This is a genomic window from Glycomyces algeriensis, from assembly GCF_027622855.1.
Taxonomy (GTDB): Bacteria; Actinomycetota; Actinomycetes; order Mycobacteriales; family Micromonosporaceae; genus Glycomyces; species Glycomyces algeriensis.
This window is the reverse complement of record NZ_JAPZVR010000011.1, coordinates 24881-81890: the sequence shown is the minus strand read 5'-3', so window position 1 is coordinate 81890 and position 57010 is coordinate 24881. Positions and strand designations below refer to the sequence as shown.

The following is a 57010-nucleotide window of genomic DNA, read 5'->3' as shown; positions in this document are numbered from 1 at the left end:
CGAGGGCCTGGAGCGTTCCAAGTCGTTCGAGGACGGCAAGAAGGAGGACGCGAAGGACTTCCTCACCGATGTCCAGAAGGACCTGAAAGCCGGGACCTTCATCGACCCGGACGCCGGCAAGACCGACACGGGCGCCTTCACGAAGGAATGGCTCAAGGGCCTCGGCGGTGACTCGGCGACGAAAGAGCAGGTCAACCGGCAACTGGGGAAGCACTTCATTCCCTACTTCACCGGGCGCCCGCTCGAGGCGTGCCTGACCAGCACGATTCGCACCTGGCTCGCTGGGCTGGCGCTCGAGGAATCCACCAAGGCGGTGCTCTTCGTCTACGTCAATTCAATGTTCGACGCGGCGGTCGATGACAAGCTGATCCGCTCGAATCCGTGCCAGGCGAAGAGCCTGAAGAAGCCGCGGGCGGCGAACCGGCTCGTGGTCCCGTGGAACCGGGCGCAGCTGGATTCGGTGCAGTCGAAGCTCGCCCCGCGCTATCAGGCCATGGTGCCGGTCGGCGCGGGCTGCGGCTTCCGCATCGGCGAGATCTTCGGCCTCGACGTTGACGACATCGACTTCGGCGCGGAGGAGATCCACCTCCGGCGCCAGGTGAAGCTGCTCAGCTCGAAGCGGCTCTTTGCCCCGCCGAAGCGGGATTCGACGCGGGTCGTGCCGCTGCCGCGGTTCGTTGCTGAAGCACTCCGGGCGCACATGGAGCGGTTCCCGCCGCAGCCGGTGACGCTTCCCTGGGGAGAGCTCGACGGGGAGGAGGTGACGTTCAACCTCGTCTTTACGAATGTCCGGAAGGCTGCCATTCACCGCAGCTCGTTCATGTACGAGCCGGGCGCTTGGCGCAAGGGGATCGGGACGACGGCGTTCGGGCCTGAGCAGAACACCGGGACGCACGCGCTTCGGCACTACTACGCGAGCACGATCCTGGAAAACGGCGGCAATATCCGGGCCCTCGCGGAATTCCTCGGTCACAAAGATCCCGGCTTCACGCTCCGCGTGTACGGGCATCTGATGCCGAACAGTCGGGGCCGGGCCCGTCAGATCCTCGATGACGCTTGGGGCGGCTGACGGCCCCGCCACGGCCCAGAGGGCAAGCTCTGATCTAAAAGGGAGGGTGTTCACCTGTGTATCCGCAGGTGAACACCCTTCTTGCTTTCGATGCTGGGGAACGAGCCGACCGATACGCCGGGTTCTGTCGTTGAGCGGTCATCCATCTAGGCGCGCCGTTGCCGGCGTGCTCGAGCGGTCTACCCGTGAAGGCGCCCTTGCGGGCTCGGGCGGGCCGCCCTCGGGCCTTCACGCAGAGCCTCGCGGCTCCTTTTGACCTTGCTCCGGGTGGGGTTTACCGAGCCGCCGCCGTCACCGGCGGCGCTGGTGGTCTCTTACACCACCGTTTCACCCTTACCGGCCGAAGCCGGCGGTCTCTTTTCTGTGGCACTGTCCCGCGGGTCGCCCCGGGTTGCCGTTAGCAACCACCCTGCCCTGAGGAGCCCGGACGTTCCTCGCCGGATGTGGTCTCCCGCATCCGCCGCGACCGCCTGGCCGACTCGTTCCAGCGGCCAAGCGTACGCTGCCGGAGCCATGAATCTGCTCCAGGTCTCCGCACTGCTGCTCGCCGGCCTCGTCGGCGGCGGCCTCAACGCCGTGGCCGGGGGCGGCTCGCTTATCACGTACCCGACCCTCATGGCCGTGGGGGTACCGCCGCTCCAGGCGAACGCCACCAACGGCATCGCCGTCGCGCCCGCCTACGCGGCCGCCGCATTCGGATCCCGCGAGAACCTCCGCGGCCAGCGGCGCCGGGCCCTGCTGCTCATCCCCACCGCGCTCGCCGCGTCGGTCTGCGGCGCGCTGCTGCTGCTCAACACGCCGCACTCGGTCTTCGAGGCGATCGTGCCGTTCCTGGTCCTGGCGGCGACCGTGCTCATGGCGGTCGGCCCGTGGGTCAACCGGACGGTGACCAAGCTCAACGGCGGCCGCGCCCTCCACCCGGTGGTCCTCCACATCGGCGTGTTCGCGGGCTGCCTCTACGGCTCCTACTTCAACGCCGCGCTGGGGCTGATCCTCATCGCGGTGATCGCGATGAGCGTCTCCGAGAAGCTCGTCCGGGTGGGCGCGCTGAAGAACTTCTGCACGATGCTCGTCGGCGTCGTCACCAGCGTCATGTACGGCGTCTGGGCCGATGTGGCCTGGTGGGCGATCGGCGTGCTCGTGCCCGCCACGTTCATCGGCGGGTACATCGGCGCGCGCGTGTTCCAGAAGATCCCGGAGCGGCCGTTGCGGATCGCGATCGTCGTCTACGGCCTCGTGCTGTCGGCCGTCCTGCTGGTCCGTTCCCTCTGATCCAGACCACTTCCCGGAACTCCCGTGACGGAGGGTGCGCGGGCGCGGAAGAATAGGGCCATGCCGACGCTCCGAATCGCACTCGCCCAGGACAACCCCGTCGTGGGCGACCTCGACCACAACGCCGACCTCATCCGCCGTGCCGCCTCCGCGGCCACGGCCGCCGGGGCGCACCTGCTCGCCACCGGCGAGCAGTCCCTCACCGGCTACCCGGTCGAGGACCTCGCGATGCGCCACTCCTTCGTGGAGGCCAGCCGCGACCGCCTGCTCCGGCTCGCCGAAGAACTCGCCGCGGACGGGAACGGATCGTTGCCCGTCGCCGTCGGATATCTGGACGCGGACGGACCGATCGGTTCCACCACAGGTCACGGCATCCGCAACGCCTTGGCGCTGCTTCAGGACGGCAAGGTCCTGTTCCGCTACTACAAGCACCACCTCCCTAACTACGGGGTCTTCGATGAGGACCGCTGGTTCGTCGCGGGCCACGAACTGCACCTCGCGCGCATCGGCGGGGTGGATGTGGCGTTCACCGTCTGCGAGGACGTGTGGGGCGGCGTGCCCTTCGGCGTCGCCGCGGAAGCCGGGGCGGGCCTCGTCGTCAACATCAACGCTTCGCCGTACGAGCAGGGCAAGCACGAGCGCCGCCTCACGGTCGTCAAGAACCGGGCCGCCGGGCTCGGCGCCCCGATCGCGTACCTCAACACCGTGGGCGGCCAGGACGACCTGGTCTTCGACGGCGGGTCGATGATCGTCGCCGCGGACGGCTCGATCCTCGCCAGCGCCCGCCGCTTCGCGGCCGAACTGCTCGTCACCGACGTCGAGTGCGCCGCCTCGACGGGCCGCGACATCGCGAACCACTCGTCGGCGCTGATGAGCGCGTCGCTGCACGTCCTCTCCGAGGAGCCGGCGACCGTGGAGACGCGCGTCGAGCCGTCGTTCGCGCCCGAGCTGAGCCGCCACGAGGAGGTCTGGGAGGCCCTGCGTCTCGGCCTGCACGACTATGTGGAGAAGAACGGGTTCCCCTCGGTGCTCCTCGGCCTCTCGGGCGGCATCGACTCGGCGGTCACCGCCGTGCTGGCCCGCGACGCGATCGGGGGCGAGCGCGTCTACACCGTCGCCAACCCCAGCCAGTACTCGTCGCAGCACTCGCTCGACGACGCCGCCGACCTGGCCGAGCGCTGCGGCCTCAACCACGTGGTCGAGCCGATCCAGCCGATCGTCGACGCGTACCTCTCCGAGATCGCGGTCTCGGGCCTCGCCTTGGAGAACCTGCAGGCCCGCGTGCGCGGCGTCATCTGGATGTCCCTGTCGAACCAGCACGGGCACCTCGTGCTCGCGGCCGGCAACAAGAGCGAGTACGCGGTGGGCTACTCGACCCTGTACGGCGATTCGTGCGGCGGCTTCGCGCCGATCAAGGACGTGCTCAAGACCCTCGTCTACGAGCTCGCGAACTGGCGGAACGAGAAGGCCCGCAGCCTCGGCGAGACCGAGCCGATCCCGGAGAACATCATCATGAAGCCGCCGAGCGCCGAGCTGCGCCCCGACCAGCTCGACTCCGACTCGCTGCCCGACTACGCGGTCCTCGACGGGATCCTCGTCGGCTACGTCGACGGCGACGCCGGCCGCGAGGACCTCGTCGAGCAGGGCTACCCGGCCGAGGTCGTCGACCGCATCGCCGGGCTCGTGGACCGCGCCGAGTACAAGCGCCGCCAGTCCGCGCCCGGCACGAAGATCACCGTGAAGTCCTTCGGCCGCGACCGCCGCCTGCCGATCACGAACCACTTCAGGGGAAAGCCGAGTTAGTGCGTGAATCACCCGGCCCTCCGGGGCCGGGTGATTTGTCACAGCAAGCGCTTCGCCGGATGACAAGGACATCGATGAGCGTTAGTTTGGATCAGTAATGCCCGGGGACCGGCGCGGCCGGCCACGAGGAGATTCAGGAGCAACGACGATGGCGTCAACATCGAACCCTTCCCCCAGCACCAGCGGCGCTGACGAGATCCCGAGCCTGTACGGGCCGGGCAAGAACGTCAAGCGCGTCCGCACCCGCCACCTCATCGAAGCCAAAGAGCGCGGTGAGAAGTGGGCGATGCTCACCTCCTACGACCAGTACACGGCCGCCCTCTTCGACGAGGCCGGCATCCCGGCGCTGCTCGTCGGCGACTCGGCCGCCAACAACGTCTACGGCTACGAGACCACCCTCCAGGTATCGGTCGAGGAACTCGTACCGCTGGTCGCGGCCGTCGCCCGCTCCACCGAGCGGACCCTCGTCATCGCCGACCTGCCGTTCGGCTCCTACGAGGCCGGGCCGGCCCAGGCCCTCGAGACCGCGGTGCGGTTCATGAAGGCCGGCGCCCACGCCGTCAAGCTCGAAGGCGGCCGCCGCATGGCCGAGCAGATCCGGGCCCTCACCAACGCGGGCATCCCCGTCATGGGCCACATCGGGTTCACCCCGCAGAGCGAGCACGCCGTCGGCGGCTACCGCGTCCAAGGCCGCGACGCCCAGGCCGCGGAGGTCGAGGCCGATGCGCACGCCGTCGCGGAGGCCGGGGCGTTCGCCGTGGTCCTGGAGATGGTCACCGCCGCCGTCGCCGCCGAGATCACCAAGCAGCTGCCCATTCCCACCGTGGGCATCGGCGCCGGGCCCGACACGGACGCGCAGGTCCTCGTCTGGCAGGACATGGCCGGGCTCCGCCGCGGCCGCCCGCAGCGGTTCGTCAAGCGCTACGCGGAGGTCGCCGACGTGCTCCAGAACGCCGCCAAGGCCTTCGCCGACGAGGTGCGCGCGGGCGAGTTCCCCACGAAGGCCCACAGCTTCGAATAAGTCGTGAGTCTGGTCGCCTTGCCCTTTGGGCGGGGCGACCTTTCGCGTAGCGTCTCAGTACGTGAACGACGCCATCCTGCTGTTCGACTACGACGGCACCGTGCGGCTCGGCTCCGAGCACGCGACCCATTACGCCCGTCTCGTGGCAGCCCACCTCGACGCCGCGGACGAGCGCGCCTTCCTGGCCGCGCACGCGGCATTCGTCGCCGGCAAGCCCACGACCGCCTCCACTTTCGACGCCTACGACGCCGACAACGCGGTGCGCCGCCTCGCGGGGGAGTTCGGCGTCGACGACCTGATCCGCGCCGAGGCGTACACCGAGACCCGCAAGCGCATGGCGGCCGGCGAGTTCGACATCTGGGCCCCCAAGGGCTTCCAGGAGTTCATCTGGAGCCTGCCGCGCGGCATCGAAGTGGCGCTCGCGACCAACGCCCCCGCCTCGAGCCTCGAGCCGTCGCTCGAGCGCCTCGGCCTGGACGGCCTGTTCGACCACGTGATCGGGGACGCGGGCAAGCCCGAGAGCATGGACTCGATCATCGACGAGCTGCTCGAGGAGCGCCCGGCCGAAGCGCTGCTGAGCGTCGGCGACATCCCCCGCAACGACCTCGCCCCCGCCGCCGACCGCGGCTGCGCGACCGCGTACATCGACCACTACGGGCGGCCGTGGCCGCGGGCCACGGTCTCCGGTACGTCCCTTGAGGAGCTGTACCCGTTCATCCACCGCTGGGTGACTGAACGCACCGCGTGAACCCAGGTTGTCGCACGCACGCTTTATGCTGGTAGTGCGCCCTGAGCCGACCGATCCCCGGCTCAGGGCGTCCTACCGTCTCCGCTACGCGGCGATCGGATCGCCGACCTTGATCGTCACCGGGTCGCTGATGCGCAGGTAGATCCCGAAGTGGTTGTCGAGCTCGTTGATGATGAACTTGTGCAGCTCCTTGTCGCGCACGTTGGCGCCCTGGGGGTCCCAGCTCGGAAGCACGCACCGCTCGCACGGCTTCTGCAGCGTGAACTCGTGGCCGCCCAAGGTGATCGCCGTACCCGGCTCGATCCCGTACTCGGCGTACGGCTCCAGGTCGGCGTCCACGACCACGTTCGGCCGGAACCGAGAGGCCTCGACCTCGCGGCCCAGCCGCTCGCCCAACCGGCGCACGCTGGACTCGAAGACCACCAGGATGCGCCCGTAGTCGCGCTTGACCTTCCGCAGCTCCACGCCCTTCTCGGCGTCGATCGTCTCGGCCAGCCGCTCCGGGAGCCCCGACTCGTCGCCGCCCCAGGCGGCCCCGCCCGGCTCGTACAGCACCGGCTCGCCCGACACCGCGTCGGCGCAGCCGCACTGCGCCGGCCAAGCGGCCTCCCAGCCCATCATCTTCGGGTGGCTGCCGCCCCACACCGCCTTGTCCGAACCCGGCTCGAACAGGCCGAGCAGGCGGTCGCCCGCCAGCCCGTCGAAGTCGACCACGGTCGACCGGAGCGACTCGCCCCGCAGGCCCTTCACGGGGTAGCGCCACAACTCTTTGATCTCGCCAGCAAACATGCCTGCAAATGTACCTAGGCTCACGTTCCTGCCGCCATCTACCACATTCAGTTCCGGCTCGCAAGCACGCCAAGGCCGGTTAACGTCGATGACATAAACAGGTGAGACAATTGCGGCCCCAGGACCTAGGAGGACACACCATGGAACGCCAGAAGGAGTTCGTGCTTCGCACGCTCGAAGAACGCGACATCCGCTTCGTGCGGCTCTGGTTCACGGACGTCCTCGGCACGCTCAAGTCGGTGAGCGTCGCCCCCGCCGAGCTCGAATCCGCGTTCGACGAGGGCATCGGCTTCGACGGCTCCGCCATCGAGGGCTTCGCCCGCGTCTACGAGTCGGACATGGTCGCCATGCCCGACCCGACCACGTTCCAGGTCTTCCCGTTCGAGGGCCGCGGCATCGGCGAGTCCGCCCGCATGTTCTGCGACATCCTCACCCCCGAAGGCGCACCGTCCTGGGCCGACCCGCGCCACGTGCTGCGCCGCGCGCTCTCCAAGGCCGCCGACCGCGGATTCACGTTCTACGTGCACCCCGAGATCGAGTTCTTCCTGTTCAAGGACATCTTCCCGGAGACCGGCGACAAGCCCGAGCCCGTCGACGACGGCGGCTACTTCGACCACACCACGCACTCCGTGGCCCGCGACTTCCGCCGCCAGGCGATCCTCGCCCTCGAGCGCATCGGCATCTCCGTCGAGTTCTCCCACCACGAGGTCGCCCCCGGCCAGCAGGAGATCGACCTCCGCTACGCGGACGCGCTCACCACCGCCGACAACATCATGACGTTCCGGCACACCATCAAGGAGGTCGCGCTCACCTCCGGCGTCACCGCCTCCTTCATGCCCAAGCCGTACAACACGCAGCCCGGCTCCGGCATGCACTCGCACCTCTCGCTCTTCGAGGGCGAGGACAACGCCTTCCACGACCCGGGCGACGAGCAGCGCCTCTCCAAGACCGCGAAGGCCTTCATCGCCGGGCTCCTGCGCCACGCGCCCGAGTTCACCGCGATCACCAACCAGTGGGTCAACTCCTACAAGCGGCTCTTCACCAGCCCGCAGCCCGGCCAGATCTCCGAGGCGCCCTCGTACGTCTCCTGGGGCAAGGCCAACCGCTCCGCGCTCGTGCGCGTCCCGGCCTACGGCAAGCCGAACTCGGCCCGCGTCGAGATCCGCTCGCTCGACTCCGCGACCAACCCGTACCTCGCCTACGCCGTGCTCCTCGGCGCCGGCCTCAAGGGCATCGAAGAGGGCTACGAGCTGCCCCCGGGCACCGAGGACGACGTCTCCGCGCTCACCAGCGCCGAGCGCATCGCCGCCGGCTACCAGCCGCTCCCGGGCAACCTCTCAGAGGCCCTCGACAAGATGGAGTCCTCCGACCTCGTCGCCGAGGTCCTGGGCGAGCACGTCTTCGACTACTTCCTGAAGAACAAGCGCCAGGAGTGGGAGGACTACCGCACCCAGGTGACGGCGTTCGAACGCAAGCGGTACATCAACCTGTGACCGATTAGCATGGGGGAGTGACCACCGCACTCGGCAGAACTGCTCTCGTGATCGAGAACGACCCCGCGCAAGGCCTCGGACGGGCCGCCGACTGGCTCGCCGAAGCACGTATGGAATTCGACACGGTACGGCCCCACCTCGGTGAGGCCGTACCGAACTCCGCCGGAGGGCACGACGCCCTCATCGCCCTCGGGGGCGGGCGCGGCAAGGACTGGGCCGACGACCTCGCCGGGCTCCTCGAGACCGCCGTCGCCGACACCACGCCCGTGCTCGCGATCTGCTCCTCCGCGCGGATGCTCGCCACCGCCTTCGGCGGCGCGGTCGAGGACCGCGACGAGCCGTTCGGGCCCCGGATGCTCGCCAAGCGCGACGCCGCCGGACGCGACCTCATCTTCGGCCCCGCGCCGATGACCCTCGACGTGATCCGCTGGCGGCGCCAGGAACTCGTCGAACTCCCGCCCGAGGCGACCCTTCTCGCCGCCTCCCCGCAGGGGGCCCTCGAGGTCTTCCGCATCCGTGAGACCGCGTGGGGCGTCCAGTCCCACTTCGAGTTCACGCCCGAGCAGCTCGCCGGGTTCGGGGTCTTCGACGAGCGCGCGCTGGCCAAGGCCGCCGAGGTGGACGAGCACATCGTCGCCACCTGGAAGCCCATCCTCCAGCGGTTCGCGCGCGTCGCCGCGGGCGAGCGGAAGGCGCTGCCGGTCCTCGATGTCTGAGCCGGAGAAGAGCACCGGGGCCGATGCGGCCCGCCTCGCCGTGGTCGAGGCGAGCAACGCGCTGGGCGACTTCATGCGCGCCCACCCCGACCAGGAGTCTGCGCTCACCGAGGACGAGGACACCGGGCTCGCCCGCCTCCGGGACGCGGGCCCGTTCGAGCTGAACGCCGCGTGGAAGGCGAACCTGCTGCGGATCGCCGCGCACGACCTCACCGGCCAGTGGGACCTGCGCGCGACCTCGGCCGCCTTGTCCCGCTTGGCGGACGCGGTCCTGGCCCGGGGCCTGGAGCTCGCCCGCGAGGACATCCCCGGTGAGACCAGGCTCGCGGTCGTCGCGATGGGCAAGACCGGCGCCGAAGAGCTCAACTACGTCTCCGACGTGGACGTCGTGTTCGTCGCCGAAGGCGACCTCGACCTCGCCACCCGCCAGGCCGCCCGCATGATCCAGATCGTCGGACCCGCGACGTGGCCCGTCGACGCCGGGCTGCGGCCCGAGGGGCGCCACGGCGCGCTCGTGCGCTCGGTCGACGCGTACCTCTCGTACCTCAAGGACTGGGCCCGCACCTGGGAGTTCCAGGCGCTCTTGAAGGCCCGGCCCGCCGCGGGGGACCTGCAGCTGGGGCTCGACTGGCTCGCGGCGGTGCAGCCCTTCATCTGGGGCGCGGCCGACCGGCCCGGCGTGGTGGCCGACATCCGCGACATGCGCCGCAAGGTCGCCGAGTCCGTGCCGCGCGCCGAGCGGCGCTACGAGATCAAACTCGGCCCCGGCGGCCTGCGCGACATCGAGTTCGCGGTGCAGCTGCTCCAGCTCGTGCACGGCCGCGGCGACGCGACCCTCCGCGTGCGATCCACATTGGAGGCACTCGACGTCCTCGTCGCCGCGGGCTACCTGGCCCGCCGCGACGGCGACGAGCTCGCCGACACGTACGTCTTCCTGCGCACCGTCGAGCACCGGCTGCAGCTCCAGCGGCTGCTGCGCACCCACCGCGTCCCCGACGGCGGCGAACCGCTCCACCACCTCGCCCGCACCCTCGGCTACAAGACCGACGAGGCCTTCCACACCGCTTGGCGCGCGCACGCGACCACCGCGCGACGCCTCCACGAGAAGCTCCTCTACAAACCGCTGCTCGACGCCGTGACGCGCGTGCCCACGCACGAGCTGCGCATGACCGAGTCCGAGGCCGCCTCGCGACTGGCCGTGCTCGGCTTCAACGACCCCGCGAGCGCGCTCACGCACATCAAGAAGCTCACCGCGGGCGTCTCGCGCACGGCCACAGTGCAGAAGGCCCTCCTGCCGGTGGTGCTGCACGAGCTCGCCGACTCGCCCGAGCCCGACCGCGGGCTCCTCGCGTACCGGCAGGTCTCCGACAAGCTCGGCTCCACCCCTTGGTACCTGCGGCTGCTGCGGGACGGCGGCCCGGCGGCGGTGCGCCTGGCCCGGCTCCTCGGCACCTCGCGCTACTTCACGGGCCTCCTGCTCCATGAGCCGCAGTCGCTGCGGTACCTCTCGGACAACGCCGACCTCACGCCGCGCTCGCGCGCCGAGCTCACGGCGGGCATGAGCCAGGCCGCCGCGCGGCACGCCGAGCCGGCCGCCGCGATCGGCGCGGTGCGCGCGATCCGCCGCCGCGAACTCATCCGCATCGCCGCCGCGGATCTTCTGGGCCTCCTGGACGACCAGGCCGTGGGCCTCGCGCTCTCCGACCTCACCGACGCCGTGCTCGACTCGGCGCTCCACATCGCCTCGCGCGACGTCCCGGACGCGCCGCCGATCGCCGTGATCGGCATGGGCCGCTTGGGAGGACGCGAGACCGGGTTCGGCTCCGACGCGGACGCCGTGTTCGTCCACGCCGGCGACGGCGACCCGGGGCGCAAGGCCTCCACCAAGATCGTCGAAGCGGTGCGCACCCTCCTCGCGGCCCCGACCGCCGACCCGCCGCTGCAGCTGGACCTCGACCTGCGGCCGGAGGGCAAAGGCGGGTCGATCGTGCCGAGTTTCGCCGCGTACCAGCGGTATTACGCCGACCGGGCGCGGCTGTGGGAGCGCCAGGCGCTGCTGCGGGCGCGGCCCGTGGCCGGCGACCCGGCGCTGTGCGAGGCCTGGACCGCGTTCGCCGACGACGTGCGCTACCGGCCCGGCGGGCTCACCGAGGCCGAGCGGATCGAGTTCCGGCGGGTGAAGGCCCGGGTCGACTCCGAGCGGCTGCCGCGGGGCGCGGACCCGAACGGCCACACCAAACTCGGGCGCGGAGGGCTCGTCGACATCGAGTGGACCGCGCAGCTGCTGCAGCTCGAACACGGCGGCGACGCCACGCTCCACACGACCCGCACCGTGCCCGCGCTGGAGGCCGCTGCGGCGGCCGGGTACCTGAGCCGGGACGATCTCGCGGCGCTGCGCGAGGCGTGGGAGTTCGTGTCGCGGGTGCGCAACGACATGACGCTCGCGCGCGGTGTGCCGCGCGACGACCTGCCGCGGTCGGGGCCCGAGCTCGCGGGGCTGGCGCAGACCCTCGGTTTCGGGGAGGACACCGAGCGGTTCCTCAACCACTACCGCAGGGTCACGCGCCTCGCCCACGATGCGGCGCACCGGATCGTCTACGAGAACTGAGCACGCGACGCGGTGGGTTTCGATATGGAGCGCCGGCCTTGTGGCACTGCGGTCCTTCCTGCGGGCCGACCCTATCGGCCGCGTTCGTCGGCAGCCGACCGCGGCGGCCCGCCCCTTCGATCGCAGATCCCGATCGTTCACCCGATCCGGTGAAGAACTGCCGCTAAGGTTCGTTTGGCGGCGGTTCTTGTCGGCCGGGCGCGGGATGATCGCGGCAGTACTTTCCCCTCTAGTGGTGGGTGGGGGCTAGTGGACGGGTAATCGCCGGAAGTCAGAGCCGGGGCCGGGGCCGGGGCCGGGGCCGGGGCCGGGGCCGGGGCGGGGGCTGAGGCCAGGTCCGAAGCCGAGCCGGGGCACGGGCCAAAGCCGAGGCCAGGGCGAGGGCCGGGGTCAAAGCCGAGGCCGGGGTCAAAGCCGAGGCCGGGGCTGAAGCCGGGCGAACGCGGTCGGGCGGACGCGGCCGAGCCGAAGCCATTGCCGAAGACGGAGGTACGGATGATCGACTACACCGTGATCGGTTCCGGCGGGACCGAGGACGGCCGCGGCAGCGGCGACGACCTCCGTGCGGCGGCCGCCGCCGAGGACGCCTTCGTCTGGGTCGAGCTCGACGCGCCCGCCCCCGAACTCCTCGCGACCGCGCTCGACGCCTTCGGCCTCAACCGCTTCAGCATCGACCCCGCGCACACGACCCACCGCCGTCCGAAGGTCGAGACCGTCGACGGCGCCGTGCTCATCCTCGTCAAGACCGTCTGGTACATCGAGGCGACCCGCCAGGTCGAGACCGGTGACCTCGCGTTCTACACCGACGGCCGCTCACTGGTCACCTTGCGCCGCGGGGTCGTCGACCCCGTTCCGGCCATCCGCGAGCGCCTCGCGGCCGAGCCCGACTTCCGGGCCGAGGGCCTCGCCGGCGTCGTCCACGCCCTCTTCGACGCGATCGTCGAGCAGTACGACGGCGCGGTCGAGGACCTCGCCGACGACGTGAGCGACCTCGAGCGCGCGATCTTCTCCGGCGAACGCGTCGATCGCAACCAGGAGATCTACTTCCTCATCCGCGAGACCCTCGAGTTCCAGAACGCGGTGAGCCCGCTCGTGCCGTTCGCCCGCTCGCTCAAGCAGCGGCACGGCAACACGGTGGTGCAGCACCCCGGTTTCGGCGCGGTCGCCGGGCACCTCCTCCGCGTGGACGCGGCGATCGCGACCTGCATGAGCCTGCTGACCACCGTGCTCACCGCCCATCAGGGCCAGATCGGCACCTGGCAGAACGAGGACACGAAGAAGATCTCGGCGTGGGCGGCGATCGCCATCGCGCCCACCATCATCGCGGGGATCTACGGCATGAACTTCGACGACATGCCCGAGCTGCACTGGGCGGTCGGATACCCGTTCGCACTGGTGCTCATGGCCCTGGTCTGCGTGCTGCTGTACCGCGGTTTCCGTCGCAACGGCTGGCTCTGAGACCAAGCGGCCCAACGGTATTCGGGCCAGGTTTCCAATGGGGACGAGTGAGGGGCGGTGCCATCGCGTCCGCTCCCGACTCGCGAGTGCTGACGCGAAGGTGCCGCCCCTCTGGCCCTGCCTGCCTTCGCCGACCACTGTAGCGGGGCCGTGCAACGCGCAAGTGTGGAGGCGATCGTCGCGCTGCGTCGCAATAGAACGCTCCCATTTCAGGGCCTATCGGGCCATTGAAATTTTTCGATGTAAATCCTTGACTTCAATCCGCGTTCCCGTAAAAATAAAGATACCTATCAGTTAAGTCTCTTTACTTTTGGGAGGAACATTGAGGCGACTGAAAACAAGACGGATGATCGCGGCGGTCTTCGCGGCTCTGGCCGTGATGACCACCGGCGCGATCTACATCGTCGCCAACCCCTTCTCGGCTTCGGCCGCGATCGCCTGCTCGCCCGCCTGGTCCTCCTCGAAGGTCTACGTCGGCGGCGACACCGCCAGCCACAACGGCACCGAGTACCGCGCCAAGTGGTGGACCCAGGGCGAGACCCCCGGCACCACCGGCGAATGGGGCGTCTGGGAGTCCAAGGGCGCCTGCGGCGGCGGCACGAACCCCACCCAGTCCCAGACCCCCTCCGGCGAACCCACCGAGACCCCCACCGGCAACCCCGGCGGCGGCGGCAAGATCAACGCGGCCTACTTCACCGAGTGGGGCGTGTACGGACGCAACTACCACGTCAAGAACATCGTCTCCTCCGGCTCGGCCGAGGACCTCACCCACATCGTGTACGCGTTCGGCAACGTCAAGAACGGCCAGTGCACGATGGACGACTCGTACGCGGCGATCGACAAGGCCTACACGGCCGACCAGTCGGTCGACGGGAAGGCCGACACCTGGGACCAGCCGCTGCGCGGCAACTTCAACCAGCTCAAGAAGCTCAAGGCCATGTACCCGGACCTGCAGGTCCTCTGGTCCTTCGGCGGCTGGACCTACTCCGGCGGCTTCGGCCAGGCCGCGCAGAACCCGGCGGCCTTCGCCGAGTCCTGCTACAACCTCCTCCACGACCCGCGTTGGAACGGCGTGTTCGACGGCATCGACATCGACTGGGAGTACCCCAACGCCTGCGGCCTGACCTGCGACACCAGCGGCACGAACGCGTACCCGAACCTCATGGGCGCCTTGCGCTCCAAGTTCGGGAGCGAGCTCGTCACCTCCGCGATCACCGGCGACGGCACCGCGGGCGGCAAGATCGACCTCGGCGGCTACGGCAAGGCCGCGCAGTACGTCGACTTCTACATGGTGATGACCTACGACTACTTCGGCGCCTGGGACAAGGACGGACCGACCGCCCCCCACTCGCCGCTGAACAGCTACAGCGGCCAGCCGATCGCGGGCTTCGACGGCGCCACGGCCATCGCCAAGCTCAAATCGCTCGGCATCCCATCGGAGAAGCTGCTCCTCGGCTTCGGCTACTACGGCAGAGGCTGGACCGGCGTCACGCAGTCGTCGCCGGGAGGGACGGCGACCGGCCCGGCCCCGGGCACGTACGAGGCCGGCATCGAGGACTACAAGGTCCTCGTGAACGAATGCCCCGCAACCGGAACCGTCGGCGGCACCGCCTACGCCTACTGCAACGGCGAATGGTGGAGCTACGACACCCCGGCCACGATCGCGACCAAGACGGCCTGGGCCAACAGCCAGGGCCTCGGCGGCGCCTTCGCCTGGGAGCTCTCCGGCGACACCAGCAACGGCCAGCTCGTCAACGCCATCGCCGCCGGCATCAACTAACTCCATAGGCTGACCCACCAGGTCGGCGGGACCGCGAGGTCCCGCCGACCGCTGCCGTGTCGGGCCGCGATCATCAGCCACAGCACGGCGACGCTGAGCGCCAGGAACACGAGCGGGCCGTAGAAGTTGTGGTAGACCCGGTGTCGAATGTGGAGCCCAGTGGCGAGGACGAAGAACACCACGAGCCCGACCCCGGCGGCGATCCCCAGCGGCCGCCAGAACAGCCCGACCGCCAGCCCGACCGCGGCCGCGCCCTTGACGAGGCCGAGGAGCGGCAGCCACGAGTCCGGCACGTTGACGGCGTGCGAATTGGCCTTGCCCCAGTCGGCCTTCATGAAGTTCGCGACGGATTCGATCGCGTTGAACAGGACGTTGACGAAGGTGACGGCGACGAGCGCGATGACCATGGGACGGCTTTCTCGAGTGGCTACGGTTGACTCCGCAAGTCTCCGAGGCCCCTATGCGTGCTGTCCAATTGTTGAATCGTTAACCTGCGGTTTTGACATCCTCCCCTGCAGGACGCAGGGGATTTCGGCCATTGCTGGCTGTGGTTCACGGACGCTCGCCCGAGGATTCGGGGTCGCCCCTCCGGCATGTCCTGCCGAGATGTTGATGCTGGCGTTGGTGTCGGCGTTGCAGGTGAACCCGCAGGTAACACAGGAGAACTCGGCTTGGCTCTTGCGCGAGTGCTTCTCAATCCATCCGCAGGCGGAGCAACGGAGACTGGTGTACGGAGCGGGGACGTCTTCGACGCGGCCGGGGGCCTTCTGCTCGGTGCGCGACCGGAGCTGGCCCCAGCCCTGGGCGAGGATCGCCCGGTTGAGCCCGGCCTTGCCCGCGACATTCCGGCCCGGTTCATCCGCCGTGCCTTTGGCAGAGGCGGTCATGTTCCTGATGTTGAGCTTCTCGAACCGGATCACATCGAACCCGGTCGCGAGCATCGTCGAGGTTTTCTCGACCCAGTCCTTGCGCCGAGCCGCTTCCTTGGCTTTGATCTTCGCGGCCTTGGCGTACTCGGCGGCGCGTCGGTCCGAGCCTTTAGGTGCGCGGGCGGCCCGGCGCTGGTGCTTGCGGTGCCGGGCGTGCTCGGCCGCGGTGAGCTGCGGGCAGTTGAGGATGCGGCCGTCTGAGAGCGCGGCCGTGATCACCACGCCCCGATCGACACCGACGACCGCGCCATTGCCGGGCGTGGGTTTCGGGTCCGGCACGATCGCGAACGCCGCATGCCACTGGCCATTGCGGAAGGTGACGCGGAAGGTCTTCGCCTCCGGAAGGCCCCGGCCCTTGGTGAGGCGGAACCGGACCTGTCCGCACCCGGGCACGTTCACCTGCGCCCAACGGCGGTTCAGTCGCTCGACCCGAACCGATCGCGACATCACCTGTTGGCCTTTGGTGTTCAGCTTCGGGGAACCGTCCGCCGCGAAGGCGGGGAGGCGGTCGGTGCCGATCACCCTGAAGCCCTCGTGTTGGTGGCGCTTGCGCCATGTCGGTTCGCCACGGCCCGAGACAAAGCGCTGGCTGACTGCTTGGTCGAAGTCACGCAGCGCCTGTTGCTGCACCTCCGCGTTACCCTCACGCAGCCACTTGCTCGCCGCTCGGGCCTCGGTCAACTGCCGAGCCAGCTCCACATACCGGGGGGTTGCGCCCTTGTGCCTGGCCCAGTAGGAGCGCTGTTCGACGGCGAGATTCCACACGTACCGAGCCTGCGCACAATGCAGCAACATCTGCTGTTCCTGTACCGGAGTCGGGTACATCCGAAAACGAGCCATTTCTACATTATAATCCGAATCTTTCTCAATTGCTAACTGTGTTCGAAGACTCACCACTGCAATTTGACGTGGTGCAGGAGGCCGTTCATCGGAGTGTTCACGGCCGCAACGCTATCGCGTCGCAGGGGGCGGTTCGGGGGAACCGCGGACCGGCCCTGGCCCCCCGGTCGGGCCGGTCCGCGGCTCCCGGTTCGGGGCGCGATTTGAGGAGCTTCGCGGGCAGGGTCGCCCAGTACATCGGGTACTCGAGCGGGCCTCGCTTGCAGAACCGCCTCCAGATCGGGGCGAAGACCAGCATGGCGACGACGAAGACCGCCCACATGCGCCAGCCGGTCGCGTAGCCGACCCCGTCGGCGGGGTGGTCGACGAGGTACCAGACGGCCGCGATGTGCGCGACGTACGCCGTCAGCGACATCGAGCCGACCGCGATCAGGGGCGCGAGCCAGAACCGGAGCCGGCCGAAGCGGCCCAGCAGGAGCACGAGCCCGGCGATCACGGTGAGCGCGACGCCGATGTTCCCGGCAAGTTCGAGCGGCATGTTGGAGTGCGGGCTCGCCGATGCCAGGCCCGTCCAGTCGAAGCCGCCGCTCACGGCCTTCTCGTCGGGCGCCAGCTCCCAGATCGAGGCGTGCTCGGCGTCGAACGCCTTCCACTCCTCCTCGTCCCAGTTCGCTGAGTCCGTGCCCTCCAACGCCTTCGACATGGCCTGGTCGAAGGAGTTCCAGCTCGCGTCCGCGACCGAGGAACCCGCGGTCCCGGCCGTTTGCAGGAGCTTGCCGAGGAGCCACGCGCCGCCGTAGCCGAGGAGGGCCAGCGCCGGGCCGACGATCAGCAGCCGCACCTGGATCGCGCGCCCGGTGAGGTCGAGCTTGCCGACCGCCATGCCCGCGAACACGTACGCCATCCACGCCAGCCCCGGGTACGTCCCGTTGAACAGCAGCGCGGCCAGCCCTTCGCCGCTCCACATCGCGAGCGGGTCCTTCGCGGTGAACGCGTCCAGCCATGAGGTGTCGGTGCTCCACAGCCACTGGATGAGGAGCGGTCCGCCGATGCCGACGCCGACCGCGATGATCGCGAGCGTCCGCGCCCGCAGTTTGATGAACGGCAGCGCGAGCAGGAAGAACAGGCCGTAGTACGCCAGGATCACCACGATCGAGGTGCCCAATGCGACCAGCCAGGAGCCGAGGGCCAGCAGCAGGAGCGAGCGGATCACGATGCGCACCACGGTCTGGCGCATCGGGCGGCCGGTCTTGGGGCGGCTGCCGCCCGCAAGGAGGACGAGCGAGAGCCCGGCGAGGGTCGCGAACAGCGCCGACGAGCGGCCGTGGGGGATCTCCATGAGGAAGCTCTTCCACGTCCCCGTCTCTTCAGGGAACGGCCCGACGTGCGCGTAGTACATGCCGAACACGGCCAGGGCGCGGGCGGCGTCGATGCCGAGGAGGCGGCCCAGGGACGCCGCCCGGGCGGGCGGGCCCTCTGTCGGCGCGGGCGCGGTCTCGCGCGGCTTGCAGTCGATGACATTGCTCATGACGCCAGCGTGCGGCGGCGCGGGGACCCTTCCCATCCGGCGATGCGCGGAGGTCGACCCGCCGCCGGGCGGCGTCCGATCCGCCGCCCGGCCGGAACGCACCCGCCGATCGGCGGGTTTGCCCACAGGCCCCGCTCCGGGGGCGGCGGGAGGTGGCGCGGGCGTGCTACCAATCGTCGGAGACACCGTCACGAGGAGGCCGCACGCATGATCCGGGTACTGGTGGTCGACGACGAGGCGCTCATCCGCACCGGCTTCCGGCACATCCTCAACGCCGCCGGCCACATCGAGGTGGTCGCCGCGGTCTCGGGCCGCGAGGCGCTCGCCGAGGTCGGGCGGCTGCACCCGGACATCGTGCTGCTCGACATCCGCATGCCCGACGTGGACGGCCTCACGGTGCTCGAGCGGCTCCGCGCGCTGCCGAGGCCGCCGGTCGTCGCGATGCTCACGACCTTCGACACGGACGAGTACGTGGCCGCCGCGCTGCGCATGGGCGCGGCCGGGTTCCTCCTCAAGGACACCGACCCCGAGCACCTCGCCCTGCAGGTGCGCACGCTCGCGGCGGACGGCGTGGTCCTCTCCCCGAAGGTCACCTCCGCGGTGGTCGACGGGTACCTCGCCGGGCGTGCCCCCGCAGGCGGCCCCGTGGAGCGCCTGAGCGCCCGCGAGCGGGAGATCCTGGTCCTGCTCGCCGACGGCCTCTCCAATGCCGAGATCGCCTCCAGGCTGTACCTCGGCGTGGGCACCGTGAAGGACCACGTGAGCGCGATCCTCACCAAGCTCGAGGTCTCCGGCCGGGTCCAGGCCGCGCTCGCCGCCGAGCGCGCCGGGCTCCTGCGGGAGCGCCGGTGAACCGGCTGCGGCGCTGGTGGCGCCCGTGGATGACCGACATGGCGCTCGTCGTGGTGAGCGCCCTCGACGTGTGGGTCGTGTTCTGGTGGGGCGAGCCGACCTGGGACATGTGGCTCATCGGCGCGGGCGTCCTCGCGCTGCTGCTGCGCCGCCGCCGGCCCATGGCGGTCTTCCTCGTGACGCTGCCGACCGCCCTGTTCATGGGGCAGGCCGCGGCCCCGCTCATCGCCCTGTTCACGCTCGCGAGCCGCACCCACCGCCGCCGGCTCCTCGCCGTGGCGACCTTGGTCCTGGCGACCTGCATGGTCTGGCCGGTCGGCGTTCAGCTCTCGGAGTACCCGCTCGACTCGTGGATCCTCGCCGACGCGGCGTACGCGCTGGCCCCGGCCGCGGCGGCGGCGTTCCTCGGCCAGCTCGTGCAGGTCCGCCGGGAGCTCTCGGCGCGGCTGGTGGAGATCACCGAGGCGCGCGAGCACGAGCAGCTGATGGCGACGCAGAAGGTCCTCTCCGAGGAGCGCGCGCAGCTCGCCCGCGAAATGCACGATGTGGTGTCGCACCAGGTCAGCCTGATCGCGGTCCGGGCCGGAGCGCTGCAGGTGAGCACCGCGGACGCGGAGGCGAAGGAGGCGGCCGGGACGATCCGCACGCTGAGCGTGCGGACCCTGGACGAGTTGCGGCACATGGTGAACGTGCTGCGCGCGGGCGGTTCGGGCCCCACGGACCTCGCCCCGCAGCCGACGCTGGCGCAGCTGGCGGACCTCGTGGCCGGCAGCGGCATCGAGGCGACGCTGCGCATCGGCCCGCACCCGGAGCTCGGCCCGCCCGCCGAGCGCGCGATCTACCGCACGGTGCAGGAGTCGCTGACGAACGTCCGCAAGCACGCCCCGGGCGCGAGCGCGAAGGTCGTGCTCGCCCACGAGGGCGGCGGCGTCACGGTCACCGTGCACAGCACGGCGCCCACCCGGCCCGCGGTGCCGCTGCCGAGCTCCCGGCACGGCCTCCTCGGCCTCCATCAGCGCGCCGCGCTCCTCGGCGGCACGCTGACCTGGGCCGCGACCCCTGACGGCGGCTGGCGCAACACGCTCACGCTCCCCGTCTGACAGTTTCCGCGCGTCCCGCCGCGGGTACCTCCCGCGCATGTCGACGCAGACGATCCAGATCAACGGCCACGATCTCAAGCTCTCGAAGGTCGAGAAGGAGCTGTTCCCTGAGGACCATGTGAGCAAGGGCGACATGGTCGGGCACTACCGTGCGGTCGCGGCGGCGATGCTCCCGCACCTGGCCTCGCGGCCATTGACGCTGCGCCGCTTCCCCGACGGCATCGGCGGGTCAGGGTTCTTTCAGAAGCACGCCGCCGACTACTTCCCCGACTGGCTCCGGACCGAGACGATGGACGCGGAGGAGGGCACGGTCGACTACGTCGTGTGCGAGGACGAGGCGAGCCTGGTCTACCTCGCGAACCAGGCCGCCGTCGAGTTCCACGTCTGGCTCTCCACAGTAGACAAACCGGACCATCCGGACCGGCTCGTCATCGACCTCGACCCGCCCGACGGCACCCCGGTCGCCGCCCTGCGCGAGACCGCCCGCCGGGCCCGCGACCTCTACGCCGAGGTCGGCTTGACGCCGTTCGTGCAGGCCACCGGCGGCCGCGGCTTCCACGTGGCCGCCCCGCTCGACCGCTCCACCGACTTCGACACCGTGCGCGAATTCGCCACCGAGCTCGCCGACCGCCTCGCGGCCGCCGACCCCGACCGCCTCACCACCGCCCAGCGCAAGGCGCAGCGCGGCGACCGGATCTTCCTGGACTGCAACCGGAACGCCTACGGCCAGACGTTCGTCTGCCCGTACTCGCTCCGCGCCCGCCCCGGCGCGCCCGTCGCCACGCCCCTCGACTGGAACGAGCTCGGCCGCGCCACCCCGAACGGCCAGGACCCCGCGTCCATGCGCCGGCGCCTCGCCCGCAAGGCCGACCCGTGGGCCGACATGGACGCCCACGCCGCCTCCGCTGCCGAAGCCCGCAAGCGCCTCCTCGCCCTGGGCGGGTAGCACCCGCGTGCGAGGCGACCCGAGCGGCATCGCACTAGGATCGAGCGGTCACCCTCCCGCTTGACCTCCGAGGACGCCACGTGAAGACCACCCTGGAAACCGACGCCCCGGCCCGCAGGCGACGCTGGCTGCGCCCGGTCGCCGTCACCCTCGCCGTGCTGCTCGTGCTCGCCCTCGGCGGCCTCGGCGCGGCCGGCTGGTACTTCTCCGGCGAGGTCATCGACGTCACGCACGGGGAGGACCCGTACGGGCTCGAGGTCGTCGCCGCCGACGGCGCCACGGTGACCCTCCCGCTCACCGAGGCCTCCGCGCAGCCCGGCACCTGGGGACTCCAGTGGGAGGACGGCCAGGCCGTCCTCGGCGAGGTCTTCACCAGCGACGACGAGACCGTGACCCGCGCGGTCGACGCGGTCCTCTTCGGCGACCTCGCCGCGGGCACCAAGGCCCGCATCGACAAGTGGACCTTCCGCGACGACCCCGCCACGGGGCTCGGCCTCGAGTTCGAGGACGTGGCGGTCCCCGCCGACCTGGGCGACTTCCCCGCCTGGAAGATCCCGGGCGACCCCGCCTCGCCCAACTCGGGCACCTGGGTCGTCACCGTCCACGGCCGCAACGCCGCCCCCGCCGAGACCCTGCGCGGCGTCGGCCTCTACGCCGGCCTCGGCTACTCCGTCCTCGCCGTCACCTACCGCAACGACGAAGGCGCCCCCAAGGCCCCCAACGGGATGCACGCCCTCGGCGCGCACGAGAACGAGGACGTGACCGCCGCCGTCGACTACGCGCTCGCGAACGGCGCGGAATCCGTGATCCTCCACGGCTGGTCCATGGGCGGCGCGGTCATCGCCACCGCCTACCGCGGCCTCGACGACCCGTCCGCCGTCAAGGGCCTCGTCTTCGACTCGCCCGTCATGGACTGGAACTCGACCCTCGACATGCAGGCCGCCGACCGCGACGTCATCGCCCCGATCACCTGGGCCGCCAAGCGCATCGTCGAGTTCCGCGCCGACATCGACTTCGACGACCTCGACCAGCGCAACTTCGCGGACGAGTTCGACCTGCCGATCCTGCTCTACGTGGACACCGCCGACGAGACCGTGGACCACACCGCGACCCTCGACTTCGCCGAGATGCTCGACCCCGCGCAGACCACCGTCATGGAGACCGCCTCGGGCCACACCGCGTCCTGGAACGAGGACCCGGCCGCCTACGCCGCGACCCTCGAGTCCTATCTGGCGGGTCTCTGAACGACCTGAAACGCCGCCGTTGACCAGTGCATCCGCGAGTTCGCGCGCGGCAGGGAATGTCGTACCCCCCGCATAGAATCGGGGGAGAGCACGACGAACGGAGTGGATGCATGCACATCACCCCAAGCCCGCGCACTGCGCACAGCGACCCCCGCGGTCTCACCAACCGCGACCTCGCCCTGATGGTGCTGGAGGAGGCCGACCGCGCCGACACCGCCGAATCCCACCTCGAGGCCCTCGCGCCCGCCGCCGAGTCCTGGCACCGCCTCGCCTCGGCGCGCGGCACGTTCTCCGCCGCCGACGCGGCGAAGATCCTCTCCCGCGACCCGGCCATCGACCTCGGCCAGAACCGTCTGTTCAGGACGCTGGGCGATCTCCGCTGGGCCTACCGCCAACGGCGCGACCACGCCTGGCGCGCCCGCCAGTCCGCCGTCGACGCTGGCTGGCTCACCGAGATCCCCCAGTCCCACCACCACCCGCGCACCGGCGAGCTCCTCTTGGACGCACCGCAGCTGCGCATCACCCTGAAGGGTCTCTCCGAGCTGCGGCAGCGCCTCGGCACGTCGGCGGCCCTCTCGCTCAAACGCGAGAACGACCGGGCCCGCCCGGACGACAACCGCCCGTAGCGGCAAGCGGCCCGATCGCCCCGCCGAGGCGATCGGGCCGTCGCCGTTTCGGATGATCGGGACGTTCGCCACCGCCCGGCCATGGCGCCGCCGATTCGGGTGCTGCGCCCCGGAGGTCATGACCTTCGGCACCAATCTGCCCAAAAACCCGGGACATTCAGGGGCAAACAGTTGAATGCGAGAAGAATTTCCGCGCTGGCCCGGTGCAATCCGGCGGGAGTGCTGTAGTGTCCAGGGGTCACCTCGATTCACAGCAATGCGAATCGGAGTGGTGAAGCGCCAGCAATGGCGGCAATATCAGACCGCATGGCGGATGCGCACCACGGGCGTCAAAAACCCGGGCTGCAAACCGTCGGTCTGAGCATCAACACCAAGGATATTTTAGTATGGCGCAAGGCACCGTTAAGTGGTTCAACTCGGAGAAGGGCTTCGGCTTCATCGCTCCGGAGGGCGACGGCCCCGACATCTTCGTTCACTTCTCCGCGATCACCGGCAACGGCTACAAGTCGCTCGAAGAGAACCAGCGCGTCGAGTTCGACATCGAGCAGGGCAACAAGGGTCCGCAGGCCGCTAACCTGCGCGCGCTCTAAGCCCCCACAGCTCTTAAACACGAAGCCGCTGCCCTTCATTGAAGGACAGCGGCTTTCATGGTGTCCGGGGTCCTTTCGCCACGCTGATGACGATGTTGCCGCGGGCGTGGTGGCCGAGCATGTGGGCCACGGCCTGCGCCGTCTCCTGCAGCGGGTACACGCGGTCGATCACCGCTTTGATCACCCCTGAGGCCAGCAGTTCGCTTACGGCCGTGAGGTTCTCGCGGTTCGCCTCCGAAGGGGAGAACCGCACGTCGGCCCGGCCCAGCGATCCCAGCATTCTGGCGCTCGCCATGCGCCCGAGCCCGGCGAGCAGGCCGCCGCTGTTCCCGACGCTGTTGGGGATGAGGACCCCGCCGGGGGCCAGTACGCGGGCCGTGCGGCGCGGCGGGTGGTTCAGGACGTTGTCGAGGACGACGTCGTAGCGTTCGCTCCCCTTCGTGAAGTCCGTGCGGGTGTAGTCGATGACATGGTGCGCACCGAGATCGCGCACCATCGCGGCGTTCGCGGTCCCGCAGACGCCGGTGACCTCCGCGCCGAAGTGCGCGGCGAGCTGGACCGCGAAGGTCCCGACGCCGCCGGAGGCGCCGTTCACGAGCACCTTCATGCCTTCATGGACCTGGACGGTGTCGCGCATGGCGCACAGCGCGGTCACTCCCGACATGACCGAGGCCGCCGCCTCCTCGAACCCCACCCCGGCCGGGATCGGCGCGAGCCGCTCGGCGGGCACGACGGCGAATTCGGCGAAGGCCCCGGCCGTCACGAACGTGCTCGTCCACAGCGATCCGAACACGCGATCGCCGATACCGCGGTCCGCGCCCTCCGGGCCGAGCTCCTCCACGACGCCCGCGACATCGGTGCCGCGCACGACGTTCGACCCTGAGCGGACGCGGCCCTGGAACCGCAGCACGTACGGCACGCCGGTGATCGCGATCCAGTCCGGGGTGTTGACGCTGCTGGCCCGCACGCGGACGAGCACTTCGCCCGGGCCGGGCGCCGGCCGGTCGATCTCCTTGAGCGCGAGCACTTCCCCTGGCGGTCCGTAGCGGTCCTGAACGATGGCCCTCATGGCGACTCCTTCGCAGTCTTACGTTGTAAGTCACGATAGACTTACATTGTAAGTCTGTCAAGTGCAGCGCGGTGCCCACCTGCGCAAACAGGGGCAAAATCGGTGTTAAGGCTTGGTGCGCAACCGCTCCAGGCCGTCCAGGATCAAGTCCAGCCCGAACTCGAACTCGGCCTGGTAGTCGCACCAGCCGAGCACCGCGCCGCCGTGCGTCGCGTCCCTGATCATCGCCACCAGGTGCGGCACCTGCTCGGCCATCGCCGCCAGCGCCTCCTCAGGGGCCTCGATCCCGTCGGGCTCGAACAGCTCCTGCGAGAACCCCAGCGCCCGGCTCCCCAAGGCGTGCAGGGCGCGATGGCCCAATTCGTAACTGAACCCGCCGCGCCGCATCAGGCCGAGCACCCCGTCGAAGTACCGCGCCACCGCCAGGCTCGTGCCGGTCCGCGTCTCGAACACCCGCGGCGCCCACGGATGGCGCACCAGCACCTCGCGGGCCGCGAGCACCCGCATCCGCATCGCCGTCCGCCAGTCGTCCTCGGGCTCAGGCGCATCGAGGTCGGCCACGGCCGCCTCGATCTCGGCCATGACGACCTCGACCAGCCCGTCGAGGACCGCCTCCTTGTTGGCCACATGGTGGTACAGCGACATCGCCTCGACCCCGAGGGCCTCGGCCAGGCTCCGCATCGTCAGCGCCGCCAGGCCGCGCTCGTCGGCGATCGCCGCCGCGCCCCGCAGCACCCGTTCCCGGCTCAACCCGACCTGCGGTCCCGCCGCGCGCTTGCCAGCCATCGTCCACCCCTTCCCGGCGAACGTACCGTACAACGTAAGTCCCCGATGCGGCCAGCGACCGCCGCAGCGGCACACCGGCACGGTGCGAAGGCGCCCGCTCAGCTCGTCGTCTGGACGCCGGTGAGGCGGGCGAGGAGCTCTGAGGCCGCCACAGGGTCGATCGCGCGGCCGGGGAGCGGGCGGGCGTGTTCGGGCCGGCGGTTGCGGTTGGCTTGGAGGCGGAGGGCGGTCACGGTGTGGACGCCGTCGGGGTCGGGGTTGTGGCGGTCGGGCTCGGGGTCGGCGTCGGCGAGCAGCCAGCCGCCGGGGAGCCGCTGCTGGAGCCGCCAGACCCAGGAGAGGTCGGGCCCGGGGGCGAGGAAGGTCTGGGTCCAGCCGATGCGCGCGCCGAGGTCGGCGTAGCCGCATCGGAGGCCGTCGAAGCGGGGGAGGCGACCGGTCTCGAGCTCCTCCTCGGTGAAGTGGAGCCGCGGGCGCGCGAGCTGGTCGAACGGCTGGAGGAGCTCGTAGTCGGCGAACAGGGCGGTCCAGGCGGGGGTCTCGTCGCGCAGGAGCGCGGGGTGGGCGAGGCGGATCGCGTCCGGGTCGGGCCGGAACTCGCGGTCGTCGACGTCGGCGAAACCGCCGTCCTCGGCGATGCGGAATCCGGCGCCGCGGCTGAACCAGGCGAGGCGCCGGGTGAAGACGCCGCTGATGGGGTGGGCGTCGAGGACGCGGAGGTCGTCGAGGGTGAAGACGCGGCCGTCCAGCATCGCGGCGCAGAGGAGTTCGACCTGCGTTTCGGCGGTGTCGCCGACGCTCTTGACGAGGGCCTTGTAGCGGGCGACGGCGGCCTTGGCGCTGGCCGCGTCGTCGCGGACGCCGGGTTTGGGGAGGGCTTTGCGGGGCTTGCCGGCGTCGTCGGTGAGGTGCGGGGTGAGGAGCCGGTCGAAGGTGAGGTGGAAGCGCCTGGGGCCGTAGTCGAACGAGACGGTCTCGGCCGCCCCGTGGTCGGGGGTGAGGCGGTCGGCGAGCCCTTCGAACGTGAGACCGCGGGCGGCGGCGAGGCGGTCCGCGAGTCCGCGGGCACGTTCGGTGGTCGAGTTGGGGAACTTGAAGGCCCGGGAGATGTCGCGCAGCGCCGTGAACGCGGCATCGGTGCCGATGTGGGCGAGCACTTCGAGGCCGGTGTGGGCGCGTTCGTTCTGGCTGCGGCCGGGCCATTGGGCGACGAGGGGGCCGAGGACGGCGACGGTGTCGTCGTTCCCGAACGCGCCGAGCTGGTCGACGGCCCAGGAGTCCTTGCTGGGGGCCTCGGAGCGCAGCCACAGGTCGAACAGGGCGAGCGAGAACCGTTGGAGTGAAACGGGGTCGCAGTGGGCGGCGAAGTCGTCCACGCCGGGGAATTGCAGGCGCGGCGACCAGAGCGCGAGTGCGCCGATGAGGTGCCGCACCGAGACCGCGGGCAGGGCGGTCTCTTTGCCGCGCAACATGACCGGAGGAAGCATGTCAGGGTCGGCCCAGTCGCCGGGGTTCACGGTCCCGGCGAGGGGAACGCGCGGGTCGGTGGCGAGGAGGCCGGTGATGCGGGCGAGGGCGTCAGGGCCGAAGGACGCGGCGGCGTCGAGGACGGGCTGGTCGCCGAGGCGGCGGGCGAGATACCGGAGGGCGGCTTCGCCGCCGTCGCGCAGGCGCTTGTCGGCGCCGAGGGCGCAGGGGACGAGGTGCGGCACGGCGTGCTCGCCGTGGCGGTCGAGCCAGTCGGCGGCGTGGACGCGCGCGGACTTGAGACGCGCGAACCAGTCCGCGGCGAGTGCGGCGGCCTCAGCACTGCGAATGGGGACGAGGGCGCTCCCGTGTTTGGGCGAATCGCGCAGTTTCTCGATGACGGCGCCGGGGTCGCCGCCGCGGGCGAGGCGGCCGAGGAGCCGTTCGGCGAGGCCGAGGCCGGTCACGCTGTCGGAGACCCAGAACTCGGCTTCGTCCCACTCGGCGAAGGCCGGTTCGAGGGCCAGGGCCGCGTCGAGTTCGCCTGGGCCCCAGCGGAGCTCGACACCGGCGGGAGCGGTGAGGCCCGGGACCGGCTCGGGGGCGCGACGGCGCCGGCGTTCGGCCCACGACGGCGTGAGGAGGACCGCGGGAAGCCGGTCGGACGCCGCGACCAACGGGGCAGTCTCGGCGAGGAGCGCTTCGACTGCGGCCCTAGCAGTGTCATTGAGTCCCTTCAGGACGGACTCGAGCGGGACGCCTTCCTGGCGGAGCGCCCCGGCGAGGCGGACCCGGTCGGCCGGAGCGGTGTCGGCGGCGCGGGCGGCGACGGCGCGCGCGAAGCGGTGCGGGAACCGGGCGGCGGCGGGTTTGACGGCGGCGAGCGCGCCGGGCTCGGCGGCGCGTTCGACGAGGAGGTCCGCGGCGGCGTCGTCGGGCAGGAGCGCGATCGCCTGGAACAGCAGGGTGCGCTGGGCGAGGTCGAGGCTCTTCTGGTCGAGGGTCTTGGCGAGGACCGGGAGCGCGGCGACGCCGAGGTTGCGCACGAGTTCGGGGACGAGGCGGTGCCGGACCATGTCGGCGGCGAGCCGGGGGACTCCGAGGAGCCGCAGATGGTCCTCATCGGACACGATCGCCCAGACGAGCTCCTCGACCGCGGGGTCCCCGCGGTAGGCGTCGCGCGCTTCGCATGCGGCCGCGACCCACTCGCGCTCGCCGGGCAGCAGGAGCGCTGCGGCGACGCGCTTGAGCGGGGTGGCGCGGTACTGGGCGGCGAGGTCGACGATGCGCCGGTACTCGGCGTCGTCCGCGGCGGCGATCAGCGCGCGGACGAAGGGCAGCACGCCTTCGCGGTCCGCCCAGACCCTCCACTTCAGGTTCGACGCGTCGTCGACCACCACGGCGGGCACGTCGGCCGGGCCCGCGCTTCCCGTTGCGGCCCAGCGGAACCCGATAACGAGGTCCTCGATGCCGGTGCTCACGGCGAACGGCAGGCCGAAGTCGGCGACCACCGCGGCGAACAGCTCGCGGTTCGCGAGGGCGCGCTCCCCGCCCGGCTGGAACAGCGAAGCCCGGTAGGGCTCGATGAACCGGAGCATCGTGAGCACGGCTGCGGCACCGGTCGGGTTCGGCGCACCGCCGAGGTGGGCGAGGCCGGCCCGGGACAGGTCCGGGTCGCATTCGGGCCGCTCAAGGGAGGCGATGAGGTCGTCGCGCCTCGCGTCGACCGCCGCGGCCACCTTCCGGGACGCCGCGGCGTCCGGTTCGACCGGAATGCCCGCTCCGCTGCCGCGCCGCGGCAGGAGCCACTCCGCCCAATCGACAGGAAGACGCAGTTGCTCTTCTTGCATGGCAACGGGTTCGGTCATCTCGGTCCTTCGCGGGGCGTGCGGTTCCCTCAAGATCCTAGAGGCAGGGTGCGACGCGCCGCCGGACTCGTCGGCGCCTTGCTGCAAGAACCCGGTGGTGTCGCGCTTCCGACAGCGGCTCGCGCCCGCCGCATATCCTCGACGCGGAAACGCCGCCTCCTGAAACGACTGCCATGACCGATCGCACCGCGCCGCAAGAAGACCGCCTCAACCCGCCCCCCGAGTGGACGGCGAACGTGCTGCCGCGCCGGAGCAACGGCGTCCGCGGCCGGTTCGTGCTCGCCGCCGACGCGTCGGACCTCGTGCGCGAGCAGATCGAGCGGTGCCGCGCCGAGTTGACGTCGGCACTGGAGAAGCCCAGCGGCGACCCCGTGCTCGCGCAGGCGGGCCTCGACTTCCTCGCCGACGCGCCGAGCCCGACCGGAGCCGCCGCCGTGACCAGGCTGCTGCGGCACACCGACCGCTACCGCGACTGGTCCAAGAGCAGGGCCGGGACGCCATTGGACCGAGAGTTGTTCAGCGCCTGGGTGATCGAGTTCGGGCTGCCGTTCGCGATCGGGGCCGCCGCCGCGGGTGCCGGGATCACCACCGGCTGGGACCACCCCGGCGGCGCCACGAAGGCCGACCCCCTGCCGTTCGTCACCGCCGCCGACCCGCACGCCGCGCACTGGACGGGCTCGCGGTTCCTCGGCGAGCTCGAACTCTCGCGCGAGCTCACCGCCGCCGCAGAACCGGACGAGTACGAAGCGGTGGTCGCCGCGGCCGCCGCGCACCGCGAGGCCCTCCTCCAGCGCGCCGCCGCCGCACTCCTGCTGCCCGACGAGACCGCATGGGTCGCCGCGACCTGCGAGGAACTCGCCCGCACCGAGCACGCCTCCGGCCTGCAGCACCTGATGTGGTCGGCCATCAGCAGCGTCGACCATCGCGAACGCCTGGGCCGCAAAGCCATCGAAGCGGCGCGGCTGACCGCGCAGGACGTCGCCGAACTGGTCTGCCACCTCGGCGTCGCGGCCCTCCCGGTCCTGGAGGCCACCCTCGCATACAAGAGCCTCACCGCCGCGCAGCGCACCGCCCTGCTCGACGGCATCGCGCTCCTGCCCAGCGACGACGCGACAGCGCTCCTCATCGACCGCAGCGGCGAACCCCAGGTCCTCCCCGCCGCACTCCGCTCGGCTGCACGGTTCCCGCTGCGCACCGCCAGGATCGCCGCCGAACGGGCACCGCGCCTCGCACCCCTGGACCGGACCCGGCTCGCGGTGATCGTCCGATCAGACCCCGCCGGGCTCGACGCCGCCCTCCCGCACCTGAACGACACCGCCCGCGCCGCCATCACCGACCTGACCTCCTCGACCGCCCTCCCCGTCGCCGATGCGGCACGGCTCCCGCAGATCCTCGTCGCACCTCCCTGGACGAACACCGAGCGCCCGGCACCCGCGCCCCTGCGCGGCCTCGAACCACCCGCGGACATCGAGATCATCTGGGCACCAGAGGAACACGAGCGGGCCCTGTCCGTCGAACCGAACTTCTGGTCATGGGACGACGACGAGTACTGGGCATCCGTCAAAGGCGAGGTCGTCAACCGGGTCGACCTGAGCCTGGAAGCCGGCATCTGGAGCCGACTCGCACGCCACGGCCCCGCCGCGGCCGACGCGGTCGCCGAGCGCCTGCGGACCAAGCACCGATACGGCAGCGCACTGGTCCCGATCCGCAGTGCCACCGCAGCCACGGTCGTCGCGGACTGGTTCCTCCGCCTCAAATCGACGCGCGCCCACGCCCTCGACTGGCTCGACCGCCACGGCGAGGTCGGAGCGACCCTGCTGATCCCCGCGGCGTTCGGCTCGTCCAAGCGGTACCACGCAGGCGGACAGGCCGCCCTGCGCCACCTCGCCGGGCAGCTCGGCCCCGAGGCCGTAGTGCGATCCGCCGAACGCTACGGCCCCGACGCGGTCCAGCGCGTCCAGGCACTCCTGGCCACCGATCCCCTGATGCCCCTCGGCGACCCGCCCCGACCGGGAGCCTGGGCCGACCCCCAGCACCTGCCTCCGGTGCTGCTGCGGGAACGCGACGCAGTGCTGCCGCCCGGCGCCGTCACCCACCTCATCACGATCCTCGCGCTCAGCGCCCCGCGCGTGCACCACCCCGGCACCGACATCGTCGCCCAGCACTGCGACGCCGAATCCCTCACCCAGTTCTCCCACGCGCTGTTCCAGCTCTGGCTCTCCGCCGGCGCACCCCCGGCCGACACCTGGGCCGTCGACCAGCTGGCGCGCTTCGGCACCGACGCGACCGCAGCGCTCCTGGAGCCGCTGGTCCTCACCTGGCCGGGCGGCGACCAGTCGGACAGAGCCGGCTACGCCCTGTACGCACTGGCCGCCATCGGGACCGAGACCGCCTTCAACGTGCTGCACCGGATGTCCCGCCTGCGGAAATACCCCGTCACGACGGCGCTGGCCCGAAAGCTGGCGGCACAGGTCGCAAGTGGATTCGGTGAGGACGTCGAGACGCTGGCCGACAGGCTCGTCCCCGACCTGGGCGTGGGCGATCCCGAATCGCTCGCACTCGACTACGGGCCCAGGCGCTTCCACGTCCGGTTCGACGAGCGGCTGCGCCCGAGCCTGGTCGACGGCGCCGGCAAGCAGCGGCTGCGACTTCCCCAGCCGGGCGTGCGCGACGACGCCGACCTGGCCGCGGCCGCCAAGACTCGGTACCAGCGCCTCGCGAAGGACCTGGAGCGGCTGGTCGCCGAGCAGACCGAGCGCCTGGACGACGCGATGTACAGCGGCCGAACCTGGACGGTCCCCGAGTTCCGGCTGATCGCACGGCATCCCGTGCTCGGATCCCTGGTGAGCCGCCTGGTCTGGCTGGCCGACCACGACGGCACCCGCTTCGGCTTCCGCACCGCCGAGGACGGCGGCTTCGCCGACGCGCACGAGAAACTCGTCGGCCTTCCCGACGCGGCGACGATCCGCCTGGCCCACCCGGCGCTGCTGGGGGAGGAGCTGCCCGCGTGGAACGAGATCTTCAACGACTACGCGATCCTGCAGCCGATCGAGCAGCTGGGCCGACCGCCCTTCACCGCGGCTGAGGCCGCGACCGGGCAGCTGACCCGCTTCGAAGGGGTCGAGATGCACACCGGGACCCTGCGCGGCCATATGTCATGGGTGAACCGCTACCCCCAGTACGGGGATTGGGGCACGCAGCGGCGGGGTTTCGAGCGGCGGGTCCCCGGCGGGTACCTCCTGGCCGACGCGAGCACCGGTGCGCCCGTGACGGACAGCGAGCTCGGCGAGTGGCACCGGGTGCACGCGGTCCGGCTTGTGACCACCCGCAACCGCAAGGCCGCCAAGCCTTTGCGCGGCGACCGACTCGATCCCGTGACCGCCTCCGAACTCCTCGCCGATCTCACTGCCGCGGTCCGGCGCTGAGGCCGTCCTGAGCAATCGGGCCCGCGGCCCGCACCGTATACAGTTCTTCCGAGCCGCACGGCGAGCGTTTTCACGCCCCGCCCTCCTCCGGACGGCGGCGGGCCCGGTCGGCCGCACGGGCCCGGAACGCCGCGCCGATGCGGCGCCGCGTACGACGGAGCGGTTGCATCGCGCAGCCGCATGGGAAGGAACGATCTGATGATCATCGACAGAGCCGAAGTCGTCGTCACCAGCCCCGATCGAAACTTCGTCACCCTCAAGCTCACCACCGACGACGGCCTCACGGGCCTGGGCGACGCCACCTTGAACGGCCGCGAACTCGCCGTCGTCGCCTACCTCAAGGACCACGTCGTCCCGCTCCTGCTGGGCCGCGACGCCCACCGGATCGAGGACACCTGGCAGTTCCTCTACCGCTCCGCGTACTGGCGGCGGGGCCCCGTCACGATGGCCGCCATCGCCGCGGTCGACATGGCGCTGTGGGACATCAAGGGCAAGGCCGCGGGGCTCCCCGTCTACCAGCTCCTCGGCGGCGCCTCCCGCTCCGGCCTCCTCGCGTACGGCCACGCCTCGGGCAAGACCACCGAGGAACTCTTCGACTCCATCCGCTCCCACCAGGAGCAGGGGTACCGGGCGATCCGCGTCCAGACCGGCGTCCCCGGTCTGAAGTCCATCTACGGGATCGCCTCGAACGCCACTTACGAAGCGATGGAAGGCGTCCGCTACGACCACGAGCCCGCCCAGCGCGGCGCACTGCCCAATGAGGAGGACTGGGACACCCGCTCGTACCTGCGGCACGTCCCGACCGTGTTCGAGGCGGTCAGGAACGAGTTCGGCCCGGAGCTGCCGCTGCTGCACGACGCGCACCACCGGCTCACGCCGATCCAGGCCGCGCAGCTCGGCAAATCCCTTGAACCGTACGACCTGTTCTGGCTCGAGGACGTCACGCCGGCGGAGAACCAGGAGGCGCTGCGCCTGGTCCGGCAGCACACCACGACGCCGCTGGCGATCGGCGAAATCTTCAACACCGTGTGGGACTACCAGCAGATCATCCGCGAGCAGCTGATCGACTACGTGCGCTCGGCCGTGACCCACACCGGCGGCATCAGCCATTTGCGGAAGGTCCTCGACTACGCCGCCCAGTACCAGGTCAAGTCGGGCATGCACGGCCCCACGGACATCTCCCCGGTCGGCATGGCCGCCGCGATGCACCTGGGCCTGAGCATCCACAACTTCGGCATCCAGGAGTACATGCGGCACGGCGCGAAGACCGACCAGGTCTTCCAGCAGTCCTTCACCTGGGCCGACGGGTACCTCCACCCCGGCGACCGGCCGGGCCTCGGCGTCGAGCTCGACACCGACGAGGCGGGCAAGTACCCGTACGTGCAGGCGTACCTGCCGTACAACCGCCTGGCCGACGGCACGGTCCACGACTGGTGAGCCCGGCGCAGCGGGGCCGTCGCGACCGCATGCGGGCGTGATAAACCGTTGCCCGGCAACCGGACCGGTGGTTGACTGAGGCGCATGATCAGCGAGGACGTCTTGCGCGCCTCCCTCGGCCACCACTGGGGACTCCACAATGCTCGGATCGAGCCGCACCATGGGGGCATGAACTCCGGCACGTGGTTCGTCACCGCGGGGCCGCGTCGCTGGGTCGCCAAAGCGGTGGACCCGGACACGCTCTTCGACTACGCCGGCGGCCTGGCCGCCGCGGCCGTGCTCGACCGGCCCGATCTCCCGACCGGAGCCCCCGAACGCAGCCGCGGCGGCCGCCTCGCCGTGGCCGCCGATGACGTCATGCTCGCGCTGCTGGCCTGGGTTCCCGGCGACGGCATCGCCACCGACGGCCCGGCCGAACAACGCATCATCGGCACCACGCTCGCGCGAGCCCATGCGGCGCTTCACGATGCCGACATCCCTACCGCCGACCGGTTCCACTGGGTCGACCCGGCGGCCGGGCATCTCGACGTCCGCGACTGGGTCCGTCCTGCCGTCGCGGCCGCGCTCACCGCCCTTGACGACCTCGACCCCGCGACCTTGACCTGGGGTCCCCTCCACACCGACCCCGCGCCCGAAGCGTTCCGACTCGACCCGGACACCGGCATTTGCGGGCTCATCGACTGGTCCACCGCCATGCGCGGCCCCTACCTGTACGACCTCGCCTCCGCGGTGATGTACGTCGGAGGGTCCGGCAACGCCGGGCCCCTGGTCGAGGCCTACCTCGCCCAGGGCGTTCTCACGCGCGCCGAAACGGAACGCGGCCTGCTCACACTCCTCCGCTTCCGATGGGCCGTCCAGGCCGACTACTTCGCCCGTCGCATCGCCGCCCACGACCTCACCGGCATCGCCGACCACGCCGAGAACGAGAAAGGTCTCGACGACGCCCACCGCGGGCTCGCCGGCATCGTTTCCGGCAGCGGATGACCCACCGGCGTCGCGGTTCACCTTGGGGCGGCCAGGAATCCCTCGATCACCTCGGCGACCCCGTCCTCATCACTCGCTCCGCAGCGGTCCGTGGCGGCTGCGGCCGCCTCAGGATGGGCTCCGGCGACGGCGAAGGACCGGCCCGCCCAGCGCAGCATCGGCACATCGTTCGGCATGTCCCCGAACGCGGTCACCTCGGCCGGACCGATGCCGCGCGCGGCGCACCAGGCGGCGAGCGCAGTGGACTTCGAGACGTCGGGGGCGGTGATCTCCAGGAGGCCTTCGCCTCCCGAGTGGGAGAGGTGCACGCCGGGGAGTACGACGGCGCGTGCGGCGGCGAGCATGGCGTCGGCTCGGCCGTCAGGATCGTGGACGAGGAGTTTCACGATGCTGTCGGCGGCGGTGAAGACCTCGTCGAAGGTGTCGACGAAGAGGCGGTTGTCGCCGACGGTGTCCACTTTGCGGTATCCGGGCTCGGCGACGACCAGGGCACCGGTCTCGACCGCGATCCTGGTGCCGGGGAGCGCGGAGCGGAGGATCTTCGCCGTGGCGGCGGCGGTCTCGGGTTCGATGGTGTGGGCGGTCTCGATCACACGACGGGCGGGGTCGTAGACGATCGCCCCGTTCGCGCAGATCGCGGCGTCGAGGCAGGCGGCGAGTTCGGGCCACTCCGCGAAGACCCGAGACGGGCGGGCGGTGACCGCGACGACGGCGATCCCTTGGGCCCGAGCGGCGTGCAGCGCCAGGCGGGAGCGTTCGGTGAGGATGCGCCCGGGGGCGAGGAGGGTGCCGTCCAGATCCGTGGCGATGACGCGGGGCGGGTTCACCGGGCCAGTCTGGCACGGCGTTCGCCCTTTCAACGGGTGCGGGCCGGGCGCCCGAAACTGCCGGGCCCCCGGCGAGAGCCCGGGACCTGATTCCCGGCTAGACGGGTTCGCAGTTTCCGCGAAGCCGCCGACCGCAAAGACTGCGCCCCGACACTGCTTGCAGGTTATATCGGCTACGAGGCATAGAACCTCGATGCCTGCCCGTACGACCGGCTTCGCCGCCACCAAAGCGGCAGACCTAGAGTCTGTCTCGGAAGGGGTGGGGCATGGACAAGGTGACCGATGGGGAGATCGCTGCGGGGTTCCGGCCGGTGCTGGCGCTCGTGGAGGAGTGCGAGCGGTTGGGAGCGGAGCTGGACCGGCTGGAGGACGCGACCGATCCAGCTGAGCTGGAGGAGCGGGACGTGGTCGAAGAGCGGTTCGCGTCCCTGAACGAAGAGATCTGCCGCAGCACCGCGAAGGCCCTCAAAGGAATCGGGCTGTGGCACGGTGCGGCCATGATCGATGCGGGACTCGCGATCCCCCACGAGGTCCGGGAAGACCTCGTCGAGCAGTACCCGCCGTACCCGCCGGCCGCACCCGACATCGAGCTCAGGCCGCGCCGGTCCTGGAGAGCCGCCGGACGTTCGTAAACCTCGTCCGCGATTTCGCGTCGCCGCCATTTACCGCGTCATACGATCAGCACCATGCTCAGCGACTATGCAAGCCTTGATGCCGGCACGCTCCACGTCGACGGCGAACACCCTGTCGACGGGCGAGTGCAGTTCCAGCCCGGCAAACAGAACTACAAGGGCGCCGAATTCCACACGGAACCCCTCACGCAGGAGCAAGCGGCCACCATCAACGACGGCGGGCTGACCCTGTCGTTGCTGCACGGGGACACGGAGATCGAGCTCGGTCCCGAAGCGCTCGAAGTCGGTGGCGTCGTGAGCGAAGGCGACGAGGTCGTGCAGCTTCGCGCCGCAGGCCCGGAGGGATGGCCGCTAGATCTCTGACCCTACCCAGGTCGGCGGCGAGCGCAAGCGAATCGTCGATCGGCGCGCCGAGATGGGCCTTGATGCCGGCCGCCTGCTCGCTGGTGCCGTGAGCGCCGTCTACGACCACTAGGCCGCCCAACACCTCGGCGAACTCCTCAACCAGCCGGTCACGGTCTTCCCCGGCGGCCACAACGGCAACACCACATACCCCCGCGCTTGGGCCGAACACCTCCGCACGACACTTCTCCCGCGCTAGGAGACCGGCCGCTGCCGTGAAGCGGGCGATGCCCGGCGGTTGTCGGTGCTCGATCTCGTTCGTCGGGTTGACCTATCATTGCGGCATGGCCGACCGAGCGTCCGACGCCCGCATCAACCTGCGGCCACTGCGGCTCCGGGCGATGATGACGCAGGAAGAACTCGCCCTCAAAGCGGGCCTGGGAACCCGCACGATCCGGGACATCGAGACCGGGAAGGTGCGGCCGCAGCCGCGAACCCTGCGGCTGCTGATCGAGGCGCTGAACCTGGACGAGGACGATCGAGCCCTGCTGACCGGGGCGTCGGATCAGCCTGCGGCGGCGTCTCGAAACGTCCCCCCGGTGACGCTTCCCTCGGGAACCACGGTCTTCACCGGCAGAAGCGAGCTGCTGACCAGGCTCGACGAATCGTTCGATGAGGCATCCTGCCGGCTCACCGTCCTGACCGGGGTCGGCGGCATCGGCAAGACGATGCTGGCCCTGCACTGGGGCCACCGGTCGGGCGACCAGTTCCCCGGCGGGCAGATCTACATCGACCTGCGCGGCTTCAGTTCCAGCGGGGCCGTGATGGAGCCCGCCGAAGCGGCGCGTCAACTGCTCGGTTCCATGGGGGTGGAGCCGCCCCGGATCCCGGCCGACACCGATGCCCTGTTCACGTTCTACCGCAGCGTCATCGGCAGCGAGTGCCGCCTGCTGGTCCTGGACAACGCGCGAGACGCCGCGCAGGTGCGGCCGCTGCTGCCGAACTCCTCTCAGGTGCACACGGTCGTCATCAGCCGCAACCAACTCATCGGGCTCGCGGCCTCGCACGGGGCGAAGATCATCGAGATCGGGGCGTTCGACCGGGCCGAATCGAGCGCTTTCCTCGAACGGCAATTGGGCAAGGCGCGACTCGCGGCCGAACCGGCGTCCGTGGAGCGGATCCTGACCGCGTGCGCCGGCCTCCCGCTGGCACTGGCCATCATCGGCGCCAAGGCCTCGACCCGGCCCGACCATGCTCTGAGCGCCATCGCCGACGAGCTGGAAGCCGCACGGCTGGACGCCCTCGCGGTCGACGAGGCCTCGGTGGACCTCCGGGCGGTGTTCTCCTGGTCCTACCGGGAACTGGACGCCGCGACCGCGCGGACGTTCCGCCTGCTCGGTCTGCACCCCGGCCCGGCGATGTCGGTATCCGCCGTGGCCGGTCTGGCCGGTATTTCGGCGTCGCACGCCCGCACGTACCTGGGCCGCCTGTGCCGCGTGAACCTGCTCAGCGAACCGGCTCCGGGGCGCTACGTGCTGCACGACCTGCTCCGCGCCTACGCCGCAGAGCTCGCGACGTCCGAGGAGAGCGCCGAGGAGCGCCGACGGGCCGTCCTCCGCATGACCGACCACTATGTACTGACATCGCGCGATGCCGCTCTGCGGCTGAACCCGAGTCGGCGCACGCTCGCGCCGCCGCCACCGACCTCCATCGAGCCGGAGCACATCGAGGACTCCGCGGCCGCAGTGGCGTGGTTCCGCGCCGAGTACCAGTCGATACGCCTGATCGCCGAGCACGCCGCCGCGGCCGGTCTCCACGCGCACACCTGCCATCTCGCCTGGAACCTCCGGGACTTCCTTCACCAGCAGGGACATTGGCGATTCATGGCGAGCATCCATGCGGCGGCGCTGCAGGCCGCCGAGACGCTGGACGACCGGGCGATGACCGCCTACGCTCACCGCAACATCGGCGTGGCGCTCACCCGCCTTCGCCAGTTCGACGCGGCGGAAACGCACCTCCTCGAGTCACTCGCGCTGTCCCGGGAACTGGGAGACCACGAAGGGACGGGCACGACAGAGGTGTACCTGGCCTCGCTCGCCGAGGCCGCCGGCCGTTTCGACGCGGCGCTGGAGCATGCGCGGAGCGCCCTCCGATCGGCGGGCAACGAGCGCGGGAAGGCGATGGCCTTCAACGCACTCGCGTGGACGTCCATACTCGTGGGCGCTTATGCCGATGCCGTGGAGTACGGCCGTCAGGCACTCGAGATCTGGGAGCAGGCCGGCAGCAAGGCGGGCACCGCCAACATTCTGGCCAACATCGGCCGGGCCCACCACGGGCTCGACCGGCTCGACGAAGCGCTGGAGTATCTCCGGCGATCGCTCGCGGTCACGGTCGAGCTGGGGAGCCGGTACTTGGAGGCCGAGGTCCTCGCCATGATCGGGGACGTCCACCACGACGGCGACCGGCCTGACGAAGCCCGCGAATCCTGGCGTGCCGCCGAAGCGATATACCGCGCCCTCGGCCACCCCGAGGCGGAACGACTCAGCGCGAAGCTCACTCCCGCATAGACCCCGTCGGACCAGTCGACCCGGGCCGCGGTTCTGTCCGCTGTGGAAGGCGTTTCCGGGCCGCCCCTAGAATCAGCGCATGACGACTTCGCGAGCTCTTCCCAAACGGCACATGGCAATCGGGGCGTTGCTCGTGATCCTTACCGCGGCCGGCTGCGGCACCGAAACGGAGCCGGACACCGACGCTGCGGCCTCGAGCCCCGGCGCCACCGCGAGCGAGTCCGCTTCCCCGAGTCCCGAAGCCACCACCTCCTCCGCGCCCACTACTGAAGCGCCGGAACCGGAGAGCGCCGACTACGAGTCGTGCGGCGACGGCGAGTGCGAGGTGTCCTTCTCCGGTTCGGTCGAGTTCCCCCTCGATGGGAACGACGGCCAGTGGACGGTGGCCGCCGCCGTCGAAGAGGGCGGCGTCAAAGTGGACCTGACCGACCCTGACGGCATGGGCGGAGGCGGCGGCCTGCTGTACGAGCCCGGGTGCACCCTGCAGATCCGCGGCGACGGCGGCGGCGGTCTCGCATGCGCCGACGCGGGAGCGGAACCGCCGGCACCCGAGGCCGGAGGATTCGTGGCACACCTGCTGGAACTGGACGGGGACAGCGTGACCCTCCACGTGGCCCTGGGCTGAGCGCGCACTCACGTCGTCATTACCGCTGCGGCCCTAGGCCGTTGCGTCGTGTCGTTCGAAGGCTTGAATGATGTAGGTGCCGTCGGCGTTGGAGACTGTGCCGGGTTGGGCGACCGCCGGCTGCTCCTCGCCTCCAAGGCGCTGGGTCAGGTCGTCTTGCTCGCTTGGGCGGCGATCGGGTTCGGTTCGCGGTGGACCAGGCCCGTCAGGGTGGTCGCCACGAACTCGTGCAGCGACGCGTTCAGGTCATGGCGCATGGCCGCGAGTTCGGGGAGCAGCTCGTAGGCGGCCTCCATCCCGGGGGAGGGCCGGGTGCCGGCCCAGATGCCCCCGATGCCGAGGATGACCATGCCCGCCAAGGCGATCGACGCGTTCTCGCTGAATCCGCCGAGTCGGCCGCCGACGATCGCGGCGAAGCGGCGGGCGTTGGCGACGAATGCGAGCTTGTAGGTCGCGGCGACTCCGGCGGAGAGGTTCCGTTCGAGGACCGCTTGCGAGGTCGCGGCCAGCTCGCACAGCCGGGGCCGCCGGGCGGCGGTGCCGGCCAGCGCCGCGGCGACCGACTCGATGTCGGCGTCGGCCGTAGGCGGCAGTTCGCGTTCGAGCTCGTCGAGCCAGTCGCGGAACTCGCGGTTGTAGACGTCCAGGAGGACCGCTTCGCGGGACTCGAAGTAGCGGAGCACGTTCGACTTCGCCAGGCCCGAGCGGCGGGCCAGTTCGGTGAGCGTCAGGTCGTTCACGCGTACCTCGTCGAGCAGTTCGAGCGCTGCCGCGACGATGGCCTCGCGCCGCTCGGCCCGCTGCTCCTCGGTCCGGGCGCGTCGGAATCCGTCGTTCACTGCGTTCCTCACTGCCGTCGCTTGTTAAAAGACCGACGGTCTGTTATCTTCCAAGTAGTAGACCGTCGGTCTCTTAATCTACCGCAGGGAGTGACTCATGTACCGGGTACCGGACCAGTCGGGCAAGCGGATCGTCGTCACCGGGGCCAACAGCGGCACCGGCAAGGAGGCGGCCAAGCGGCTCGCCGCCGCCGGGGCCGAGGTCGTCATGGCGGTGCGCTCGCCCGAGCGCGGCGAGGCCGCCCGGGCCGAGATCGCCGCGGCCGTTCCGGAGGCGCGCCTCGACGTTCGCCGCCTCGACCTGGCCGATCTCAATTCGGTGCGGCTCTTCGCCGAGGACCTGCTCGCCGACGGCGAACCGATCCACACGCTGATCAACAACGCCGGGATCATGCGCCCGCCCAAGCGACTGGAGACCGCCGACGGCTTCGAGCTCCAGTTCGGCACCAACTTCCTCGGCCCGTTCCTGCTCACCAACCTGCTCCTGCACCGCCTCGTCGAATCAGGCGGCGGCCGGATCGCCACGATGACCAGCGGCGTCGCCCACAATGCCGCGATCCGCTTCACGGACTTGCAATGGCGCGCCTCCTACCGGCCGTTCGCGGCTTATGGACAGTCCAAGCTCGGGAACATGCTGATGGGCATCCGCCTCGCCCAGATCGCCGAGGCGCGCGGCTGGCCCCTGCTGAGCACCCTCGCGCATCCCGGGTACACGCGCACCAATCTCCAGACCGCCGGCCTGAACCTCGCCCGCAGCCCAGAGGCCGCGAAACCGCCGATCCGGCGCACGCTCCTGCCCTCCCAGGACGTCGCGCATGGCGCCGAGCCGATCCTCTTCGCCGCCGCCGACCCGGCTGCCGCCCAAGGCGCCTACTACGGCCCTAAGCGCATGCTCACCGGCCCGACCAGGCGGATCGACCTCCCGCGCAGCGCCCGCAGCGGCCCCGACTACGCCGCGTCGCTCTGGTCGATCGCCGCCGACCTCACCGCCGCTCCGGGCCTCGATGCACTCTGACCGGCCACGACCGATGGTCGTCGCGCCGGTCCTAGACTCGTGCTGATGAGCGAGCACACCGTCCTAGCCGACGGCGCGATCCTGCGCCGCGCCCACCCGAACGACCTCCCCGAGATCCTGCGGCGGATCAGCGACCTCGCGGCATACGAACGCGAACCCGACGCGGTCGAGACCACCGTCGACGACCTCGACGCCGCCCTGTTCGGACCCGAGCCCGCGGTCTTCGCCCATGTCGTCGAGGCAGGCGGCCGCATCGCCGGTATCGCCGTCTGGTTCCTCAACTTCTCGACCTGGACCGGCAAGCACGGCATCTACCTCGAAGACCTCTACGTCGACCCCGCCTCCCGGGGAAGCGGATACGGCGCGGCGCTCCTGCGCGAACTCGCCCGCATTTGCGAGGTGAACGGCTACCAGCGAATCGACTGGTCGGTGCTCAAGTGGAACGAGCCCGCCATCGGCTTCTACGAATCAATCGGTGCGGTGCCCATGGACGAATGGGTCGGCTACCGACTCAGCGATGCCGCGCTAAAGGCCCTCGGCGGCTGACCTGGTCGTTTGCGCGAATGGGCACGAGTCGGTGCCGCTCTTCGATTGCGGAGAAGAGCGGCGACGGCCCGGCACTACCTGGACGCGGTACCCGACTGCGTGCCCGGAATGCGCCCGAACCAGGACATCGCGAAGAAGCCGAAGACCGCGGCCACACCGGCGGCGCGTTCCTGGCGAACCGGAACCCAAGCCCCAGAACGGGACTCGCGGTCAACTCCAAGATCCGCCAATTACCAGCCGAAGCTACCGGATGAACCGTTAGCGAGGAGTGACGGCCAATACCAGGTTCGCAAGGTCGTCGTCGGTATCAGTCAGACCTGCGGTGGAGATGAACCTGACCGGCTGCCATGTTCCGTCGGCGCGACGGATGGTGTGTGAGGCGACCTGCTTGCCGTCGGACAGTTCGAGGATCCCCAACTGCAGTTCGCCGCCGGCGTTGGCGGCACTTGCACTGAAAGGAATCCTGCCTTCGAGTACAGCCGGCTCCTGGAACCGCTGCCAGGTTGCGTCCGCTCTACGGATGGCGTGGTGCAGGCCGTAGCGAGTGGTCATTGCCACGACATGAAGACTCGAGCCGATCCCCGCCAAGGTCACCTCATTGACGTCGCCGATCTCGCCGGCCGCGCCCTCGATGTTGCCCCAGCCGGTCCAAGTCCCGCCCGAGGATCGGATCGCGTGGAGGATTTCGCCGTTGGAGACGACGGCGGTGTCGATCGTGGTGCCGACCTTGGCCGTGGCGATGTGTTCGATGCCGTTCGCGAAGCTCCGGAGCCGCTTCCAACTGGCCCACCAGGTGCCGTCCCCGTTGCGGACAGTGTGGTACAGGTCGCCGCTGTCGCGGATCGAGGCGAAAACATGCAGCTGAGTGCCGACAGATGCCGCCGCGACCAGGACAATGCCCGTGGGGCCCGATTGCGAGGGAATGGGACTGAACGGCGTCGACGAGCCGTCGGCGGTGTTCCGGACGGCGTGCTTCGGACCTTCCTCACCGATGCAGGCGACGATGTGGAGAGCGCTGGAGATGCCCGCGGCAGAGATGGAGTAGAGAGCCTTGTGAACGGGATCAGGGGCGATTTCATTCCAGCGCGCGTTCCAGCTGCCGCCTCCATATCGCGTTTGACGCATGATGTTGCTGCCCAGGGTGCCCGCGAGAAACTGCGTGTTCCAGTCGGCGGGGGCGGCCGAGGCCGTACCGGCGGCGAGCGATCCCAGGCCCGTGCCGACCAGCGCGGCGGCTGGAAGGGCGAGGAGCGAACGGTTGAATTGCCGGCGGTTGAGCGAGGTCATTTCCGACTCCTTGGAGATCGAGTGAGCTTGCAGGCCAGGGCGCTGCGGCGTTCGCCGCGCGGCTCTCCCGCAGTTCTTGCACAGGCCCGACGCAGTACGTTGAGCGATCGGGAAGGCGCCGGGATCGAGATTTCCCGAGGCGTCCTCGATGCATTCTGGTCCGGGAGGGTGCCGTTTTCAAGGCGGGAAACCGGCGGGGTACCGGCAGGAACTCCGTGTTCAGCGGGATTCGAGGACCGCCAGGTCTCGCAGGGCGAAGCGGCGGTGCTCGCAGTGTTCGTTGAGCACCACGCGAAGGCACCTGCCCACGGGCAGGGTCTTCACTCCCCAGGTCGGGGCCGGCTCGGCGGTGACGACCCGCTCGAATTCCGCTTGGGTCAGCTCCGCGACCGCGTCGCGCATCATCGTCGCGCGACCGGCGCGGACTTCTAGGATCTCGTCCCAGGACGGCTGCGCGTCGCGGTCGACGCCGATCTCACGGGCCGCGTCGGTCGGGTAGTCGCCGGTCGGCAGGCCGATCCGGTGGAACGGCCGCGCCTCTCCTCTTGCCATGCGCCCGACCCAGATGTCGGTGGCGAAGATCAGGTGGCGCAGCGTCTCGGCGAACGACCACTCATCATCGACCCGCTCGTTTCGGGTCGCCTCCGGCAGCCGCTCGGCGCGGGCGATCGCGTCCTCCCAGAGCCGTTCCTGGACCTCCCACATCGATCGGAAGTCGTCCGGCGTCCGGGCCGCCCGCAGCGCCACGCGTTCGGGAGAACGCCGGTCGAGTTCGTCCCGCACGAAATCGGTGACATCGACGTCGTTGACCATCAGTCGATCGATCTCGCCGGCGTGGCCCGACACGCGCAACGCCGGGATCGCCGACCCGGTGATGCGGACCCGGCTCAGATCGCAGTCGCGGAACACCGCCTCCGACAGATCGACGGACTGGAAGACCGCGCCGCGGAAGGCGTCAGTGTGCTCGAATCTCGCTGTCATCTCGCCATACTCCCGGACCGCACCGACAATCCGATCCAGGCCGATCAGATCGCACGCGGTTCGGGATCTGCTCGGGTGCTCATCCGGCACAGCCCAGGACGGCTTCGGCGGCTGCGGTGGTGGCGTCGCCGATGCCCATTGCCTGCATGTTGTCGATCTCGAGGGTGACGGCCACAGCGAACTGGATGCGGCCGTCGGTCGAGAAGAAGGTGGTGGAGTTGATCCCGGGCATGCTTCCAGCGGCCCACCCGACGGTGCCCCCGCACAGCCCGGGCATCGGCTGGGGCACCTGCCGCCGCAGGTCCTCAGGGACCAGTCGGCCTTCGCTGAGCGCGCGATAGAAGCGGCTGACGTCGCGCGCGGTGGAGATCGCGCCCTCGGAGCCGATGGTGGCGTTGATGCGGTCGACATCGCGCGGGACGCCTTGGGCGTCAGGGTAGTAGCCGTGCCCGTGCGGGCCCTTGACCTGGTCGGAGATCTTCACGGCCAGATAGGTGTCGCGCATGCCCAGCGGTTCGAACAGGCGCCGCTCGAACTCGCCTGCTCGCCCGTTGCCCGTCACCCGCTCGATGATCATGCCCAGGAGGACGTAGTTGGTGGTGGAGTAGTAGTACTGCCCCAGCTCCACCTTGCGGGCGACGCTTCGCGCGGCCTTCACCTGGTCCAGCTGTGTGTACACAGTGGTGAAATCGAAGACGTCGAACCATCCGCTCTCGATGAAATCGGGAATGCCGGACGTGTGGCGGATCAGGTGCCGCACGGTGATCTGGTCGGCCAGTTCCACCCAGTCGTTCTCGGCCGTCTCGGGCAGGACGCCGCGGAGCGTGTCCTCCAAGCGGAGCCTGCCCTCCCCGACCAGCTGCACGACGATCGCGGCTTCCATGATCTTGGTCTGGGAGGCGATGCGGTACCGCGAGCCCGGAGGGATGCATCCGCCCTTGCCGTCGAGCAGGCGCGAACCCGCCGTTCCCTCCCCGGCGAGCCTGCCGTCGACGTACGCCCTGCCGATGGCCCCCACCACGCCCGCAGTCGCCGCCACGTTCTCGATGGCCTGCTGGACGTCGCAGAGCCTGATCCGGTCGGCGACGATCGGCTGCGAATACGCGGTTCCGGCGGCCAGTCCGGCGGTCGCGGCGGTCGCGGTGACGCCCAGCAGCCGCAGCGCCGATCGGCGAGTCGTGATCATGGTCGTTCCCCTTCGTTCAACGAATGTCAACGGATCGCACGCTACGGACCGGCGCGTATCGGCGGCCGATCGTCGCTCCATACCCATTCCATATGCGCCCGTTGCGATACTGAATGGATGCGCGTGCTCCTGGTCGAAGACGAACAGCCCCTTGCCCGGTACATCGCCGCAGGGCTGCGCAAGCACGGCTTCGCCGTCGACCTCGCCCTCGACGGGCAGATCGCGTTGGACAAGTGCTCGATCACGCCCTACGACGTGGTGGTGCTGGACCGGGACCTGCCGGTCGTGCACGGCGACAAGGTATGCCGCCGACTCGCGGATCAGGGCGCGTCGCGAGTGCTGATGCTGACCGCGTCCGACACGGTCGAGGACCGGGTGGGCGGGCTGATGCTCGGCGCGGACGACTACCTCGGCAAGCCGTTCGCGTTCTCCGAACTCGTCGCGCGAGTCCACGCGCTGGCGCGGCGCACCGCACCGGCACGACCCCCGGTGCTGCACTGCGCCGATGTGACGCTGGACCCGGCCCGGCGCACGGCTGAGCGGGATGGGCGGCTGCTGCCGCTGACGCCCAAGGAGTTCGGGGTCCTCGAACAGGTCATGGCCGCCGCGGGCGCCGTGGTCAGCGCCGAGACCCTCCTCGACAAGGTGTGGGACGAGCACGCCGATCCGTTCACCAACGCCGTCCGGATCACGGTCGGCACACTGCGCCGCAAACTCGGCGACCCGCCGATCATCGCGACCGTGACCGGCGCCGGCTACCGGATCGCCGAGTGAAGATGACCGCCCGAGCCCGATTGACCCTGCTGCTCACCGCGCTCGTGCTGGCGGCCGGGGGAACGCTGACCTTCCTGACCTACGTGCTGACCAAGCAGAACCTGCGGCACCGGTCGGTCTTCGTGGACCTGGACCCCGGCGCGTCCCCTTCGCCGCCGCCGTGGGCTGCAGACGCGGTCGACCTCTCCGACCGGTTGGTGGCGGACACCCTGTCCGCGCTGTTGAGCCAGGCCGCGCTGTCACTCGCAGTGGTGACTGTGCTGGCAGCCGTACTGGGCTGGCTCGTCGCGGGCCGGGTGCTGCGACCGATCCGCGCGATCTCCTCCGCCGCAAGGCGATTGTCGGCCGAGAACCTCACCGAGCGGGTGCCGGTCACTGCGCCCGCCGACGAGCTGTCCGGTCTGGCGGGCACCGTCAACGGCATGCTCGACCGCATCCAGCGCGGCGTCGAGGAGCGGGACCGGATCCTCGAGAGCCAGCGGCTGTTCACCGCCAACGCCGCCCACGAGCTGCGCACACCGCTGACCACCGCGCGGACGGCGATCGACGTGACTCTGGACGGCGACCCCGACCGCGACGAACTGCGCGCGATGGCCAATGACGTCCGCGACGCAGTCGAGCACCTCCAGCGCATCCTCGACGGCCTCCTGCTGCTCGCCCGCAGCCAGGCCGGACTCAGCGCGCGCGAACCGACCGACCTGGCCGCCATCGCGACCGTCGCCCTCGACGCCGCCGGCGAACGGACCCTTGGTCTCGCCGTGAACGCGGATCTTCGACCGGTGCCGGTCTGCGGCGAACCGGTCCTCCTGGAGCAGATGGTCGGCAACCTGGTCGACAACGCGATCCGCTACAACCATCCGGGCGGCGATCTCAGGATCACCACCGGGACGACGAACGGCCACGCCGTCTTCCGGATCGTCAACTCCGGCCGAAAGATCCCGCCCCACGAGGCCGAATCGCTGCTCGAACCGTTCGTCCACCGCGACGGCAGCCGAGTACGGGCAGACGGCGGACTGGGACTGGGCCTGTCCATCGTGCGCGCGATCGCCGACGCCCACCGAGGAAGCATCATGATCGCTGCTCCCACTGGCGGCGGCCTGGACATCAGGATCGACCTCCCCGCCCATTCGCCTTCAGCGCGAGCCACGTCCGTGGCGTAGCGTCGAACCGGATCCAGCAGGGCCCTAAGAACGCAAGACTGCTGTGCACATACGAAAACACCGGGAACATGGATCATGTCCCCGGTGTCCGATTGTCGGGACGACAGGATTTGAACCTGCGACCCCCCACTCCCAAAGCGGGTGCGCTACCAAGCTGCGCCACGTCCCGAACGCCGCCGAAGCGGCCTCAGCCAGGGTACAGCACTACCGCCGCAAATCGCCGCCCGGTATTCGCCCCGTCCTGTACCGATCGCCAGGCTTGGTTACTGATCTGACCTGGTCAAACCCGGACAGCCCGGCTCAGGCGGAGGGGGCTTCCGGAGGCGTTGCAGGCTGGATGAGGCTCCTCAGGCCTTCGCAGCGTAGGCCGCTCGGCGCAGTGGCGCTCCGATGCGTGCCTCGGTGCTGATTCCCCCTGGCGGGGGAGGCGGATGGCTCCGCAAGGGGAGGCGCCTTCGCATCGGCCCCAATACGTTCGGGGGCATGATCGACATCGAACCACAGCGCACTCGAACTTCCTCCAAGGCCGCGGGGCGGCTGACCTCCCTCGCAGGGTGGTCGCTCATCGTCATCGCCGTGCTCCACACCCTGGTCTTCATTCCCCAGGCGCCCTGGGGCGACTGGGTCGGCGGGGCGCTACGCACCGCGGAGCCCGACATGGAGTCGGTCGCGATCTTCTGGGCCCTGCCGGGCGGGTTCGTGGTTCCCGGGCTGCTGGCGGGCCTGCTCATCATCAAGGCAGGACGGCGGCGCGAGCCGCTGCACGCCGGCATCGCGGCGGCGCTGTTCCTCTGGTGCTCGGGCTGCATCTGGCTGGCAGGGCCCAGCGGCTTCATGTTCTTCTACGTCACGGTCGGCTTCCTCACCGCCGCGTCCATCGCCGCGCGGCGAGCGTCCGCCAGGATCGCTCGACCGGCACGCTGAGCTGGACCGCCGGCCGGCCGCAGCCTGTGCACTGTGGAGGACCTGGGCAGCGGCTACTGGAGAGCGTCGACACTGCGGTTCGCGTCCATCGATGTACTCCTGTTCAGCTTGCGCTTTCGCGGACCCCGTTCGGGGTTCAGGAGTACATACCCACGGCGAGACGCGAATTCGTCGCTACGGGTCTGCGAGGGTCCGGCTCGTTCAGGGCTCCCGCGTCACGTCCACCGCTCGAACTCGGTGTCGAGGCGCGGGTCGGTGCGCACCCAGACCTCGCCGTCGTCCGCCTCGGCGGGCGGGTCGACTCGCTCGAGGTCGAGGAACCCGATCAGTTCGAGCAGCTCGGCCCGCTCAGCCTGGTGCTCCTCCAAGCTGTCCGATTCGAAGAAGACGTAGCACTGGTCGCTCGGGTCGACGATGCCCGAATCGGCCCAGATCCGGGCTACCTCCTCGATCGCTGCGGACGCCGTCGTGATGGCTGCGGCCCGGGCCCGCCCGCGGGCCTCGGGTGCGGCTTCGAGGTCTTCGAGACTGGGCATCCACTGTCCGAAAAGGCGCAGCCCTGCGAATCCGTTCTCGAAGAACCGCATCGCGGCGGGCATGTACGCGTTGACGCGGTCGACTTTGAGGTATTCGGTCCGAGAACCTTCGCCCCCTTCGATCCGGGCGATCACGCTCCGCCCGGGCATGAGCACGAGGCTTTCGCCCGACGTCCGGTCCTCGATGGTGACGGCCTCGCCGGCGCGGTCCTTGAAGAACGCCGAGAAGGCGACATAGCCCTCCTGGGGGTGACGCACGGACGCCTGCTCCTCGTTGCCCGCATCGTCGCGAAAGACGTACCGGTGTGTCTCGGCGCCGGGGGCGGGCTCGCCGCCTGCGCCGCTCGCGCCTTGCCGGGCCGCCTCGTCGCGGCGCCGGCGGGCCTGCTCGAACTCCTCGGCGTCCGGCAGCCAGCGCCCGAGCCCGTCCAGTGCGGCGCATCCGCCGTCCACGAACCCGCGCACCAGGGCTCGGAAATGACCGAGGTCGTCGACCAGGCTGTACTCGGCCCGGTACACCGCCTCCGTCTCGCCGTCGGCCGGCGTGGCGGTCGTGATCCGGGCGATGGCGTCGGCGTAGAAGAACAGCTGGACCCCTTCGCCCTGCGCTTCGTCCTCGATGGTGAACACCTGGTTGCCGGAGCCGTATCGTTCGGCCACGAACTGCCAGAACTCCTCGGCGGCGGCGCGGGGCGAGCCCGGGGTCCACGTCTGCTCGGCGTCCTTGTCATCGGAGAAGGCGAGTGCCCGCGCCGCGGCGGCCCCGTCGAGGCGGTCGGCTTCGGCGTCGAAGGGCCGCTTTCGGGCGTCGGCGGCGGCCTCGGAGCAGATCAGGAAGCTCACGGTGTGCACCGTGTCTTCGGCGAGGCCGGGATGCGCTCCCCGCACCGCCGCACCGGCCGCCTCCTCCATCCGGTTCCAGTCCTGCTTGTCAGTGCCGGTGCTGCCCCTGCGCGCATCACGGGCGATCGCCATCCCCGCGCAGGCCCGCTCCGCGGCGCCGATCACCTCGAGCACCTCGGGGAGCAGTTCGGGGTCGACCGTCTGCGGGTTGCGGCGCGGGATCGTCGAGCGGTGCAGGTACTGGCCGGTGTACTTCAGGACGGCGGCGTCGAGCGGGGAGAGCGCGACGCCGCGCCGGGCGCGGTCGCGGTCCGCTTCGTACTCCTGCGCCCGGCTCCAGTCGGCGGCCTCGCGGGCCGCGCCCATCGATGCGAGGACCCGGCCGCCGTCGAGCAGGACGACGTCCGCGCCGTACGCGACGAGCTGCACCCGGTCGTATCCGGCCCGGTCGAGGAACGCGTCCACGTCATCGGGATCGGCGAGGAGGATCGGGTCGAGGAGTGCGGCGGCCGCGTCCTCATCGAGCGGACCGCTGACGCCGGCCGCATGGCACAGCGGCAGCAGCGCGCTCAAGAGGATCAGGTGCCTGGCGAGGTCGTCGCGGAGCACCGCGAGGTGCGCCTCACCTACCGGGAAGGTGAAGACCCGCGGGTCGTGCAGCGCGTCGGCGCCGCCGACGACCTCGAGGGCCAGCTCCCCGTCCTGCCGCAGCACGCGCGGCAGCCACCGGTTCTCGCGGGCGAACTCGACCGAACTCATCCGACGCTCCTTCTTCATGTCATCGCGGCAGGCAGCGGTGAGCCGGAAGGCCAGGTGACGGACCGCTCGACCGCCGCGGGCGAGGCGCCACAACACCTTGCACACCTGCAACCTGGAGGGGTCGGAACAGGAGTCGCGCTCGCCCTGCGGATCCGGTGAACTCTAGCCGGTGCAGGGCTTCGAACTCGACGGGTGCGGTGGCGGCGACCGAGGCCGGGCACGCCTCCGGCCCATCAGGGGCAGCGCTTCCCTGCAGGCCTGGGGCCTGACGAGACCTCGCTCGGCCTCCAGGTCCCGTTCCCGCAGCGACCGGGTCCTCTGGGCCGCAACGCGGATGGCGCTGGGTTGGCAACGGCGCGGCCCGCCGGTTTGCGGTCGGTCACGCCGGCGCGGGTTCAGCGGCGCCGTTCGGCGAAGCGGGCCGCGCGGGCGCGGTTGCCGCACGAGGCCTTGCACCACTGCTGGCGTCCGTGTTCCTGCACGAAGTACCGCACGCACCGCGGCGCTTGGCACGAGCGCAGCCGCGTCGCCAGCGGACCAGTGAGGAAGTCGGACACAGCGAGCGCCAGGCTGCCCTCCACCAACGTCTGACCGGTCGCCGTGGTCGCTAGTGCCATGCTGACGCCGTTCTCGCCGATCACGAAGGCCGGCTTGGCATCGAGTGCCACCAAGGCGGCGGTGAGCAGCTCACCCGCCTCGCGATCGCTCATGCGGCGCTGCCGCTCGACCCGGCTGGCCGGGTGCGGGGCCACCGCGGCCGCGAACGCCGAGCGCGCGGCGAACCGGATGGCGCGCAGCCGCTCGGCCTCGTCATGGTGGCGCGGCGCCAGTCCGGGGAAGTGCTCGGCGAGCCACGCGTCGACTTCCCGGTCCTCGGCGAAGTGGTCGGCGACCCCGCCCTCGCCGTCGTGCGCGATGGTGCCGACGAGAGCGAGCGCGGTCCTGCCGTCGGCACCACTTGGAAGCGAGGGCATATGCACCACCTAACGGTAAATAAAGATTTAGTGTTAGCGTAGCGCACATGAGTCTCACCCTCCTCCACCTCAGCGACCCTCACCTCGACGGCGAACCTGAACGCGCCGAACGGCTCCGCGCCGTCCTCGAGCTCCTGCCCGCCTCGCGGCGGCCCGACGCGATCGTGATCACCGGCGACGTGGCCGACACCGGCACCACCGCGGCGTACGACCAGTTCCGTGCGGTGCTGGACGGACACGAGCCCTGGCTCGCCGCACCGGGCAACCACGACCACGCCGGCCGCTTCGCCGACGCTTTCGCAGACGGCCGCCCGGTGAACACGCTCGACGTCGGCGACGCGCGGATCATCGGCATCGACGTCACCGTGCCCGGCAGCGACCACGGCGAGCTCCGCCCCGAGACCGCCGAACTCGCCGCGGCCCGCGCCGAAGGAGCCGGCGCCACCGTGCTCGCCTTCCATCAGCCGCCCATCCGGATCGGCCACGCCTACATCGACTCGATGCCGCTGGTCAACCCGGAAGCGCTGGCCGACCTCGTCGCGCGCATCGGCACAGTCGCCGCGATCCTCTGCGGACACGCCCACACGCCCGTGTCCTCCACGTTCGCAGGCGTCCCGCTACTGATGGCACCGGGCATCGTCTCCGCGCTCCGCACCGACCCCGACCACTCGCCGCTGACCGACCGCGAGCACCCGCCCGGCCTGGCCCTGCACCGGTTCGACCAAGACGGGACCGTCACCTCCTCCTTCCACTTCGCGTCCTGATGCCTGAGGCGCTGTTCGCTTTCGCGCTGGCGATCGTGCCCATCGTGGTCACCCCCGGCGCCAGCTTCACACTCATGGCGACGCACGTCCTCGGCGACGAGCGCGGAGTGGTCCGCCGCGTCGCGGCAGGGACCGCAGCAGGCATCCTCACCCACGCGGTCCTCGCGGCCTGCGGCCTCTCGGCGCTGGTGATGCAGTCCGCCGAGCTGTACCGCGCAGTGCAGTTCGCCGGGGCGGCCTATCTCATCGCGCTCGGCATCGTGACGATCGCCCGGCGGGACCACGCAGCGACGGCACCTGAGGCTTCGGCCGGCCCCCGGCTCCGCATCCGGACCGCATATCTGGCCAACCTGCTCAACCCGAAGGCCGCGGCCGTCTACCTCACACTCGCGCCGCAGTTCCTCGACCACCGGACCTTCACCGCCGCGAACCTGATCGCCCTCGCCGCCGTCCACGCCGCGCTCACGGTGCTGTGGCTGACGCTCGGCGCGACCGCGCTCCGCTCGCTTGGAAAACGCGCACTCGCCCTGCCGCGAAGGGCCTTCGACACGATCGGCGGCGCGGTGCTCATCGCGCTCGGCGCCCGCACCCTCGTGCAGGCACACAGCGGCGCACCAGCCTGACTCCCGGCACTCGGCCCGGGACGCGCTGCCCTGAGTCCGCTCATAGGACCGCACCGCCGACGAAAACTCATGTTTCACCTCCGCCCCTGCAGTCCCGCTGTCATCCTGGGTTCATGCGGTCGATGCTGAACACGACGATCGAGATGGGCCTGGTCAGGATCCCCGTCAAGGTGTACGCGGCCACAGGCAGCCATGACCGCGCCATGCGCCAGTTCCACGCGGACGACGGCGGCCGCATCCGGTACGAGAAAGTCTGCGAACTCGACGATGAACCCGTGGACGCCGATGAAATCCGCAAAGGTGTCGAAGACGGCGACGGGAACCTGGTCCTCCTCGACGAGGACGACCTGGCGTCCCTGCCGGTGCGCTCGTCGAAGCATGTCGACGTGCTCATGTTCGTCAAAGAAGGCCAGGTCGACCCGATCCTCTACGACAAGGCGTACTACCTCGGCCCCGGAGCGGAAGGCACCGGCCCGTACCTGGTCCTGCGGGACGCGATGGCCGAGAAGGGCCTGGTCGCGCTCGTGACGATCACGCTGCGCCAGCGCGAATCGCTCGCGATCATCAGACCTGCCGGTGAGGTACTCGTTCTGGACCGGCTGCTGTGGGCCGATGAAGTCCGCATACCCGAGATCACCGGCGCGGACGCGAAGGCCGACAAAGCCGAGCTTGAGATGGCGCAGATGCTCATCGACATGCGCACCGGCGACTGGGACCCGGAGCAGTACTCCGATGAGTACCAGGCGGCACTGGACGAACTCATCGAAGCGAAAGCCGCTGGTCGTCCGGTGCCGAAGGGGAAGCCGAAGCCGCAGGCGAAGGTCACGAACATTCTGGATGCCCTGCAGCGGTCGGTGGAGGCCGCCGATCCCGGCCGCAAGCCTCCGGCGACCGCGCGGAAGCGGACCGCCAAGAAGGCGGCGAAGAAGGCCACGCGGAGGACGGCCGCGAAGAAGACCACGAAAGCCGCGGCCCGCAAGCGCAGCAGCTCGTGAACCGCCCTCAGCGCTGATGGCGCCGGGATACTTCGGCTTCGGCGTCAAGTTCGGACGCGCCGGTAGCCGTCGACCGGCAGGTGGTCGATCGAGGCGGTCTTCACGGTGTCCCCGGGTTTGGTGGCGTGGATGACCTGGTTCTCACCGATGTAGATCGCGACATGGCCCAGGCCGTGCGAGAAGACCAGATCGCCCGGCGCCAGTTCGCTGCGGCCGACCGGTGCGGTCTCGGCCCATTGCGATTGGGAGGTGCGGGGCAGTTGCACTCCCGATTGCGAGAAGGCGGCCACCACCAGGCCCGAGCAGTCATAGGCGTCCGGGCCGGTCATGCCCGAGCCGTACGGCTTCCCGATTTGGTCGTACGCGAATCCGACGACCGAGTCCGCCGAAGCGGGGGCCCGTCCGGACTCGACTGCAGTCGTACTGGAGCGGGAGGACGTCTCCTGGCGTTCGCGTTCGCGCTCTTCCGCCTCCTGGAGGGCGCGCTCGGCCGTGCGGATGTTCGCGGACAGGTCCTCCGACCGGTCGGTGAGATGCGAGATCCTCGGCGCGATCACGTCGAGTCGCTCGCCGGCCCGTTCGGACGCCTCGTATCGGAATGCCTGCTCGTTCCGCAGCTCCGCCAGCGGCTCGATCTTGCTGGAGAGGTCGTCGTCCGCGGCGCTGATCACCTCGGTAGCCCGAGTGAGCTGAGCTTCGACGGTGCCGAATTCCAGAATGGTCCGCTCGATCAGCGCGCTCAGTTCGGAACGTTCGGCTTCGAGCCGTTCGATCTCGCCGTCTACGGAAGCGCGCTCTGACACCAGGTCGTCGACGTGCGCCTGGATCTCGGAGCTGTCCGCTTCGGCGAGAACGATGTCGGCGGCCTGCGCGGGGGCCGCCGCTGCGACGACCATCGCCGCCGCGAAGTGGGCCAATGCCAGCGCGGTCAACCGGTGGGTCGTCGCAGCGCGCGCCAGGAACTGCCGCTGTTGTGAGTCGAGGTCGGATTCGTTGTGCTTCAACACGGATGCGGTCATCGGTTCATTCGCCTCCCTTGGGCCGGTCGGCGAACCTCGGTGAGGCGCAACCCGAGCGGGATACGCAATTCGATCGCCTTGGTGTTCACGGCATCCTCCTCGCTGCGGTTCGGCCGACTCGTTCGGCCGCCTTCCCTACGCTGACGCGGATGCGAAGCATTGGAGGGAATTCTCGGAAGTCCGATACGCCGCGCTTGAGTCGTCGTATCGTCGGCCGGTTCGCGGTCACTCACGCGATCGACTGCACGCCAGCGTAAAAGGTGAGTTCGGTTCCGAATGTCCGCGACCCCGGCGACGAGGGGCCGTGCGCTCGAGCGGGATCGGAACGCGGTTGATCGCCTTGCACGGCAAGGGAGGTGGACCGGTCGAGGGCGGATACCAGCCACCTCAGGTTGATCGACGCGGGGGTGATGACCACCGACGGCCCTGCGAGCCCGCGGACCGATGTGAGGGCGGGCGGCGAAAAATTTAGGCAATCGGTTGCGGGGAAACCATTGACTCCTTGAAAGCCCTTGCCTTAGATTCATTCAAATGCCTCAATATCACCCTCACGAGAGGTAGTCCACAGATGAGACGTTCAGCGAGACTCAGGATCGGCGCGGCGCTGGCCGCCGCGGCGGTGGTGATCGCCGGGACCGCCATGTCGATGACGATGGCCGCGGCCGAGACCAACGACAGCCCGTCCTACTCGACCATGGCCCTCGGCACCAACCTCAGCCTCGGCGCGGGCGCCGACGGCACCAGCAAGGCCAGCGGCACCAGCTACGGCAATGTCATCGACGGGAACGCGAGCACCTACTGGTCGCCCGCCGGGAGCACCGGCCGCGTGTCCGTCAAGTGGGGCACGGCCCAGACCGTGTCCACCGTGATCATCAAGTCGGCCTCCGGCGGCGGCACCATCGGGAACTGGCAGGTCGTCAACAACGACAACGGGTCCGTGCTGGCCTCCGGCACGGGCGCGGGCACCATCACCTTCTCGGCGGTCTCGACCAAGAAGATCAACTTCGTCATCACCAGCGCCACCGGCACCCCGCGGATCGCCGAGTTCGAGACCTACGCGGGCACGCCCGACGGCGGCACCACCACCGGGCCCCCGACCGAGGAGCCCCCGACCACCCCGACCGACCCGGGCACCACCACCCCGCCGCCGAACTCCGACGCGCTCTACGCCGCTCCCAACGGCTCCGCGAGCGCCGACGGCTCGATCGGCAGCCCGACGACCCTCGCCTCGGCGATCAGCCGTATCAACGCCGGCGGCACCATCTACCTGCGCGGCGGCACCTACAACCTGTCGACCACGATCGACATCCCGCCGGGCAAGGACGGCGCCTCGGGCAACCGCACGGAGCTGTTCGCGTACGGTTCGGAGAAGCCGGTGCTCAACTTCTCGGCGCAGGCCGAGAACACCGCCAACCGCGGCATCGCGCTCGGCGGCGACTGGTGGCACTTCAAGGGCTTCACGGTCGAGCACGCCGGCGACAACGGCATCCTGGTCGGCGGCAGCAACAACATCGTCGAACGGGTCGTGACCCGCCACAACGCCGACACCGGTCTGCAGATCGCCCGCTACACGGCGGGCGCGCCCTCCAGCGAGTGGCCGGCGAACAACCTCATCCTCAGCTCCGAGTCGCACGACAACGTCGACTCCGACGGCGAGGACGCGGACGGCTTCGCCGCGAAGCTCACCTCCGGTTCCGGGAACGTCTTCCGGTTCTGCCTGGCCCACAACAACATCGACGACGGCTGGGACCTCTACACCAAGGGCGACACCGGTCCGATCGGCCCGGTGACCATTGAGGACTCGCTCGCGTACGACAACGGCACGCTCTCCAACGGCGGCCAGGCCGGCAACGGCGACCGCAACGGCTTCAAGCTCGGGGGCGAGGACATCGCCGTCAACCACACGGTGGTCCGCACCATCGCCTTCGAGAACGGCAAGCACGGGTTCACTTACAACTCGAACCCCGGCAACATGACCATCTCGAACAACCTGAGCGTCCGCAACGGCGAGCGCAACTTCAACTTCGACGCCGGCAGCTCGGTCTTCCGCGGGAACACCTCGTGCGACAGCGGCTCGAACGACCGGATCGTCGGGAACACCGACAGCTCGAACCAGTGGGACGCCGGTGCCAACGGCTCCCGCTGCTCCGCCTACGGCGGCAGCCTGAGCTGGAGCTTCAACTCCAGCGGCGTGCTGGTGGTCTCGATCGGCGGGGCGGTGGTCGACCTGTAGTCCGACCCGAAGTCCCTCCTGGATTGCACGAGGCGGGGGCGCCCCCGGGGGGGGGGGGGCGCCGCCGGGGGGGGGGGGGGGGGGAGGCGGGGGGGGGGGGGGCGCGGGGGC

At 70.3% G+C, this 57010-nt stretch carries 46 protein-coding genes, 1 tRNA gene, 1 other RNA gene and 1 pseudogene (1 of these 49 only partly in view); 32 read left to right on the top strand and 17 right to left on the bottom strand.

Features of this window, described 5'->3' with window-relative positions:
- A protein-coding gene (locus O2L52_RS18750) for a site-specific integrase (protein ID WP_270117393.1) crosses the window boundary here: on the top strand, positions 1-1069 show its 3' portion. 119 nt of this gene lie to the left of the window's left edge; only the last 1069 of its 1188 coding nucleotides appear in the window; its start codon lies beyond the left edge, outside the window; the stop codon is at positions 1067-1069.
- Between the two features lie 97 nt (positions 1070-1166).
- Here the strand turns inward: O2L52_RS18750 and rnpB are convergent.
- Positions 1167-1551: RNase P RNA component class A (gene rnpB / locus O2L52_RS18745), an RNA gene on the bottom strand.
- Positions 1552-1582: 31 nt separating this feature from the next.
- Here rnpB and O2L52_RS18740 point away from each other — a divergent pair.
- The 4 genes from O2L52_RS18740 to O2L52_RS18725 all read left to right on the top strand — a co-directional run bounded on the left by O2L52_RS18740 (position 1583) and on the right by O2L52_RS18725 (position 5913).
- On the top strand, positions 1583-2341 hold the full coding sequence (locus tag O2L52_RS18740) for a sulfite exporter TauE/SafE family protein (protein WP_270117392.1): 759 nt from the start codon (positions 1583-1585) through the stop codon (positions 2339-2341).
- A 60-nt stretch (positions 2342-2401) separates the two neighbouring features.
- Entirely contained in the window at positions 2402-4144 is a 1743-nt protein-coding gene (locus O2L52_RS18735; RefSeq protein WP_270117391.1) for an NAD+ synthase, read from the top strand.
- A gap of 148 nt (positions 4145-4292) precedes the next feature.
- Positions 4293-5165, top strand: coding sequence for a 3-methyl-2-oxobutanoate hydroxymethyltransferase (gene panB / locus O2L52_RS18730; protein WP_270117388.1), 873 nt, complete (start codon positions 4293-4295; stop codon positions 5163-5165).
- Positions 5166-5226: 61 nt separating this feature from the next.
- Entirely contained in the window at positions 5227-5913 is a 687-nt protein-coding gene (locus O2L52_RS18725) for an HAD family hydrolase (RefSeq protein WP_270117386.1), read from the top strand.
- An 84-nt stretch (positions 5914-5997) separates the two neighbouring features.
- On the opposite strand, the gene O2L52_RS18720 is transcribed toward O2L52_RS18725, so the two are convergent.
- Positions 5998-6702 carry an MOSC domain-containing protein gene (locus O2L52_RS18720; RefSeq protein ID WP_270117385.1) on the bottom strand — a complete coding sequence of 235 codons (705 nt, stop codon included), beginning with the start codon at positions 6700-6702 and terminating at the stop codon, positions 5998-6000.
- 140 nt (positions 6703-6842) lie between these two features.
- Here O2L52_RS18720 and glnA point away from each other — a divergent pair, with 140 nt between their 5' ends.
- The 5 genes and pseudogenes from glnA (at position 6843) to O2L52_RS18695 (ending at position 14757) form a co-directional block, all read left to right on the top strand.
- Positions 6843-8195, top strand: coding sequence for a type I glutamate--ammonia ligase (gene glnA, locus O2L52_RS18715; RefSeq protein WP_270117384.1), 1353 nt, complete (start codon positions 6843-6845; stop codon positions 8193-8195).
- 110 nt (positions 8196-8305) lie between these two features.
- Positions 8306-8701 (top strand): annotated as a pseudogene (locus O2L52_RS25575) (type 1 glutamine amidotransferase); the annotation flags it as partial.
- 10 nt (positions 8702-8711) lie between these two features.
- Positions 8712-11519, top strand: a complete 2808-nt coding sequence (locus O2L52_RS18705; protein WP_425554129.1) for a bifunctional [glutamine synthetase] adenylyltransferase/[glutamine synthetase]-adenylyl-L-tyrosine phosphorylase — start codon at positions 8712-8714, stop codon at positions 11517-11519.
- A 495-nt stretch (positions 11520-12014) separates the two neighbouring features.
- The gene (locus tag O2L52_RS18700) at positions 12015-12977 is read left to right on the top strand and encodes a magnesium and cobalt transport protein CorA (protein WP_270117381.1); all 963 of its coding nucleotides are present in this window, start codon (positions 12015-12017) and stop codon (positions 12975-12977) included.
- Between the two features lie 346 nt (positions 12978-13323).
- Positions 13324-14757, top strand: a complete 1434-nt coding sequence (locus tag O2L52_RS18695; protein WP_270117380.1) for a glycosyl hydrolase family 18 protein — start codon at positions 13324-13326, stop codon at positions 14755-14757.
- Here O2L52_RS18695 and O2L52_RS18690 read toward each other — a convergent pair.
- The 3 genes from O2L52_RS18690 to O2L52_RS18680 form a co-directional block, all read right to left on the bottom strand.
- Positions 14754-15164 (bottom strand): DoxX family protein, encoded by a 411-nt coding sequence (locus O2L52_RS18690; protein ID WP_270117379.1) that lies wholly within the window; start codon positions 15162-15164, stop codon positions 14754-14756. The two genes, O2L52_RS18695 and O2L52_RS18690, sit on opposite strands and share 4 nt — an antisense overlap.
- Before the next feature lie 51 nt (positions 15165-15215).
- On the bottom strand, positions 15216-16526 hold the full coding sequence (locus O2L52_RS18685; RefSeq protein ID WP_270117378.1) for an RNA-guided endonuclease InsQ/TnpB family protein: 1311 nt from the start codon (positions 16524-16526) through the stop codon (positions 15216-15218).
- A gap of 97 nt (positions 16527-16623) precedes the next feature.
- Positions 16624-18054 (bottom strand): DUF418 domain-containing protein, encoded by a 1431-nt coding sequence (locus O2L52_RS18680; protein WP_270117377.1) that lies wholly within the window; start codon positions 18052-18054, stop codon positions 16624-16626.
- Between the two features lie 207 nt (positions 18055-18261).
- On the opposite strand from O2L52_RS18680, the gene O2L52_RS18675 reads away from it, so the two are divergent.
- The 6 genes from O2L52_RS18675 to O2L52_RS18650 all read left to right on the top strand — a co-directional run bounded on the left by O2L52_RS18675 (position 18262) and on the right by O2L52_RS18650 (position 23412).
- Complete coding sequence (locus tag O2L52_RS18675) at positions 18262-18906, top strand: response regulator (RefSeq protein ID WP_270117375.1); 645 nt, start codon at positions 18262-18264, stop codon at positions 18904-18906.
- On the top strand, positions 18903-20006 hold the full coding sequence (locus O2L52_RS18670) for a sensor histidine kinase (protein WP_270117373.1): 1104 nt from the start codon (positions 18903-18905) through the stop codon (positions 20004-20006). The genes O2L52_RS18675 and O2L52_RS18670 overlap by 4 nt, the downstream gene beginning before the upstream one ends.
- A 37-nt stretch (positions 20007-20043) precedes the next feature.
- Positions 20044-20952, top strand: a complete 909-nt coding sequence (gene ligD, locus O2L52_RS18665) for a non-homologous end-joining DNA ligase (protein WP_270117372.1) — start codon at positions 20044-20046, stop codon at positions 20950-20952.
- An 80-nt stretch (positions 20953-21032) separates the two neighbouring features.
- The gene (locus tag O2L52_RS18660; protein ID WP_270117370.1) at positions 21033-22196 is read left to right on the top strand and encodes an alpha/beta hydrolase family protein; all 1164 of its coding nucleotides are present in this window, start codon (positions 21033-21035) and stop codon (positions 22194-22196) included.
- A gap of 110 nt (positions 22197-22306) precedes the next feature.
- Entirely contained in the window at positions 22307-22822 is a 516-nt protein-coding gene (locus O2L52_RS18655; RefSeq protein WP_270117368.1) for a phage antirepressor KilAC domain-containing protein, read from the top strand.
- A 386-nt stretch (positions 22823-23208) separates the two neighbouring features.
- On the top strand, positions 23209-23412 hold the full coding sequence (locus O2L52_RS18650; RefSeq protein ID WP_205324737.1) for a cold-shock protein: 204 nt from the start codon (positions 23209-23211) through the stop codon (positions 23410-23412).
- A gap of 55 nt (positions 23413-23467) precedes the next feature.
- On the opposite strand, the gene O2L52_RS18645 is transcribed toward O2L52_RS18650, so the two are convergent.
- From O2L52_RS18645 to O2L52_RS18635, 3 genes are all read right to left on the bottom strand, one after another.
- Positions 23468-24481 (bottom strand): NAD(P)-dependent alcohol dehydrogenase, encoded by a 1014-nt coding sequence (locus O2L52_RS18645; RefSeq protein ID WP_270117366.1) that lies wholly within the window; start codon positions 24479-24481, stop codon positions 23468-23470.
- 105 nt (positions 24482-24586) lie between these two features.
- Positions 24587-25267, bottom strand: a complete 681-nt coding sequence (locus O2L52_RS18640; protein ID WP_270117365.1) for a TetR/AcrR family transcriptional regulator C-terminal domain-containing protein — start codon at positions 25265-25267, stop codon at positions 24587-24589.
- A gap of 98 nt (positions 25268-25365) precedes the next feature.
- Positions 25366-28602, bottom strand: coding sequence for a DUF4132 domain-containing protein (locus O2L52_RS18635; protein ID WP_270117364.1), 3237 nt, complete (start codon positions 28600-28602; stop codon positions 25366-25368).
- A gap of 173 nt (positions 28603-28775) precedes the next feature.
- On the opposite strand from O2L52_RS18635, the gene O2L52_RS18630 reads away from it, so the two are divergent.
- The 3 genes from O2L52_RS18630 (at position 28776) to O2L52_RS18620 (ending at position 34448) form a co-directional block, all read left to right on the top strand.
- Positions 28776-32027: a DUF4132 domain-containing protein gene (locus O2L52_RS18630; RefSeq protein ID WP_270117362.1), complete on the top strand. Its 3252-nt coding sequence runs from the start codon at positions 28776-28778 to the stop codon at positions 32025-32027.
- 198 nt (positions 32028-32225) lie between these two features.
- Positions 32226-33464, top strand: a complete 1239-nt coding sequence (manD, locus tag O2L52_RS18625) for a D-mannonate dehydratase ManD (RefSeq protein ID WP_270117361.1) — start codon at positions 32226-32228, stop codon at positions 33462-33464.
- 84 nt (positions 33465-33548) lie between these two features.
- Positions 33549-34448 carry a phosphotransferase enzyme family protein gene (locus O2L52_RS18620; protein ID WP_270117359.1) on the top strand — a complete coding sequence of 300 codons (900 nt, stop codon included), beginning with the start codon at positions 33549-33551 and terminating at the stop codon, positions 34446-34448.
- A 17-nt stretch (positions 34449-34465) separates the two neighbouring features.
- Here O2L52_RS18620 and O2L52_RS18615 read toward each other — a convergent pair whose 3' ends face one another.
- Positions 34466-35275 carry an HAD family hydrolase gene (locus O2L52_RS18615; protein WP_270117358.1) on the bottom strand — a complete coding sequence of 270 codons (810 nt, stop codon included), beginning with the start codon at positions 35273-35275 and terminating at the stop codon, positions 34466-34468.
- A gap of 266 nt (positions 35276-35541) precedes the next feature.
- Between O2L52_RS18615 and O2L52_RS18610 the strand changes: the two genes are divergently transcribed.
- The 4 genes from O2L52_RS18610 to O2L52_RS18595 all read left to right on the top strand — a co-directional run bounded on the left by O2L52_RS18610 (position 35542) and on the right by O2L52_RS18595 (position 39441).
- Positions 35542-35907: a hypothetical protein gene (locus O2L52_RS18610; protein WP_270117357.1), complete on the top strand. Its 366-nt coding sequence runs from the start codon at positions 35542-35544 to the stop codon at positions 35905-35907.
- Positions 35908-35961: 54 nt separating this feature from the next.
- Entirely contained in the window at positions 35962-36270 is a 309-nt protein-coding gene (locus O2L52_RS18605) for a hypothetical protein (protein ID WP_270117356.1), read from the top strand.
- Between the two features lie 254 nt (positions 36271-36524).
- Complete coding sequence (locus tag O2L52_RS18600) at positions 36525-38816, top strand: ATP-binding protein (RefSeq protein WP_270117354.1); 2292 nt, start codon at positions 36525-36527, stop codon at positions 38814-38816.
- A gap of 79 nt (positions 38817-38895) precedes the next feature.
- On the top strand, positions 38896-39441 hold the full coding sequence (locus O2L52_RS18595; protein ID WP_270117353.1) for a superantigen-like protein SSL4: 546 nt from the start codon (positions 38896-38898) through the stop codon (positions 39439-39441).
- Positions 39442-39587: 146 nt separating this feature from the next.
- Here O2L52_RS18595 and O2L52_RS18590 read toward each other — a convergent pair whose 3' ends face one another.
- Entirely contained in the window at positions 39588-40280 is a 693-nt protein-coding gene (locus tag O2L52_RS18590) for a TetR/AcrR family transcriptional regulator (protein WP_270117352.1), read from the bottom strand.
- A gap of 97 nt (positions 40281-40377) precedes the next feature.
- On the opposite strand from O2L52_RS18590, the gene O2L52_RS18585 reads away from it, so the two are divergent.
- On the top strand, positions 40378-41295 hold the full coding sequence (locus O2L52_RS18585; protein WP_270117351.1) for an SDR family oxidoreductase: 918 nt from the start codon (positions 40378-40380) through the stop codon (positions 41293-41295).
- Between the two features lie 45 nt (positions 41296-41340).
- Positions 41341-41841 carry a GNAT family N-acetyltransferase gene (locus O2L52_RS18580; protein WP_270117349.1) on the top strand — a complete coding sequence of 167 codons (501 nt, stop codon included), beginning with the start codon at positions 41341-41343 and terminating at the stop codon, positions 41839-41841.
- A gap of 258 nt (positions 41842-42099) precedes the next feature.
- Here O2L52_RS18580 and O2L52_RS18575 read toward each other — a convergent pair whose 3' ends face one another.
- The 3 genes from O2L52_RS18575 to O2L52_RS18565 all read right to left on the bottom strand — a co-directional run bounded on the left by O2L52_RS18575 (position 42100) and on the right by O2L52_RS18565 (position 45295).
- A complete protein-coding gene (locus O2L52_RS18575) occupies positions 42100-43128 on the bottom strand; it encodes a hypothetical protein (RefSeq protein ID WP_270117348.1) in 1029 nt (342 codons plus the stop codon).
- A 219-nt stretch (positions 43129-43347) separates the two neighbouring features.
- Complete coding sequence (locus tag O2L52_RS18570; protein ID WP_270117347.1) at positions 43348-44199, bottom strand: DinB family protein; 852 nt, start codon at positions 44197-44199, stop codon at positions 43348-43350.
- Positions 44189-45295 carry a serine hydrolase domain-containing protein gene (locus O2L52_RS18565; protein ID WP_270117345.1) on the bottom strand — a complete coding sequence of 369 codons (1107 nt, stop codon included), beginning with the start codon at positions 45293-45295 and terminating at the stop codon, positions 44189-44191. The genes O2L52_RS18570 and O2L52_RS18565 overlap by 11 nt, the downstream gene beginning before the upstream one ends.
- A 117-nt stretch (positions 45296-45412) precedes the next feature.
- Here O2L52_RS18565 and O2L52_RS18560 point away from each other — a divergent pair, with 117 nt between their 5' ends.
- Both O2L52_RS18560 and O2L52_RS18555 read left to right on the top strand, forming a co-directional pair.
- Complete coding sequence (locus tag O2L52_RS18560; protein ID WP_270117344.1) at positions 45413-46069, top strand: response regulator transcription factor; 657 nt, start codon at positions 45413-45415, stop codon at positions 46067-46069.
- Positions 46070-46071: 2 nt separating this feature from the next.
- The gene (locus O2L52_RS18555; protein WP_270117343.1) at positions 46072-47229 is read left to right on the top strand and encodes a sensor histidine kinase; all 1158 of its coding nucleotides are present in this window, start codon (positions 46072-46074) and stop codon (positions 47227-47229) included.
- A gap of 95 nt (positions 47230-47324) precedes the next feature.
- Here the strand turns inward: O2L52_RS18555 and O2L52_RS18550 are convergent.
- Positions 47325-47398 (bottom strand) — tRNA-Pro (locus O2L52_RS18550).
- Between the two features lie 314 nt (positions 47399-47712).
- Here O2L52_RS18550 and O2L52_RS18545 point away from each other — a divergent pair.
- On the top strand, positions 47713-48153 hold the full coding sequence (locus O2L52_RS18545) for a hypothetical protein (RefSeq protein ID WP_270117342.1): 441 nt from the start codon (positions 47713-47715) through the stop codon (positions 48151-48153).
- Between the two features lie 215 nt (positions 48154-48368).
- Here the strand turns inward: O2L52_RS18545 and O2L52_RS18540 are convergent, their stop codons facing one another.
- Both O2L52_RS18540 and O2L52_RS18535 read right to left on the bottom strand, forming a co-directional pair.
- Positions 48369-50291 carry a DUF6357 family protein gene (locus tag O2L52_RS18540; protein ID WP_270117340.1) on the bottom strand — a complete coding sequence of 641 codons (1923 nt, stop codon included), beginning with the start codon at positions 50289-50291 and terminating at the stop codon, positions 48369-48371.
- Positions 50292-50686: 395 nt separating this feature from the next.
- Positions 50687-51265, bottom strand: coding sequence for a CGNR zinc finger domain-containing protein (locus O2L52_RS18535; RefSeq protein ID WP_270117338.1), 579 nt, complete (start codon positions 51263-51265; stop codon positions 50687-50689).
- A gap of 47 nt (positions 51266-51312) precedes the next feature.
- Between O2L52_RS18535 and O2L52_RS18530 the strand changes: the two genes are divergently transcribed.
- The 3 genes from O2L52_RS18530 to ku all read left to right on the top strand — a co-directional run bounded on the left by O2L52_RS18530 (position 51313) and on the right by ku (position 53647).
- Entirely contained in the window at positions 51313-52029 is a 717-nt protein-coding gene (locus tag O2L52_RS18530; RefSeq protein WP_270117335.1) for a metallophosphoesterase, read from the top strand.
- A complete protein-coding gene (locus tag O2L52_RS18525; protein WP_270117333.1) occupies positions 52029-52652 on the top strand; it encodes a LysE family translocator in 624 nt (207 codons plus the stop codon). The genes O2L52_RS18530 and O2L52_RS18525 overlap by 1 nt, the downstream gene beginning before the upstream one ends.
- A gap of 113 nt (positions 52653-52765) precedes the next feature.
- On the top strand, positions 52766-53647 hold the full coding sequence (gene ku / locus O2L52_RS18520; protein WP_270117331.1) for a non-homologous end joining protein Ku: 882 nt from the start codon (positions 52766-52768) through the stop codon (positions 53645-53647).
- Between the two features lie 44 nt (positions 53648-53691).
- Here ku and O2L52_RS18515 read toward each other — a convergent pair whose 3' ends face one another.
- Positions 53692-54666, bottom strand: a complete 975-nt coding sequence (locus tag O2L52_RS18515) for a C40 family peptidase (RefSeq protein ID WP_270117328.1) — start codon at positions 54664-54666, stop codon at positions 53692-53694.
- Between the two features lie 568 nt (positions 54667-55234).
- On the opposite strand from O2L52_RS18515, the gene O2L52_RS18510 reads away from it, so the two are divergent.
- The gene (locus O2L52_RS18510) at positions 55235-56899 is read left to right on the top strand and encodes a right-handed parallel beta-helix repeat-containing protein (RefSeq protein ID WP_270117326.1); all 1665 of its coding nucleotides are present in this window, start codon (positions 55235-55237) and stop codon (positions 56897-56899) included.
- Positions 56900-57010: the final 111 nt, after the last annotated feature.

Excerpts from the sequence above, each read along its gene's own strand:
- ligD (WP_270117372.1), top strand. The coding sequence starts at position 20,044 with ATGTCGACGCAGACGATCCAGATCAACGGCCACGATCTCAAGCTCTCG.
- O2L52_RS18530 (WP_270117335.1), top strand. The coding sequence starts at position 51,313 with ATGAGTCTCACCCTCCTCCACCTCAGCGACCCTCACCTCGACGGCGAA.
- O2L52_RS18585 (WP_270117351.1), top strand. The coding sequence starts at position 40,378 with ATGTACCGGGTACCGGACCAGTCGGGCAAGCGGATCGTCGTCACCGGG.
- O2L52_RS18595 (WP_270117353.1), top strand. The coding sequence starts at position 38,896 with ATGACGACTTCGCGAGCTCTTCCCAAACGGCACATGGCAATCGGGGCG.
- O2L52_RS18605 (WP_270117356.1), top strand. The coding sequence starts at position 35,962 with ATGCTCAGCGACTATGCAAGCCTTGATGCCGGCACGCTCCACGTCGAC.
- O2L52_RS18575 (WP_270117348.1), bottom strand. The coding sequence starts at position 43,128 with ATGACCTCGCTCAACCGCCGGCAATTCAACCGTTCGCTCCTCGCCCTT.
- O2L52_RS18555 (WP_270117343.1), top strand. The coding sequence starts at position 46,072 with ATGACCGCCCGAGCCCGATTGACCCTGCTGCTCACCGCGCTCGTGCTG.
- O2L52_RS18645 (WP_270117366.1), bottom strand. The coding sequence starts at position 24,481 with ATGAGGGCCATCGTTCAGGACCGCTACGGACCGCCAGGGGAAGTGCTC.
- O2L52_RS18535 (WP_270117338.1), bottom strand. The coding sequence starts at position 51,265 with ATGCCCTCGCTTCCAAGTGGTGCCGACGGCAGGACCGCGCTCGCTCTC.
- O2L52_RS18580 (WP_270117349.1), top strand. The coding sequence starts at position 41,341 with ATGAGCGAGCACACCGTCCTAGCCGACGGCGCGATCCTGCGCCGCGCC.
- O2L52_RS18540 (WP_270117340.1), bottom strand. The coding sequence starts at position 50,291 with ATGAGTTCGGTCGAGTTCGCCCGCGAGAACCGGTGGCTGCCGCGCGTG.
- O2L52_RS18515 (WP_270117328.1), bottom strand. The coding sequence starts at position 54,666 with ATGACCGCATCCGTGTTGAAGCACAACGAATCCGACCTCGACTCACAA.
- O2L52_RS18510 (WP_270117326.1), top strand. The coding sequence starts at position 55,235 with ATGAGACGTTCAGCGAGACTCAGGATCGGCGCGGCGCTGGCCGCCGCG.
- O2L52_RS18640 (WP_270117365.1), bottom strand. The coding sequence starts at position 25,267 with ATGGCTGGCAAGCGCGCGGCGGGACCGCAGGTCGGGTTGAGCCGGGAA.
- O2L52_RS18740 (WP_270117392.1), top strand. The coding sequence starts at position 1,583 with ATGAATCTGCTCCAGGTCTCCGCACTGCTGCTCGCCGGCCTCGTCGGC.
- O2L52_RS18635 (WP_270117364.1), bottom strand. The coding sequence starts at position 28,602 with ATGACCGAACCCGTTGCCATGCAAGAAGAGCAACTGCGTCTTCCTGTC.
- O2L52_RS18700 (WP_270117381.1), top strand. The coding sequence starts at position 12,015 with ATGATCGACTACACCGTGATCGGTTCCGGCGGGACCGAGGACGGCCGC.
- O2L52_RS18525 (WP_270117333.1), top strand. The coding sequence starts at position 52,029 with ATGCCTGAGGCGCTGTTCGCTTTCGCGCTGGCGATCGTGCCCATCGTG.
- O2L52_RS18630 (WP_270117362.1), top strand. The coding sequence starts at position 28,776 with ATGACCGATCGCACCGCGCCGCAAGAAGACCGCCTCAACCCGCCCCCC.
- O2L52_RS18695 (WP_270117380.1), top strand. The coding sequence starts at position 13,324 with ATGATCGCGGCGGTCTTCGCGGCTCTGGCCGTGATGACCACCGGCGCG.
- O2L52_RS18655 (WP_270117368.1), top strand. The coding sequence starts at position 22,307 with ATGCACATCACCCCAAGCCCGCGCACTGCGCACAGCGACCCCCGCGGT.
- panB (WP_270117388.1), top strand. The coding sequence starts at position 4,293 with ATGGCGTCAACATCGAACCCTTCCCCCAGCACCAGCGGCGCTGACGAG.
- O2L52_RS18620 (WP_270117359.1), top strand. The coding sequence starts at position 33,549 with ATGATCAGCGAGGACGTCTTGCGCGCCTCCCTCGGCCACCACTGGGGA.
- O2L52_RS18720 (WP_270117385.1), bottom strand. The coding sequence starts at position 6,702 with ATGTTTGCTGGCGAGATCAAAGAGTTGTGGCGCTACCCCGTGAAGGGC.
- O2L52_RS18565 (WP_270117345.1), bottom strand. The coding sequence starts at position 45,295 with ATGATCACGACTCGCCGATCGGCGCTGCGGCTGCTGGGCGTCACCGCG.
- O2L52_RS18690 (WP_270117379.1), bottom strand. The coding sequence starts at position 15,164 with ATGGTCATCGCGCTCGTCGCCGTCACCTTCGTCAACGTCCTGTTCAAC.
- O2L52_RS18685 (WP_270117378.1), bottom strand. The coding sequence starts at position 16,526 with ATGGCTCGTTTTCGGATGTACCCGACTCCGGTACAGGAACAGCAGATG.
- ku (WP_270117331.1), top strand. The coding sequence starts at position 52,766 with ATGCGGTCGATGCTGAACACGACGATCGAGATGGGCCTGGTCAGGATC.
- manD (WP_270117361.1), top strand. The coding sequence starts at position 32,226 with ATGATCATCGACAGAGCCGAAGTCGTCGTCACCAGCCCCGATCGAAAC.
- O2L52_RS18560 (WP_270117344.1), top strand. The coding sequence starts at position 45,413 with ATGCGCGTGCTCCTGGTCGAAGACGAACAGCCCCTTGCCCGGTACATC.
- glnA (WP_270117384.1), top strand. The coding sequence starts at position 6,843 with ATGGAACGCCAGAAGGAGTTCGTGCTTCGCACGCTCGAAGAACGCGAC.
- O2L52_RS18680 (WP_270117377.1), bottom strand. The coding sequence starts at position 18,054 with ATGAGCAATGTCATCGACTGCAAGCCGCGCGAGACCGCGCCCGCGCCG.
- O2L52_RS18650 (WP_205324737.1), top strand. The coding sequence starts at position 23,209 with ATGGCGCAAGGCACCGTTAAGTGGTTCAACTCGGAGAAGGGCTTCGGC.
- O2L52_RS18675 (WP_270117375.1), top strand. The coding sequence starts at position 18,262 with ATGATCCGGGTACTGGTGGTCGACGACGAGGCGCTCATCCGCACCGGC.
- O2L52_RS18545 (WP_270117342.1), top strand. The coding sequence starts at position 47,713 with ATGATCGACATCGAACCACAGCGCACTCGAACTTCCTCCAAGGCCGCG.
- O2L52_RS18610 (WP_270117357.1), top strand. The coding sequence starts at position 35,542 with ATGGACAAGGTGACCGATGGGGAGATCGCTGCGGGGTTCCGGCCGGTG.
- O2L52_RS18735 (WP_270117391.1), top strand. The coding sequence starts at position 2,402 with ATGCCGACGCTCCGAATCGCACTCGCCCAGGACAACCCCGTCGTGGGC.